The following is a 57,671-nucleotide window of genomic DNA, read 5'->3' as shown; positions in this document are numbered from 1 at the left end:
AGCCCTGGTAGTCATACCCGCCCTGCTGGCCGTAGCCGCCCTGGTCATAGGCCGGATCCGGGCCCCTGCGCTGGTCGTATCCGGGGTTCTGGGTCATTTCTGGGGCTCCTACTTCTCGGGCCGCACCGTCGGGATGCGGTTGTGACTGGGGACGTGGCGCGGGGCCTCCCGTCGCCGGCCGGGGCCGGGCGTCCGGGTTGACCGTGCCGCGCGCACGAAAGATACCTGTATGCAACGAGGGCGATTGATCGAACTCGACGACCACCTCACCGTATGTCTGCCACCCGTTGTCTTTGACGTAGTTCTCCAGATGCTTGGAGAAACGTTTGCGATTCAGTTCGTACTCGGCCGCGATGTGCTCGTGATCGGTCGGACTGAACAGCAAGGTGTAGCTGTTGGCGGCGAGAACGGTACCGCCGCCGAGATCTTCCAATGACTCCTCGGCTTCGCGCTGTAAGCCGCTCTCGATCTCCTGCGGAGCGACCTCGCCACCGAAGACGCGGGCGAAGCCGTCATCGACAGCTCCCTCGAGCTTGCGCTCGAAGCGTTGCAATATCCCCACCGTCGACCTCCCTTCGCGGCTGTTGTCTGGCGTGTCGCCGTGCGTATGGCCTTCATGGATGATACCGATACTGACGGCCAGGGCTGTCATCAAGCAACTGCAGTACCGTCCGCATCACGCGCACCACGGTGCCCGACGTCTCGCCCGTGTCCTGGAAATCATCCCTGACCAGCACTTTGACGTCCACCCCCGACATGCCCTCCGCTCGAATGACAATCCGCGGGATTCGGGTCGGACGGAACGATTTTTCTTTCCGGGTGGGGTGCGTGCTATCGTTCTCCAGGCCGTTGATCGAACCCAACGATCGATGGTCATGCCAGTCGAGAAATCGGCGGTCACGGGCGAGTGGCGGAATGGCAGACGCGCTGGCTTCAGGTGCCAGTGTCCTTCGGGACGTGGGGGTTCAAGTCCCCCTTCGCCCACCACGAGCGGTTCAGCTCACACACAACGCGGTCGGTTCTCACCGACGCGGTGGCTCTATCTTCACGCTTGCTTTGCAGTGACCGCGTGTATGCGGGAGCGCCGCGTCGACGAGAACCTCCCGCGTCAACGCTCGACGAGATCGACGCTTCTGCCGCTTCGCGCGGGTCCCGTTCGCTCACGCGGCGCCTGCCCACCCGCGCGGTCATTGCAAAGCAAGCGCGAGCACGGCAGCACCGCGTCGACGAGAACCACCCGCGCCGCCACGAAGTCCCGGGCCAACGACGCGAATCGCCGGATCAACCCACGACGATTGAGGCTGTGCGTCCACAGCTCGCGCGCAGAGGGCAAAGTGCGGAGTGCAGAGGGCAGAGTGCAGGCCACCCCGAAGGCGAACCGGTACGCCACTATCGCAGACCTCCCGTGCGCCGTCACGGAGGCCCGTTCGCGAACCGAGGTCAGCCGCCGTCGGGCGGTCAGGAGTGATCGTAGAACCCGCGGCCGGTCTTCTTGCCCAGCCGCCCGGCGCTGACCATGCGCTTCAGCAGCGGCGGCGGCGCGAGGTGCGGTTCGCGGAACTCCTGGTACAGCGATTCGGCGGTATCGAGGACGATGTCGAGTCCGACGGTGTCGCAGAGGGTGAACGGCCCCATCGGGTACGCGCAGCCGTTGTTCATGCCGGAGTCGATGTCTTCCATTGTCGCGTAACCGCTATCGAGCATGCGGATGGCATTGACAAGGTAGGGCACCAGAAGGGCGTTGACGACGAAGCCACCGCGGTCGCCGGCCTTTGCGTGGGTCTGCGGCGTGCACGCCACCCAGTTCCGCTCGCGGCGGTGCGCAGAACCTCGGCGTGGCAGTCGACGTCGGTGAACTCGGAGAAGGCCCGGCGATGGACGTGCCGGTGTATGCCGCTTCGTGCGGCCGCGGATCAGCGCCATGCGCCGACGGTAGACAGCGAGAGCGCAGCTGCGTTGGACCCGCGCGTGAAGCCGGTACGCCATACTGTGTGTCCGACGTGTATTTCGTTCTGTGGAGGTTCCCATGGCCGGCGGCCTCGTTGCTCTGCTCGACGACATCGCAACCCTGACGAAAGCGGCCGCGGCGTCGATCGACGACGTCAGCGCTGCTGCAGGTAGGGCCAGTGTCAAGGCGGCCGGCGTGGTCGTCGACGACACCGCCGTAACGCCACGGTATGTGGATGGTTTCACCCCGGACCGTGAGCTGCCGATCGTCCGGAAGATCGCCATCGGGTCGATCCGCAACAAGCTGCTGATCATTCTGCCGGTGGCGATGATCCTCAGTCAGTTCCTGCCCGCGGCGCTGCCGTATCTGCTGATCGCCGGTGGCCTGTTCCTGTGTTATGAAGGTGCCGAGAAGGTGTACGAGGCACTCGGCGGTGGGCACGGCCACGACGATCCCGACGCCGCCGAGCCGGCCGCGGAGAAGGGTCCGGAGTTCGAGAAGTCGATGGTCAACGGTGCGATTCGCACGGACCTCATCTTGTCGGCGGAGATCATGGTGATCTCGCTGTCGTCGGTCGAATCAGAACCGTTCCTGACGCGGCTGGTGGTGCTCATCATCGTGGCCATCCTCATCACGATCCTCGTGTACGGAGTGGTCGCAGTGATCGTCAAGATGGACGACGTCGGGCTGTCGCTGGCGCAGCGTGAATCCTCGGTGAGTCAGCGCATCGGACGAGGTCTGGTCAAGGCGATGCCGAAGATCATGTCCACGCTCACCGTCGTCGGCATCGCCGCCATGCTGTGGGTCGGCGGTCACATTCTGATCGTCAACGTCGGTGAGGCCGGATTCCACTGGCCGGCCGACCGTCTACACGACATCGAGCATTGGTTCGAAGAACTCGCCCACGGATTCGGCGGCGTGCTGAGTTGGACGGCGGGGACGGTCGTCTCGGCGCTCGTCGGATTGGTGGTCGGTGCCGTCATCGTGGCGATCATGCACCTCGTTCCACGGCGCCGGCGCCGCCAGGCCAAAGACGTGGTCACCGATCCATCGGCGTGATCGACGTTCGGCCCCGCCGACCGTGGGGTCGTCCATCCCGCGGCTCCGTGTCGCAGCCATGCGGCTGACGTCCGCGACGAGACAACTCACAGCAGGAGTCAGCTTTCGGCGCCGCCCAGATGCTCACCGAAGAACGCGAACACGCGCTCGTACGCATCGGCGGTGGCCTGGGCGTCGTAACCGAATCCGACGATCCGGGCGATCGGCTGCCCGGGCATCTGATTGGCGAAGCTGTGCCCAACGCCCTTGTACACCTTGACGTCGTTGGGAATCCCCCTGCGGTCCAACGCTTTCGCGAGGCGCTTGCCGTTGCCGATGTTGAGCGGATCGCGGCTGCCGAAGCTCGCGACGATCGGGCACGCCCCCTCCACCAGCGTGTCGTAACGCGGAAGGATCGACGGATAGAACGGCGCCGACGCCCCAAAACCCCTCGGTGACACCAGAAGTGCGAATCCACCGCCCATGCAGAAGCCGGCGACGCCGATCTGTCCGGTGCAGTCGTCGGTCATGTCGGCGAGATGATCACGGGCGGCAAGGATGTCGTCGACGGACCGGCCGTTGCCGGCGATCAGATCCCGCATCACCGACCGTATGCACCGCGCGCGTCCGCCCCGCGAATACATATCCGGCGCGATGGCCAGATAGCCGGCATCGGCGAAACGCCGGGCGGTGTCGCGCAGGTCGTCGGTGACACCGAGGGCGTCGTGCACGATCACCACGCCGGGCCACGGACCGGGCGTCGACGGTGTCGCCAGCACCGCGTCGATGCTGCCGTTCGGCGTGGTCACCTGTGTGTCGGGCATGCCTTCTCCCACTCCGCTGAGGACTTGGTCAGTGCTCGCCGATCGTAATCGACATGGATGCACGGTCGGCGTGCTTTGCGGGACCGCCGGCGCCGCGATGCGACACACTCTTCATCGGAGCGCCTGGCGCGTGCCTCCCTGCGACATCAGTGCATCCCTGTCCACCAACCCATCCCGCGCATCGGGCAATCGCCGTGGTCGTTCGACCGCAGTAGCCGAACATCGTGCCGCCGGATTCGCTGATAGCTTCCCCGCATGGCCGCCCTTCACATCGACCAACCCACACCCGAGTCCCTGCGTCAACGGTGCCAAAGCCTGGCCATGCTGGACGCCGTGCTGGGCGCGAGCGCTGGGACCTCACGTTTCAGTGGACCAATCGACTACCTCGAACGATGGCGCCCGGGTGCCGCGCTCGTTCGCTGGGATGCGCAGATGGGTGCGGAATTCTCGATCGTCTTCGACGACACCGGTGTCTTCGTCCGGGGATTCGACCGCGACTCGTCCCACAATCCGTTCTGGGAGGGCAGGGAGAACGAGAGCATCGTTCCCGCAGTCCTCGAGGCCCTTCCCGCGCAGTTCGCCGGCTACCTCACCGATCCGGACGTTGATTCCTCACAGCGGTACGTGCCCGCAGAACAGCGAGTCCCGAACGTCACGGTCTGCAGCTGGTGGCTCGCCGGCACCCGTCGCTGGCAAGGCCTCGGAGATGAGTACCTCGACAGCTGGGACGACCCGTTCCGCGATGTCACCGACGACGACGAGGAAGTGGTCCAGGACTACCTCGACGTCCACTCGGCCGAGGTGGATCCGGACGTCGCGCTGCAGATCCTGAACCGAAAGCCGCTGACGTCGAGTCTCATTCGAGAGGTCAACCCCGATGCCGACATCGACGCGGTCTTCGCGGCGTGCATCGTCATCGGGTATCCGAGCTGAGATCGGATGGTCGTGGTGTCCCACGTGTTCCACGAGGCCACGGCGATATCGGTCACCACACGAGACAACACCACGCACCGCGGCCGCTTCGATCACCCCGAGATTTAGGAGTGCCTCACCTATAGTCTGACTTGACAGATATCGATAAGTCAGCGGAACCACCAGGTGGTGCACGTGAGCGTCGACACCGCGGAACCTGCGGCGCGGCCATCCGCGCCCTCATCCCCGGGCGCCCGGCTGGGATCGCTGTCGCATGCGGCGATCCTGCTCATCCTGATCGGCGTCGCGGTCGGCCTCACGTTCGTCGGCTTCTTCGTCGGATCCGCACGGTGCTCGACGCCCCGACCAACCCCGAAGGCTCCCAAAGCCATCCGACACCGAGCACCGCACCACGAATCACCCTCGAGGGGGTCGGTTTTCACTACGGCGATCCCGAGCAGCCGGTCATCGACAACCTCGACCTGGTCATCGAACCCGGATCCACGACGGCCATCGTCGGACCGTCCGGTTCCGGTAAGTCGACGATCCTCGGCCTGATCGCCGGCCTGTATCAGCCGACGTCGGGCCGGATCCTGTTCGACGACGTCGACGCCGCCGACCTCGATCACGATGCGCGGCAGGCACTGTCCAGTGTGGTCTTCCAACGTCCCTATCTGATCGAGGGAAGCATCTCGGCGAACATCAACGCCGGTGACCCAGCAGCTGATGGTGCCGCGGTCGACGCCGCGGCGCGACTCTCGCGGGTTGACGAGATCGTCGGCCGCCTACCCGACGGCGCGGAATCGGCAGTGGGGGAGGGCGGTTCGGTGCTCTCCGGCGGGGAGCGTCAACGCATCAGCATCGCCCGTGCGCTCCTCAAACCGGCGCCGGTCCTGCTCATCGACGAGGCCACGAGCGCACTCGACAACGAGAACGAACGAGCCGTCGTCGACGCGTTGTCGGCGGAGGACCGTCCCCGCACGCGGGTGATTGTCGCCCACCGACAAGCCGGAATCCGCCACGCCGACCGGGTGGTCGTCCTCGACCGGGGCCGCATCATCGAGGACGGTTCCCCCACCGAACTCCTCGCCGCCGGTGGCCTTTTCGCCCGCTTCGCCGAACACCAAGCCGCCGCGACACGCTGGAAACTCACCGACGCCACAACCTGAGCGCCGCCGACGTCGCTCCCGTTGGTCGACCAACCCGCGCTGGTCGAGCCGTCCCCACCCGCTGGCGAGCCGTCCCCACCCGCTGGTCGAGCCGCCTCGTGCGAGCTTGCGAGCCCGTGGCGTGTCCGCCGGGCCGAGCTTGTCGAGGTCGAGACCTCCGCAACGCGACAGCGAAACCAGCCAACCGCCAACCGAACACAGCTCAGCCGACAGTGACAGCATTCACCCCCAACCGATTCCGCGTCGGAGAAAGTTGTCGGTGGCCGTCGCTACACTTGACTCAGTTCAGTTGATCCGACCGAGCAGAGGAGGTGATCATTATGGCCACCAACACAATTGCCAGCTGCAAGGCGCCAGAACTGTCGATGACCCCCGACGACGCCGCCATGATCGATCACCTCCCCGCCGAAGCCGCCACCGCACTCGCCCGATCGTTGCAACGCCTTGAACGACAGGTCATCGCACGGAAAGTGTTGTCCGCGGCGCGGATCGGGCAGAGCGTCTTCCTCGACATGCTGACCTCGGGTCACGAAATCAAACTGCCACACCGACGACGGCGCCGACAAAGCCGCCACCAGCAAGATATCGACTGCCCTTGGGGTATCGGTCGCCAAGGCGAAAGCGTGGATGGCACTGAGCTCGGCGCTGTCGACGCTCCCGACGGTGACCGCAGCGTTCCTCGACGGTGACCACTCGTTGGAACGCATCCGCATCATCGCCGACGAGATCGTCGTCCTCTCCGACGACGACGTCCGCGCCTTCGCCGAAACCCGGGCGTTGGAGAGCGCCGAACGTAATCAGGCCGATACGACCCTGCGGGATCAGGTCGTCGAGATGGTGATCGCGCTCGATCCCGACGGTGCCGCGGACCGACGAGAAGAAGCCGCCGAACGTGACCAGAACGTACGGGTCAGTCGAGACACCAACGGGCACTGCAGCATCTCCGTCTACGCGCCCGGCGAAATGGGTGCACACCTGGCGGCACGGATCGCGAAGATGATCAACGCCCGCATCTGCGCTCGTGATCCGCGTCGTCGCGGTCAGCAGCGGGTCGCGGCGTTCGCCGAGATCCAAGGATTGCCCGGCGCGCATCTGTCGTGTGAGTGCGGACTCGACGATTGCCCGCGCGCGGTTCCGTTGCCGGAGGAACCTGCCGATCTCGACCCCGCCGGCGATCTGCCCGACGATGTCGATGCTGATCGCGCTGCGCAACTGGACTTCTCCGAACTCGACACCACTGGCAACGACGCCGACGAAGAGTCCGAGAGCGGCACCGACGGCGAGGCGGACTCGGACGACGATACCGATGCGCAGTTGCTTCTGGATCTGGCCATCGATCCGGTCGGGCAGCGCGAAGCCCGGTTGGCGGGCTTTGGGGTGATCGATGATTCCCATGCCGCTCACCTGATCCGCTCGGGATTGGTCAAGGTGTTCGAGTTCCCCGGGCTGGAGATCCCCCGGACCGCCGGCATCGTCACCTCGTTGGATCGGGTGCCCGCAGCGTTGCGCCGCCCCGACATCCCGTTCCCCGCGACACCGATCGACCCGACCGGACACGGCGGCTACCTCACCCCACCGAAGGGTGCACTCACCTACCGGATACCAGCCTGGTTGCGGGAGAAGATCATCGAACTCGATGGCACCTGCCGGTACCCACATTGCGGCCGGCCGGCCAGTGAATGCCAGATCGATCACGTGGTGAAGTTCGTGCACCGCGATCCGAGAACCGGTGGCTGGACCGTGGAATTCAACCTGATGCCGTTGTGCACCGCGTGCCATCAGCGAAAACATATGGGGTTGTTGATCCCCACCATGCTCACCGATCGGGCTGTCATCTGGCGTGACCCGATCACCGGGGACACCATCACGACCTATCCGCGGTAGGCGGCTTGCTGTCGGGTGGTGCTGTGCTCAATCGAGTTCCAGCGTCGTGGTGCGAAGTCTCGAGGCTCGTCGCCCAGGGGCTCCTCGCACCTCGACCGGCGGGAGTCATGTTGCGCTGCAGTCGGTTTCCAGCGTCACGTTGTGTGGTCTCGACCTCGACGAGCTCGGCCCGGCGGACACGCCACGGGCCCGCAAGCTCGCACGAGGCGGCTCGACCGGCGGGAGGGGTGCTGCTGCGCTATGGTCGGCTTCCACCGTCAAGTTGCGAGGTCTCGACGCTCGCCGTTTCGACGGAGTTCAACGCAAGGCCCCATGGGCGCCTCGCTTCTCCGGCCTTTTCGCTGGTCGAGCCGTCGCGAGCCCCCAAGGGCGAGCGGCGTGTCGAGGCCTCCGCAACGTGCGCTGCGATCGGTGTCCAGCTCCATGTTGCGAGGTCTCGAGGCTCGTCGCCCTATGGGCTCCTCGCACCTCGACCGGCGAGGAGTCACGTTGCGCTGCAATCGGTTTCCAGTGGGTTGCGTGCCTTGACCTCGCCCGGTGGATGGGGTCGCCTTGTCGGATGGGTCGCCTCGACTGGCGTGATGGGTCACCTGGACCGAGAGAGCTCACCCCCGCCGCGCGGCCCACACCCGCTCGGTCTCCCTCTTCCCGATCACCTTGACCAGTGGGATCCGGTCGATCTGGTCGACCGTCAGGACCGACTCGGGTCGCCCGATCCGGGACAGGTCCGCCGGCGACGGTTGTCGCACGTCGGCGGCGGCCTCGCAGAAGTCCCAGCCGGTGATGCTGTCGTGTACCCAGGTCCGGTCGTCCTCGGCGCGTTGATGATCCTCGGATACGAACCAATTCGCCACCAGCACCGCAGAATCCGGCAGCAGTGTCCACATCTTGATCCGGTCGATCCGCGGACGGGCATCCGGGCGGGAGATCGCCAGCCAGTGCACCGACTCGTCGTCGCGATCCAGGATCTGCCAGTACCGCCATTTGATGTCCACCACACGGCCAGCGTATTCACCTCACCATCTGGCACCCTGACTCCCATGCCCCCGCACGTGCCCATCCCCGACAACCCGGTCATCTTCGAGATCAACACCTGGCCGTGGCTGACCGGACTCGCCGCGACACTGGGCCGGCCGGTCACCCTCGCCACCGTGCCGGACAGCGTCTGGGATTCCATCGCCGCCGGGCCCGTCGACGTCGTGTGGTTCATGGGAGTGTGGCAGCGCAGTCCGGCGGGTGTTGCGATCGCCCTCGCCGACGAGCCGCTCATGCAGTCCTTTCGCGCCGCCCTTCCCGACCTCACTGACGCCGACGTGGTCGGATCTCCGTACTGCATCCGGGACTACACCGTCGACGACCACCTCGGTGGCCCTGATGGTCTCGCCGCCGCCCGCCGCGCCCTCGCCGACCGGGGCATCGCCCTGCTCCTCGACTTCGTCCCCAACCACCTCGCGACCGACCACCACTGGACCGTCGATCACCCGGAACGCTTCATCGCCGGAACCGACGCCGACATCGACGCACATCCCACCGAGTTCGTCCGCGTCGCCGCCGACGTGCTGGCCAACGGCCGCGATCCCTACTTCGCACCCTGGCGAGACGTGGTGCAGATCAACGCCTTTGACCCCGGTGCCCGGGCAGGTGCCATCGACATCCTGCACCGTGTCGCCGATCAGTGCGACGGCGTGCGCTGTGACATGGCCATGTTGATGTGCACCGACATCTTCGCGCGGACGTGGTCGGGCCGGGCGGGCGAGACCCCCGCCACCGAGTATTGGACCGAGATCATCCCCGCCATCCGTGCCGATCATCCGGAGTTCCGGTTCATTGCCGAAGCCTATTGGGGCACAGAGGGATTACTCCGCTCGCAAGGGTTCGACCAGTGCTACGACAAGGCATTCACCGACGCCCTCGAACACCACCCACGTGACATCGCCCGCATCATCGCCGACGCCTCTGACCGCGACGGCAAGGTGCACTTCATCGAGAATCACGACGAACCACGAGCGCAGGCGGTATTCGGCCAACGTCACCGGACTGCGGCGATCACCGCGCTCACCCAGCCCGGCGCGCGGCTGATCTACGACGGTCAGGCCGACGGCCGCACCATCCGCCTGCCCGTCCAGCTGCGCCGCGAACCCGACCACACCCCCGACACCGAACTCCGGGAGTTCTACCGGCGACTTCTCACGATCCTGTCCGAAACAGTGCTGTACACAGGCGATTTCACCGCGCTGCAGGTTCTGGGCTGGCCCGATGATCCCCCCGGACCGGGATTGGCCGCCTGGTCATGGAGCGGAGAAGACGCCCGCTGGCTGTTCGTGGTGAACCTCGACGACGCGCCCGGAGCGGGTCGCGTGCAGACGGCGTGGCCAGACCTCGCCGGGACCGCGGCCACACTCGTCGACCCGATCCACGAAGAGTCATTCGACCGTCCTGCCGATCCCGATCAGAACATCTTCGTCATGCTCGCCCCCTGGGCCGCCCACGTCCTGCGCGTCGACATCGAGAGCTGACCTCAGCTCCACCAGACGGGCACTGCGCGAGCACTCAGCAAGCCCCCGGAACGGAACTGTGATGCCCACCACCACGTGGGTGTACAGTCGTGCACACAAGCCACGCCGAGGGGAGCCCGATGAACCTTCTCCGCTGGAGCAAGCGGCCCGCGGCAGACGTCAGTGCCAAGAAACCGCAGGTCAACATCGTGCGGGGGCTGGTCGCGCGCGCCACCACGCCGCTACTGCCGGACGACTATCTGCACCTGATCAACCCGCTGTGGTCGGCGCGGGAACTGCGGGGACGCATCGTCGACGTCCGCAAGGAAACCGACGTCTCGGCCACCGTCACCATCAAGACGGGCTGGGGATTCCCCGCCGACTACAAGGCCGGGCAATATGTCGGCATCGGACTGGAGGTCGACGGCCGCTGGCACTGGCGCTCGTACTCGCTGACCTCGTTCGGGACCAACACCGACGACACCATCTCCATCACGGTCAAGGCCAACCCCGACGGCTTCCTCTCCACCCACCTCGTCGACGGCGTCGCACCCGGCACCGTCATCCGGCTGGCCGCACCGAAGGGCGATTTCCACCTGCCGGACCCGGTGCCCGACTCGATCCTGTTCCTCACCGCCGGCAGCGGCATCACCCCGGTGATGGGCATGCTGCGTTCGATGCGGGCCCACGCGCAAAGCCCCGACGTCGTGCACATCCACTCCGCACCCACCCGCGACGAGGTCATCTTCCTCGACGAACTCACCGATCTGCACGAGCAGGTGCCCACCTACGAACTCCAACTCCAACTCACCCGCGAGGACGGCAAGTTCTCCCTCGCCGACATCGACGCCCAGGTCCCCGACTGGCGGGAACGGACCTGCTGGGCGTGCGGACCGGTGGCCTTCCTCGACGACGTCGAATCCACCTACGAGGACGCCGGACTGCGCGAGCAACTCCACATCGAACGATTCGCCATCGCGCGCACCGACGTCGGCGGCGAAGGTGGCACCGTCACCTTCGCGAAGTCCGGAAAGACTGCCGAGATCGACGGCGCCACAACCCTTCTGGAAGCCGGCGAGAACCTGGGGATCCAGATGCCGTTCGGCTGCCGGATGGGCATCTGCCAGACCTGCGTCGTCCCGCTGGCGCAAGGGTATGCCCGCGACCTGCGCAACGGCGAGGAACGCCGCGAAGGGGAGCGCGTGCAGACCTGCGTCAGCTCCGTGTCGGGGGAGTGCACCCTCGACCTGTAGACCTCACCCGAGGGTGACGGTCCAGCCCACGGCCGTCGCGCCTCATCGTCCACCGAACCACACCCGAGGAGTCACATGGCGATCACCGACATCGACGAATACGCCCACCTCACCGAGGCCGACGTGGAAGCACTCGGCGCCGAACTCGACGCCATCCGCCGCGACATCGAGGAGTCCCGCGGCGACGCCGATGCGCGATACATCAAACGCATCATCACCATTCAACGATCTCTCGCCGCCGGCGGGCGGGTCGCCCTGCTGTTCAGCAACCGGAAACCGGCCTGGCTGCTGGGCACCGCGATGCTCGGCGTCGCCAAGATCGTCGAGAACATGGAACTCGGCCACAACGTCATGCACGGCCAATGGGATTGGATGAACGACCCCGAGATCCACTCGTCGTCGTGGGAATGGGACACCACCTGCCCGAGCGTGCAGTGGAAACACTCGCACAACTTCGTCCACCACAAGTACACCAACGTGGTCGGCATGGACGACGACGTGGGCTACGGCATCCTGCGCGTCACCCGCGATCAGCCGTGGGAATGGTGGAACATCGGCAACCCGATCTACAACCTGACCCTCGGCACGTTCTTCGAATACGGTGTGGCACTGCATCATCTGGAGACGCAGAAGCTGCGCAACAAGGAGAAGAGCTGGCGGCAGGCGGCCAAGGACCTGCGCATCATCGGACGCAAGGTCGGCAAGCAGGCCGCCAAGGACTACCTGATCTTCCCGGCACTGTCCGGGCCGAACTGGCGCACCACCATCACCGCGAACTTCACCGCCAACATCATCCGCAACTACTGGTCGTACATGGTGATCTTCTGTGGTCACTTCCCCGACGGCGCCGAGAAATTCACCGTCGCCGAGTACGAGGAAGAGGATCAGCCGCGCTGGTATCTGCGACAGATGTTGGGATCGGCCAACTTCCGGGCCGGCACCCTGATGCGGTTCATGAGCGGCAACCTCAGTCATCAGATCGAGCATCACCTGTTCCCGGACCTGCCGAGCAATCGGTACGAGGAGATCGGTGTGCGGGTGCGGGAACTGTGCGACAAGTACGACCTGCCCTACACCACCGGAAGTCTGCTGCATCAGTACGGCCAGTCGTTCCGCACGATCCTCAAACTCGCCCTGCCCAACGCGTTGCTCAAGGCGACGTCCGACGACGCCCCGGAAACCGCGTCGGAGTTGCGTTTCGCCGTACTCGACGGGATGAAACTGCACTTCGGTGTCGATCCGGACACCGGAAAGCGGCGCGGACTGCGAACGGCGTTGCGCGAATTGAAGAATGCTCCGTTGCACAGCACGCCGACATAACCTGGGGTGATGATCACCGGCGCCCACGTCGTCATCTCCAGCACCGACGCCGAGGCCGATCGCGCGTTCCTGCGTGACGTCCTCGGCTGGTCTCACGTCGACGCCGGCGGCGGATGGCTGATCTTCGCGCTGCCACCGGCCGAGGTCGCGGTGCATCCCGCCGAGTCGGCCGCCCACGAGCTCTATCTGATGTGCGACGACGTCGAGGCCACGATCACCGATCTCGCCGGCAAGGGCGTCACCTGCGGTCCGGTCAGCGATCAGGGCTGGGGATTGCTCACCGGTATCCCGCTGCCCGGCGGTGGGACGGTCGGACTCTACGAGCCGCGGCATCCGACCGCCGCCCATCCCTGATCGGGCCCGGGACCGGCAGCGTTCGTTGACGGGCGAGCTCACAACATGTGCACCTTGCGGTAGATCTTCGCCGCCGCCGGGGTGAGCAGCCCCACCTCGTCGAGGAACTCCATCAGGTGCGCACACCCGGTGCGCACCATCGACTGGAAGTGATGATTGCGGCGCATCTCGGCGATCGCCCGGTGATGGTCTAGGCCGGCATCCCTGTAGGCCTGCGGCCGAACCAGACTGGTGAAGATGTACGACGCGGACAGCGCGATGTAGAAGGCGCTCCACCGTCGGCGGATCGGGCCGACCTCACGCATCGCCACGCGCACCTGTTCACGCGCGAACTTCATGTGCCGGGACTCCTCGAGCACATGGATCTCGTTGACCGTGCGGATGAACGGCAGCACCCGTTCGTCGCGCATGCAGCCCCGCTGGAACACATCCAGGATCTCCTCGGCCACCAGGATGCCGGTGTAGGCGACCTCGTCGGACACCGTCGCCATGAAGAGCTTCCCGAACCGGCCCAGGCGAGGATGCGGTTTGTAGGACGTTCCGACCATCTTCTCGCTCGCCCTGGCGAACATGATCGAATGTCGGCACTCGTCGGCGATCTCGGTGAGTGCGAACTGGAACTCGGGCGTGTGATAGTCGCCGAGGTACTGATCGCGGATCACCACGGCCTGCAGCATCATCTCGAACCAGATGCCGATGGACATGATGGACGCGAACTCGTGGCGGGTGAGCGTGACGCGTTGGTCCTCGCTCAATTCGTCCCAGTAGGGCGTGCCGTAGAGCGTGGACCATTCCGGGCTGCAGCCGTACTTGGTGGGGTCCATCGGAGCCGACCAGTCGATTTCGGTCATCGCGTTGCGTGACAACCGCGCGGCCGAGTCCAGGAGCCGGGCGGAGACCTCGTCGGGACCGATGTCCACTCGGGACGTGGGAGTGACAGTCATCCCGCAATGACACCACCAACCGTGCCATTGGTCAATGGCGAAGAATGATCCGGTCTTCCCGTCCGATTATCGGCGGCCGACGGTCAGCGGCCGGTAGGTGCCGAGAGCCAGCCCGATCACCGCGGCGATCCCCACCGCCGTCATGATCTGCCGAGGCTCCGGGTAGGAGGTCCCGACCAGGATCGCGCTGCTGATGACGGTGAACACCCACGCCAGCGCGCGCAACGCGATCGCACCGCGCGGCGCGGGAGTCGCCGCGTACGGATCGGGCAGCAGGGCACCGAGCCCGATCACGATGAGCACCGAGATGACGATGTCGCTGGGACGATGCCAGCCGTCGGCGATCAGGCCGAAGGTGATCACCGACGCCCACGTTCCGCCGAGCGCGATCACGAACGGCCGCAGCCACTTCGGTGCGGCCGCGACGAGGACGACCACACACGAGGTCACCGCGGCGGCGTGGCCGCTGGGTGCGGAGTTCGACGTCTCGAGGATCCAGTCATGCAATTGTGGGCGGATCAGCACGACGTCGCGCAACACGCGTGCGATCACGGCGATGAGCAGGGGAAAGAGCAGAAGCGTCGCGGTTGTCGCGATCGACCGGCCCCAGCGCACCCGCCCGGTGAGCGTCGGTAGCGACGAGCCGACGATCACCAGCACGGCAGCGGCGAACCACACCCGGACGTCGGTCACCACGGCCACCGTCACCGGATAGGGCACGTGCGCCACCGCCGACGACCGCCGCACCGCGTCGAGGACGTACTGGTCGACGATCTGTCCCCACGACGTCCACACGGCCACCCAGTAGACGGCCGCCGCGAGGGTGAGCGCGACCACCGCAATGCCGACGGCGCCCCACGGCCGTGACGGCGCGGCGGCGTCGTTGCGCGGTTCCGCCTCGGGGGGCGCGGCCAGGACACTCATATGTCCACGGTAGGTCAGGTTTCTGGGAAGAGGCTGGGCGACAGGCCGAGCGTCCGAGGGAGGCGTAGATCTCACCTCAAGAAACATGTTTCGTGTGAATCAACACCGCGGTAATGCTCGCGTAACGCCTCAGGGGTCTACTAACAGGCAACAAGTTTCCTCTAGTGATCCAAACCGGGTCGCAGACCGATGAAAAGGAGAACACCATGACCGTCGACGCCACGAGTGCACTGGCCTTCCGGGTCACCAGCGACGCCTGGACGAACCTGCCGAAGATGCCCGACGCAGACTACCCCGGTACCGAGGGCTTCATCGGCGACGTGTACGAGAATCCCGACGGCAGCGAGATGTGCTCGGGCTACTTCGAACTGCGCCACACCGACGCCCCCCTCTACTACGAATACGAGTACGACGAGATGAAGGTCGTGCTCGAGGGTGAGTTCCTGCTGGAGAACAAGGAAACCGGTCAGAAGACCGTCGCCAAGGCCAAGGACGCCATCTTCTTCCCCAAGGGCTCCAAGATCTACTTCTCCACCCCGAGCTACGCGCTGGCCTTCTACGCCGGACACCGCGACTCCACCCTGCTCTGAACCATGACCTCCGAGCTCTCCGCCGGCACCGCCGCGCAACTCCCGTTCACCAGCCTGCCGGTGTGGGCGCGGCCCGCCCCGGATGACCCGCAGCGGGCGACGACCACGGGGCCGACCGTCACCGGCACGTCCTACGTGCTCGTGGGAGTGGGCGATGCCGCCCACGACGCGCAGGATCGCCGGGTTCCGGCGTTGCCTGCCCGGGCATCGATCAGCCGGATCCGAGCCGAGGATGCCGCAGACGCCGCCGAGCGCCTGCAGCAGGCGCTGGCGACCGCAACCGTCGGGGTGCGGGTGCTCATCGCCGGACCGGTCGGCGCGTGCCTCAAGGTGCGTGCCGCGGCGGTGGCGGCGGGACTCGAGGACGACGAGATCAGTGTCGACGTGGTCGGATCCGGGCCGATCGACGTGTTCTGCTCCCATTGCCGCACCGTCACCACCGCCGACGCCGGAATGGATGACCTCGTCGACTGCGCCGGATGTGGCCGAGAACTCCTCGTCTACTACCACGTGTCCCGGCGTAAGGGTGCCTTCCTCGGTTTCATGGCCGACGCCGAATCGATTCCGAACCCCACCACACCGACCTCCCAGGAGCTACCGGTATGACCACCGCCGCAGAACCTGCCGTGGACAGCCCGTCCCGCATGGCAGACGACGGCACCATGACGCTGACCGTCACCTCGATCACGCAGTCCGCGAGTGACATTCGGACGTTCACCTTCGCCGCCTCGGAGGGCGCGACGCTGCCGGGCTTTGTCCCCGGCAGCCATCTGGTGGTGCAGGCCGGCGAGCACGCCAACGCCTACAGCCTCGTCTCCGACGGCACCGCACCCACCGAGTACGCCATCTCGGTGCTGCGGGTCGCCGACGGCAACGGCGGATCACGGTGGATGCACGACGTCCTCGCCGAGGGCGACACCATCGCGGTTCACCTGCCGCGCAACGCCTTCGCGCCGATCGCCCGCGCTGCCAAACATCTGCTGATCGCCGGCGGTATCGGCATCACCCCGATGGTGTCGCATCTGCGGGCCGCCCGGCGGTGGCATCGCGCCACCCAGGTGCTCTACACCCACCGCGCCGACAACGCCGCCCACCTCGACGACATCACCGCGCTGACCGACGGTGCCTGCGAACTCTTCACCGCCCGAGACGCTTTCACCACCCGACTCGACGAAGTCCTCCGCGATCAGCCGATCGGCACCCACCTCTACGTCTGCGGCCCCGGCCCGATGATCGACGCCGTCGTCGACGCGGCCACTGCGGCCGGCTGGCCCGACTCCCGAATCCACTTCGAGCGCTTCGGCATCGACGCTCTCGATGCCGGCGATCCCTTCCGCGTGCACCTGTCGGGCAGCGACACCATCGTCGATGTGCCGTCCGGCACCAGCATGCTCACCGCGATCGAGAACGCCGGTGTCGCCGTTCCCAATCGATGCCGTCAGGGTGTGTGCGGCGAATGCCGCATCCCGCTGTCCGGCGGCACCCCGATCCACCGCGACCTGTACCTCACCGACGAGGAGAAGACCGCGGGAGACTGCGTGATGCCATGCGTCTCCCGTGCCGATGCCGGCGCCATCCTGGAGATCCCCCTGTGACCATCGAACTCACCGCACCCTCGGCCGCCACCGCGGAACTCATCGCCGGGTTCCCCTTTCCGTTCCCCGAGGACCGCTACCGCTACAGCACCAACGTGGAACCCGCCGGTGCGCCGACCACCACCCCGGCCGGCCAGTGGGGCGCCACCCTCGTCGACATCGACTCCGAGTACCACCACGAACTCCGTTCGCGCGCGGAGGTTCTCGCGTCCGACCCGACCCGCCACGCGATCCTGCCGCATATGGTGCCGGCCGCCTGGGACGCGATGCTGACGCTGATGCGGGAGCTGTCGACGGCCTACCCGGCCGAGATGCATCTGGACGCCACCGGTCCCGACACGTGGCACTGGCGCAATGATCTGCTCGGCATCGACCTCGACTTCACCTACGGCGACCCCGACACGCTGCCGGACGAACCGTTGCGCTACATCGCCTCCCAGGTGCAGGAGGACATCGCGCTGCTCGACCAGCGCGACGGACAGCTGTTCGTCGACGCCGGCGTGATCACCTTCGCCGCCGACTGGAGCTTCGGCTTCGACGTCGGGATGAGCTTCCTGGAGATCCACGGACCGGTGCCGCGGGTGAAGAAGCTCGGCGTCGTCACCCGCGCCCACGAATTCCTCAAGCGACTCCAACCGCACGAACCGTACCGTCGTACCAACTGGACGTTGACCATCGGACGCAGACTCGACGTGTCCACCGAGATCTATCCCGAGTGGGGCCCGGACCGCGAACGCATCCAGCACGTCGACGACGCCGAGTTCGGCAAGCTCGTCCACCTGCGCGTGGAGGTCCAGCACCTCATCCGCCTACCCGACTCGGGCGCGCTGATGTTCCTGATACGCACCTACATGCTCGCACTGGAAGACCTCGCCACCATCGAACCGTGGCGGCGTCGTGCCGCCGAGGTGATCGCCGAGTTGCCGGACGACATGGCCGATTACAAGGGCATCATCAAGTACCGGGAACGTGCCGCGGCATGGCTGCGCGCAGCCGCGCCGACCGTTCCCGCCGCCCAGGGTCTGCCGGACTGGCCGACCACACCACCCGCCGTCGACACCGACGCCGCGGCGTTCCTGATCGTCGCCGCCGGACACGACGACCACGCGTCGCACGTGGCGCGCACCTGGATCAACCAGGCATCCGAGGTCGGCCCGACCCGCATGCTCGTGCTCGATTCGCTTACCGACACCGCCGACGCGGACACCCTTCGGCAGGCGTTGGCGCAGGCCGTCACCGGAACCCGGTTCATGGTGACCGGTGGGCAGTTCGACGTGATGACGACGCTGGCCATCGCCCGTGCGGCCGGTGCGATCGCCGACGAACTCACCGCCTTCGTCACCCACACCGACGACCTGCCGATGTACTGCGCGCACTGCACCACCACCGCGCGCGTCGAGGGGCATCCCGGCGAGGTCGTCACTTGCCCGGGATGCGGGACGAGAGTCGAGATCCACGAGCATCATTCCTCCTCCCGCGGCAGCTTCCTCGCCTCCGCCGCCGAAGCCCGGGAACTGTCATGACCATCATCGACGAGCCCGGCCTGTCCGCCGAACTGCTCAATGGGCATCGGCACCCGGGCTATCGCACCGATGTCCGTCCGATGCGTGTCGTCGAGAAGCGCTCGCTGACAGCGGATATCACGCACTTCCGGTTCGTGCCGGCCGACGATCCGTCGACCGGAGCGGTCTCGCCGATGCTGACGCCGTTTCAGCCGGGAAGCCACGTCATCGTCTCCACCGGAGACGGACACCGCAACGCCTACTCTCTCGTCGACGACGGACTCTATCCCACCGACTACGGCATCTCGGTGCTCCGACGAGGAGCCGGCGGCGGCTCGGACTGGTTGCACGACACCATCTCCGAGGGTGACATCGTCGAGATCGAAGGTCCCCGTGCGATGTTCGCACCGATCCTCGATCAGCGTCACGCCCTATTGGTGGCCGGCGGCATCGGGATCACCCCGATCCTGTCGCACGCACGGGCCATCGCCCGCGATGCGGCGATCACCGGCGTCGGCGCCGAGATCATCTACTCGTATCGGCCGGGCGCGGCCGCCCACCTCGAGGACCTGCGCACACTGGCCGCACACGAGGCGATCACCCTCCACGAGGCGACCGGCGTCGAGGAGACGATCGCCACCCTGCGTGCACGACTTGCCGTGCAGCCCCTGGGCACCCACGCCTACGCCTGCGGTCCGGCGGCCCTGCTGGAGACCTATCAACTCCTCGCCACCGAGGCCGGATGGCCCGCGGCCCGCGTGCATCTGGAGCGATTCACCGCACCTGAACAGGATCCCGGCGACCCGTTCTCCGTGCGTGTGGCCTCCACCGGCGAGCGGATCGACGTTCCGTCGGGTGTCTCACTGCTGGAGAGGCTGCTCGAACACGATGTGGCCGTGCCCAATCTGTGCCGGCAGGGCGTGTGCGGCGAGTGCCGCATCACGGTCCGCTCCGGACCGATCCTGCACCGCGACTTCGTCCTCACCGACGAGGAGAAGGCCTGCGGCGACGCGATGATGAGCTGTGTGTCGCGCGCCGTTCCCACCACCGACACCACGACCGACTGCGATCTCGAGGTGGACCTATGACACTGACGACACCCGCCCGCACCGCCGAAGAGCTGACCCCGGCAGCGCAGCACTTCCTGTCCCAACCCGTCGATCATCTCGCCAACATCCCGTGGCCCTTCCCCGACGAACTCGAGGAGTTCTCCTACACCGTCAACGTCGAACCCGCACGCGTTCCACGACGCACCCGCGGCGGCGAGTGGGGCCGCAACCTGGTGGATCTCGGTGGGGCGGAATACCTCACGTACATGACCGAGCGTCGGCGGATTCTCGACGACGACCCGTCCCGGGCGCGCATCCGCCCGGGCATGGATGTGGCGTGCTGGGATCTGCTGCTCTACTACCTGCGCGACCTCGCGGCCGTCCACCCGGGCGTGATGCACCTCGAGGAGCTGCCCGGCCGCCGATTCCATTGGCGTAACGACCTTCTGGGCACCGATCAGGAGTTCGTGCTCGGCGACCTCACGACGCTGCCATATCACCCGATGGAGTTTCTGGCCCGTGAGGTACCCGACGATCTGCTGCTGATCGTCGAACGCGACGGCCGACTGTACTTCGACGCGGGCATTGTCACCTTCGCCGCCGCCTGGTCGGTGGCCTTCGACGTCGGCATGGACATGGATGAGATCCACGCTCCGGTACCGGGTCTGATCCGCAAGGGCATCGTCGCGCGTGCCGAGCAATTCCTCCGCCGACTCCCCGCCGACCAGGTGTATCGGCGCGTCAACTGGACGTTGTCGGCATCGGATTCACACCTTCTCGACGTCAGTCTCGAAAAGCTGCCGGCGTGGGGTCGTGATATCCCGCAGATGGTCGCCGACGGCGACTACTCCCGCGCCCGCCTGCGCATCGAACTCGAACACTTCGTGCGGCTGCCCACCTCCGGCGCGGTGACCTTCAACATCCGCACGTTCATGGCGTCGCTCGCCGACGTCCGGCGCATCCCGGAGTGGGCCGGGCAGCTGGCCACGGTCATCGAGAACCTCGACGACGACATCGCCGCCTACAAGGGATTTCTGGACTACCGCGACGACGTCGTCGCCTACCTCCGCGGGTAAACCACCCATCAGCGCAACTGCGTAACCACCTCTACTGCAAGGAAAGTCATGGATGTCCTCGCCGCGCACGCGGATCTCGCCTGGATGCTCGCCGCATTCGCATTTCTAGTCCTGATGATCCCCGGACTCGGGCTCTACTACGGCGGCATGCTGGGCGGACGCAACGTCCTCAACATGATGTCGATGGTGTTCGCGACCCTCGGCATCACCTGCGTCATCTACGTCCTCTACGGTTACGGCCTGGTGTCCGGGCCGTCGGTGAAGGGATGGGGAATCATCGGCAACCCCGCCGACTACATCGGTCTGGGCAATCACCTCACCGACGACGGCTCTGGCGGCATCCAGGTGCTCTACATCGCGGCCTGGTTCATCATGTTCGCCGCGATCACCGTGGCCATCGTCGCCAGTGGTGCCGCCGGCCGAATGAAGTTCAGTGCCTGGCTGGTGTTCGTCCCGATCTGGCTGACCCTGGTGTACTTCCCGGTGGCGCACTGGGTGTTCGCCGCCGACTCCGACGCGGGCGCCGGTGGCTTCCTGCTGAACAAGATCCACATCCACGATTTCGCGGGCGGCACCGCGGTGCATATGAACTCCGGAGTGGCGGCGCTCGCTCTGGCCATGGTCCTGGGAGCGCGACGTCGTCGCGCCGAACGCCCCCACAATGTTCCGTTGGTCCTGCTCGGCGGTGGTCTGCTCTGGTTCGGCTGGTTCGGGTTCAACGGCAGCTGCGCGGGTGGTGCGAACTTTCTGACCCAGTACGTCGTCCTCAACACCCTGCTCGCGGGCGGCGCCGGAATGCTCGGCTTCTGGGCCATCGAGAAGTGGCGGGAAGGTCACGTGACCGGTCTGGGTTCCATCACCGGTGCCATTGCCGGGCTCGTCGGTATCACCCCGTCGGCCAACACGATGACACCGATCGGAGCCCTCCTCGTCGGTCTCATCGCCGCCGGTGTGGTCGCGTTCTTCCTCAGTTTCAAGCCGAAGTTCAAGGTCGATGACAGCCTGGACGCCTTCGTCGTGCACGGTATCGGCGGCATCGTCGGCACCCTGTGCATCGTGTTGTTCGCCGCGGGCAGTGCCCCGGCCGGCATCACCGGCATCCTCTTCGGCGGCGACGCCGACATCGTCTGGCGTGAACTCGCCGGCATCGTCATCACCTGCAGCTTCTCCTTCGTGATGACCTGGCTGATCGCGAAGGCCCTCGACAAGACGATCGGTCTGCGCGTCGACCCGGAGACCGAGACGCAGGGCCTGGACTCGAGCATCCACGCCGAATCCGCCTACGAGATCCCCGCAGCCGGCGTCGGACACGGTGGACTGTCGGGCATGTCAACCGCCCAGGCATCACGATCGGTCGAGAAGAAGCTCGCCGAGTCGGTCGACGACGACCTCGCCGACTCCCGCGCCTGATAACCACGGACAGCGCTCCTCGCATCCCGCCGGTCGGGGTGCGGGGAGCGCTGTCCTTCCGCCGGTCGAGAACCCCACCTTCCCGCTGGTCGGGCGACCTACCTTCCGCCGGTCGAGAACCCCACCTTCCCGCTGGTCGGGCGACCTACCTTCCGCCGGTCGAGAACCCACCTCCCCGCTGGTCGGGCGACCTACCTTCCGCTGGTCGAGAACCCCACCTCCTGCTGGTCGAGAACCCCACCTTCCCGCTGGTCGAGGTGCGAGGAGCGCTAGCGACGAGCCTCGAGACCTCTTGTGCCGAAAGCATTCCGGGCACCCACGGCTGCGTCGACAGCGCTCTCGCTCACACTGACAGCGCCCTCCCCATCACCGACAGCGCTCTGTGCAACGTCACCACCGACCCCCTACCACCCCGACCAACCATCGAGCGTCAACGGCGTCTCACTCGTGGGCCCCTGAACGTAGCGCTGCATGTACGCGGTCTGCCACCGGCCGTTCCACTGCGGCAAGGGCAGCGGGAACCAGTAGCCGCTGTCGAGCCACATCTGCCCGAGCAGAGGAACCGGCTGACGCGAGATGTCGTACCAGGTCCCGATGGGCGGATTGGTGAAGGTGCCGTACTTGGAACCCGGTCCACCGACCGTCTTTCCGTCGACGACGAACGGCGCCATGTCTGTGCCCGCCTCCTTGCCGTCGATGTAGAACGTGACGTCCTTGGTGCCCAGGACGACCGAGTAGTCGTGCGGCTGACGCAAGATGCTCGTCGGCAGCAACCGCACCTGGGGCACGATCTCACCGGCACGCTTGGTCATCAGGAAGAACCCGCGCGGAAAATCCATGCCCAGCAGATCGAACACCGGCTTGGTGATGGTGCTGGTGTCGGCCATGTACGGGTTGCCGTCGTTCCACATGAACCACGCGATCTCCAGTCCCAGCGGATCGATCGACCGGTTGGACACACCCCATCCGGTGGTACCGGCCCAGGGAACGGTGTTCGCATCGCCGGGGATCTTCTCGGTTCCACCGACGCGCATCGTCATGGTCCAGCCGGGTGTGAACGTCGGCTTGGCAAGCATTTCCGCGTTGTTGTACGGGAACAATGCGTGCACGGTATCCGGGATGCCGAACGTGACACCGTGGGCCTTGTCGAACCAGAGGCGGCTGTAACCGACCGAGGTGTTGCACCAGTCGGGCGGTGGCGTCGCGAACCTCTCGTCCATCTTGCGTGCGGGCTGCGGATCGTTGGTTCCGATGTAGCCGGCGAACGCGCGTGGTGCGAGCACCGCGCAGTTGGCGACGCCGTCGTCGACGCCGGGCAGCTGAATGTTGGGATCAGCTGTTGCACTGCCTATTCCGGCGCCCAGAAGTGCGGTGGCGGCGCCCGTGACCAGCGCGCTCCGCAGACAACGATTTCTCATGCTCGCTCCTTCGTGTCCATCCCCTACGCGTTGTGGTACCACAATCGGTCAGCCGTGACCGGTTACGCGAAAGAATTGGTAACGGGTGTTACCAGAGGGGCTGTTCGCGCAGTGCTCGCCGCCCCATATCCGCCCCGATACCCGCCTCTCACAACCGCGAAACACGATCGCAACAAACCGAGGGTCTACTACAAGTAGACAAAAGTTCATCCGAGTAGACATACTGGTAACACCCCACCCCGACCGGAGCATCGCAATGACTGATACCAACCACGATCTCGCCGCCCTCTGCCAGGCCAGCGGAACCAAGTTCATCCTCGCGATGTTCGTCGACCTGCGCGGCAAGCCCTGCGCCAAGCTGGTGCCGGTCGAGGCGATCGACGAACTGGCCACCGACGGAGTGGGATTCGCGGGCTACGCGGTCGGCGCCATCGGTCAGGAGCCGCGCGATCCCGACCTGATCGCCGTCCCGGACCCGAGCTCCTTCCTGCCGATCCCGTTCATCAAGGAAGGCCTCGCGCTCGTCCACTGCGACCCGCACGTCGAGGGCAAGCCGTGGCCGTTCGCGCCGCGCAACATCCTCAAGGCCCTGATCGCGCAGGCCGAGGACGCCGGCTTCGAGCCGTGGGTCGGCGCCGAGGTCGAGTACTTCCTGCTCAAGCGGGCCGCCGACGGCTCGCTGGTCACCGCCGACGACGCCGACGACTCCGATCAGCCCTGCTACGACGTGCGCGGCCTCACCCGGATGTACGAACATCTCACCGCAGTGTCCACCGCGATGAACCAACTCGGCTGGGGCAACTACGCCAACGACCACGAGGACGGCAACGGCCAGTTCGAGCAGAACTTCGCCTACTCCGATGCCCTGACGACCGCCGATCGCGTCATCACGCTGCGCTACCTGCTGTCGGTCATCGCCGCCGAAAGCGGGATGGTCGCCACCTTCATGCCCAAGCCGTTCGCCGAGCGCACCGGCTCCGGTCTGCACCTGCACCTGTCGCTGACCGCCAACGGCCGACCGGTGTTCCCGACGGAGTTCGACGACGAGCGCGGCCTCGGAATCTCCGACACCGCCTACGGCTTCGTCGCCGGAGTCCTCGAGCACGCCTCCGCGCTGCAATCGGTGATGGCGCCGACGGTCAACTCCTACAAGCGAACCGGCGCGACCGCCACCCGATCGGGAGCATCGTGGGCGCCGCGCGTTCCGACCTACGGCGGCAATGACCGTACCCACTACATCCGCATCCCCGACGACCAGCGGGTCGAGTTGCGTGGCGGCGACGGTTCGGCCAATCCGTACCTCGCGATCGCCTCGGCCCTCGGCGCCGGACTCGACGGGATCAAGCGGAGCCTCGACCCGGGCGCGCTGGGCTCCGGACCCGATCACATGAGTCCGCTTCCGCTGACCCTCCTGCACGCGGTCGAGGCGCTCGAAGCCGATCCCGTCGTGACCGCCTCGCTCGACGCCGCCATGCCCGAGGAGTGGCCGGCCGACAAGCCCAGCGTCTCAACCTACTTCAGCAAGCTCAAGCGCGAGGAGTTCTTCGCCTGGCATTCGGCGGTCTCCCCCTGGGAGATCGACCAGTACCTCACGGCGTTCTGACCTCGCGGCCCACCACCCTCATCACCCACCAGAAAGGACCACACCATGTGCGGAATCGTCGGGTTGCATCTGCGCAACCCGGATCTGTATCCCCGACTCGGCGAACTGCTCGCCACCATGCTCGGCGAAATGCAGGACCGCGGAGCCGATTCGGCCGGTATCGCCGTCTACGGCAACACCGACTGGGCACCGGCCGGCCACGGCTGCGTCAGCCTGCTCGATCTCGATGTCGACGCCGCCGATGCCGCGGCGGCACTGAGCGAGTCGCTCGGCACCCCGGTCTCGGCCCAGTACGTCGACAACACCCTGGTGATCAGCGCCGAACTGCCGTCCGAAGAGCTGCTGGCCGCCGCCCGCGCCGCCTACCCGGGTGCTCTCGTAGCCGGCTTCGGCTCCGACCTCACCGTGCTGAAAGGCGTTGGCGCACCCCGCGATCTGACCAAGCGTTGGGATCTCGCCTCGGCCCAGGGCTGGCAGGGTGTCGGACACACCCGGATGGCCACCGAGTCGGCCGTCACCCCCGCCGGCGCCCACCCCTACGCCGTCGGACCCGAACAGTGCCTGGTGCACAACGGATCGTTCTCCAATCATGCGACCATCCGTCGCGAACTCCGCGCCGCCGGAGTCGAATTCGACAGCGAGAACGACACCGAGGTCGGTGCCCGATTCGTCGCCCACCAGCTCGCGCAGGGCAAGGACGTCGAGACCGCCCTCAAAGAGGTGTGCGCCACCTTCGACGGCTTCTACACCCTGGTCGTCTCCAACCGCGACTCGTTCGCGGTGGTGCGCGACGCCATCGCCTGCAAGCCCGCCGTCATCGCCGAGACCGACGACTGGGTGGCCATGGCCAGTGAATACCGCGCCCTGGCAGACCTGCCGGGCGTCGAGAACGCTCGTATCTGGGAACCGGAACCGGAGGTCGTGTACGCATGGACACGCTGAACAACACCGACACGCAGGTCTTCGACCTGGCCTCCACCCCGCTGCGTGAGGTCAATTCGACTCTGCACAAAGAGATCTCGGGAGAATTCGAGATCAACAACCCGGCCGGCGCGCACAGCGTCGCAGCCGGAGTCAACGCCCCCGTCAAGATCACCGTCAACGGCCATGTCGGCTACTACGCGGCCGGCATGAACCAGCAGGCCGAGATCGTCATCAACGGCAACGCCGGCACCGGCGTCGCCGAGAACATGATGAGCGGCACGGTCGTCGTCAAGGGCAACGCCTCGCAGTCGGCCGGCGCCACCGCGCACGGCGGACTGCTCGTCATCGAGGGCGACGCGGCCGCACGCTGCGGCATCTCGATGAAGGGCGTCGACATCGTCGTCGGCGGAAACGTCGGCCACAACAGCGCGTTCATGGCGCAGGCCGGCCGGCTGGTCGTCCGCGGCAACGCCGGTGCCGGACTGGGAGATTCGATCTACGAGACCCGGATGTACGTGCGCGGCACCGTCGAAGGCCTGGGTGCGGACTGCATCGCCAAGCCGATGGAGGCCGAGCATCTCGAAGAGCTCGCCGGCCTGCTCAAGGCCGCCGGTTTCAAGGACGACGACCCGAAGACCTACACCCGCTACGGCTCCGCGCGGAAGTTGTACCACTTCCACAGCGACCACTCGTCGGCGTACTGAGTCGGCGTACCTCGCCGACCCACCGAGCCAGGGCCCACCACCCACACCCGCCTCATCCACCTCCACCAGGAGCCCGCCATGACCGAACTCACCAACGAGCAACGCGGACTGCGTGAGTCCGCGACGTTCGACCGCACCACCATCGCCGCCATCCAGCGTGCCGCCGACACCGGCATCTACGACATCCGCGGCTGGGGCGCCAAGCGCAAACTGCCCCACTTCGACGACCTGCTGTTCCTCGGCGCGTCGATGTCGCGCTACCCGCTCGAGGGCTACCGCGAGCGCTGCGACACCGATGTCGTCCTCGGATCGCGTAACGCCAAGTACCCCTTGCATCTCGACACCCCGGTCACCATCGCGGGTATGAGCTTCGGTGCACTGTCCGCCGGTGCCAAGGAGGCACTGGGCCGCGGTGCCTCCGAGGTGGGCACCTCCACCACCACCGGCGACGGCGGGATGACCCCCGAAGAGCGTGGACAGTCGAAGAACCTCGTCTACCAGTACCTTCCGTCGCGTTACGGGATGAACCCCGACGACCTGCGCAAGGCCGACGCGATCGAGGTCGTGCTGGGGCAGGGCGCCAAGCCGGGTGGAGGCGGAATGCTGCTGGGGCAGAAGATCTCCGAGCGTGTGGCGGCCATGCGGACGCTGCCCCAGGGCATCGATCAGCGCAGCGCCTCGCGCCACCCGGACTGGACCGGCCCCGATGACCTCGCCATCAAGATCAACGAGTTGCGCGAGATCACCGACTGGGAGAAGCCCATCTACATCAAGGTGGGCGCCACCCGCACCTATTACGACGTGAAGCTCGCGGTGCACGCCGGCGCCGACGTCGTGGTGGTCGACGGCATGCAGGGCGGCACCGCCGCCACCCAGGACGTGTTCATCGAGCACGTCGGCATCCCGACGCTGGCCGCCATTCCGCAAGCGGTGCAGGCACTTCAGGAGCTCGGAGTGCATCGCAAGGGGGCGAGCGGAGCGACGGGGGATGGTGGAGTACAGCTCATCGTCTCCGGCGGCATCCGTAACGGTGCCGACGTCGCCAAGGCGATGGCACTCGGCGCCGACGCCGTCGCGATCGGTACCGCCGCCCTGATCGCCCTCGGCGACAACGATCCTCGCTGGTCGGCGGAGTACGAGGCGCTCGGTTCGGCCGCCGGTTTCTACGACGACTTCCAGGACGGGAAGGACCCGGCGGGCATCTCCACGCAGGACCCGGAACTGTCGGCACGCTTCGATCCGATCGAGGGTGGTCGTCGCCTGGCCAACTTCCTGCGCGTCATGACCATGGAGGCCCAGACCATCGCCCGCGCCTGCGGCAAGGCACACCTGCAGCACCTCGAGCCCGAGGACCTCGTCGCCATCACCATGGAGGCCGCCGCGATGGCGCGCGTCCCGCTCGCCGGTACCTCCTGGATTCCCGGAACGGGAGCAGGACTGTGAGTCAGAGCGCATCCGTCGTCATCATCGGTGGCGGGCTGGAAGGCGCCGCCACCGCATGGGCCCTGGCGCAACGCGGCATCACCGATGTCGTTGTGTGCGAACGAGATACCGTCGGCGGCGGCATGACCGGCAAGTCGTCAGGCATTGTCCGCTGCCACTACGGGGTCAGCTCGCTGGCCGCGATGGCCGCCGTCGGCCTCGAGGTCTTCGAGAAGGCCGAGGAGATCTTCGGCACCGACATCGGGTTCCGGCAGACCGGCTACGTCGTCGGCGTTGGCGAACCCAACGTCGACAACCTCCGCAAGAGCATGGCCGCGCAACGTGAGGTCGGGGTGCAGACCGAGGAGATCGGTCGCGACGAGGTGGCCACGATGTGGCCGGCCGCCGACCTCGAACCGTTCGCGGCGTTCGGCTGGGAGGAGCGCGGCGGATACGGCGACGCCTATCAGACCGCGCAGGCCTTCGCGGCGTCCGCCCGCGCCGGTGCTGTCCGAATCCGGCAGGGCACCAGCGTCTCCGGGCTGCTCGTCGACGGTGATCGGGTCACCGGGGTGACCCTGGCCGACGGTGACACCATCTCCGCCGACACCGTCGTCGTCGCCACCGGTGTGTGGACCCGCCCGTTCCTGCAGGCATACGGCATCGATGTGCCGATCCAGGTGCACCGCGAGCAGATCGTGATGATCCATCCCGGCGTCGAGATCGGCGAGGTCCCGGTGTTCTCCGACCTCGTGTCCCTGCAGTACGTCCGCCCCGATGTGCGCGGCGAGATCCTGTTCGGCAACAGCGATCTGCAGGAACTGGAGATCGCCGACCCGGACGGCTACCTCAACCGCGCCGACGAGGCCTTCCTCGATCTGACCGTCGACAAGGTGGGCACCCGCTTCCCGGACTTCACCGAGGCGGCCATCACCGCCAGCTACGCCGGTTGCTACGACGTCACCCCGGACTGGAATCCGATCATCTCCCGCGGACCGCTCGACGGACTGGTGATCGCCGCCGGCTTCAGCGGCCACGGGTTCAAGATCTCGCCGGCCGTCGGTCGTCTCGTCGCCGACCTCGTCGTCGACGGCCGCAGCAGCGACCCACGGATTCCCGAATCCGACTTCCGGTTCACGCGTTTCGCGGAGAACGACCTGCTCAAGACCCGTTTCCCGTATGTCGGGGCGGGCGAGATGAGGTGAGTGCGTGTGCGCACGCAACCGCGGTGAGCGAGGCGACGGTGTGGTCGCCGAGTTCCCGCGGTTCCTTCTGGCCGACTCCTCCGGGTTACCGTCAGTGGACGACGTTTCCCGATATGCTGTCGGGATGGACCAGACCGACGACGCGATCACCGTCGATCCGGCGACGACCGACGCGGATTCGGGGTCGTCCGCGGATGCCCTGATCCGCAACCAGTCGGGAACCGCGCGCGATCGCACTCCCGATCAGTCCGTCGAGGAACTCGAACTCGAGACCGCGATCGCCACCAACGTCCGCCGGCTGCGTCAGCAATTGGGGCTCACGGTGGGCGAGATGGCCATCCGTGTCGGCATCTCCAAGGCGATGCTGTCGAAGATCGAGAACGCGCAGACCTCCTGCAGTCTGGCCACCCTGGCCCGGCTGGCGACGGCCTTCGACATCTCGGTGACCTCGCTGTTCCGTGGCGCCGACGTCGAACGCTCGGCCGTATTCGTGAAGTCGGGGGAGGGCTCGCGGATCGTGCGCGCCGGCTCGCGGGAGGGCCACGACTACGAACTGCTGGGGTCGCTCCGCGGCGAGCACAAGCGCCTGGAATGCCTGATGGTCACCCTCAACGAGGACTCCGTCACCCAGCCGCTGTTCCAGCATCCGGGCACCGAGTTCCTGTACATGATCGAAGGCGTCATGGAGTACGCGCACAGCCGGTCGGTGTATCGCCTGTCACCGGGTGATTCCATGCAACTCGACGGCGAGGCCCCGCACGGTCCGGTCGCACTGATCGAACTCCCGGTGCGCTTCCTGTCGGTCATCGCGTTCCCCGATTCGGCGGTCTGACACTTTCCACCCGCCGTTCGAGTCGGCCCGCAGAATAATCCGTTGTGTCCGCGCGTCCGGACATGTCACAGTGAGTCGCTGGCGAAAACCCCACTCCCGCAAGGAGGACTGACCCACTGGAGACTCCGATGATCCCGGACGGCCCGATGCCCGACGCCGACGTGCCCGCGACCGCCCCCACCGACCGGGGCTCCACGCTGGCGGATCTGCTTGCCGCAGAAGACTACTGGGTCCGCAAGACCGTGACGTTCCTCGGTCGGCTCCTGTCGGAGACGAGCGAGACTCGGGCGCAGGGATTCTCGGAGTTCCTCGCCGAGCATCTGGGTCATCGTCGGCACGAACTGGTGGCGCACATGCTTCCGCTGGCACCGGCCACCGTGGTGGCCGCCGGCCTGGTGCTCGCCGATCTGATCGAGGAGGGCCGGCCGCGGATCGGTCCGGACGAGGACGACGGTCCGCCGAGCTGGGCTCATCATCGGGTCGGTTCGTCGGAGTACTCGGCGCCGGCCGACGCCACCTTGATCTTCCTCGGCGACAACCCCTTCGGGGACACCGCACTCGCGATCGCCTGCTCGGTCAACACGGACCGTCCGAGCTCGAGCCTCACCGTGCTCGTCGCCCCGGGCCACGACGAGGTGGCACGGGCGGCGATGTCGGAGATCCGGCGTCGCATCGCGGAGCGTAACCCGCTGCGGGGCCGGGTGCTGTCGGTCGGACAACACTACGGTGCCCTGACATTCAGTGTTGTGGAATCCATCTCGGCCGGCCGTGCGCGGGTCTCGGTTCCCGAATCGGTGTGGCGGGAAATCGATCTGGCCGTCGACGCGGTGACCGAACGCAGCGACGCGCTGCGCGCCGCCGGCCTGTCCACCAGCTATGGCGTCCTGATCGCCGGGCGGCCGGGTGTCGGCAAGACCGCGGTCTCACGAGTGGTGGCAACCGAACTCGCCGGTGACTTCACGATCCTGATCCCGACGGCCACGGCCGCATCACAGGCGCTCGCCGAGATCTACGAACAGGCAGCGACTTTCGGTCCGTCGGTGATCATCCTCGACGACATCGACCTGTACGTGCGCCGCCGCGGTGACGGCGACGACGCCGGGCTGGGCGCGTTGCTCGCCGCCCTGGACGGTGCGGCCAAGTCCGATCGTGTCCTCACCTTGGCGACGACCAACGATCCCCGTGCCCTCGACGGCGCGGCCACCCGGGCGGCGCGCTTCGACAGCATCATCGAACTCGATGCGCCGTCGGATGCGGCGGCCGCCACCATTGTGCGTGGACTCCTCGACAAGGTGCCGGGTTCCGACGTCGACGTCGAGCGGGTGATCGCGGCATTTCCGGACGGCCGCAACGGAGCCGACATCGTCGAGACGGTCCGGCGCGCCATCCTGCTCGCCGGCGCGCCCGTCACGACGGGCTCGCTGCTGTCGGTGATCGATCGGCAGGAGTACGCGTCGTCGCTGCCGATCGGCACGTACCTGTGAGCGGGTCCGGCGCGGAAATCGGCCGCAGCGCAAGGGCAATGGTCCCGGTGGCCACCACGTTGGCCGGCAGCTCGGCGGGTACGGTGCGGCGGTGACCGTTGAGGTCGACGACGGTCACGTCCATCATCCGCGCACCGGCCAGGGTGTTGCCCGGAAACGCGAGGTCCGCGACGGCGGTGGGCAGCGGCACGGCCGCGTCGACATGAAGGATCGCCCGGCCGCCGGTGATCTGGGCGGAGCGCACCCGGGTCACCAGCACCGGGAACCACTGTGTTGGCGCACATAGTGATTGGCACACCGGCTGACCGTCGTCGTCAAGGTAGAACGCGAGCTTGCGGCGGCATGACTCCTCGCGCAGGTCGAGTTCGCCGACGCGAATGTCGGCTCCCGTCGAGGTCATCGGGAGCGGCCAGGTCAGGGGATCGAACGAGCGGGTCACCAGAACCCCTTTCAGCGAGGGCAGTAGATCGAACAGACTCACCGTTCCGGTCTACCCCCGGTAATCCACTCGCCGTAAGCCCTCGACGCGACAAGAGTTCGTCAAAACTCATCGGTCGGTGACCCCCCTCACATGCGCAATCCCGACAGCAGTCTGACAGCGCACGGCCATCGTGCGGGCAGACCGGCCGGTCATGGTGGAGCACGTCAGAGAGAAACGCACACAGCCGATCTCACCCCGAGTACCGAGAAGGAGCTCCCCATGGCCGCACCGCGCCGCACCACCAATCAAGCCCACGCCACGCGTCGTCGCCGCGTTCGTCGCTACGACCCGCGCAGCCGTCAATGGCTGTGGATGTGGGTGTGATCCGACGCCGGCCCCCCCCCGATGTGATGACCCCGAAGTGATGACCCCGATGTGATGGCCCCACCCGATCTCGGGTGGGGTCATCGTCGTCGAAACGCTCAGAGGCGCAACCTCACCCGGCCGAGGCCGCCACGATCATCAGAATGAACATGATCAGCAACAGGAACATGCTGACCGCGAAGATCGCGATGGTCGCGCCCATGCCGTTGTACTTCTGCGGTGCGGGGCCCAGCGATCCGCCGCTGAACACCCACACCGGCGCGCGGTATTCGAGTTCCACCGGCTGACCGGGATGGACCATGACCGGCAGGTCCGCCGGCCCGATGCGCGGCGGCAGCAAGTAGGGCACGTGCACGTGCAGATGATGCTGGCCGGGTGGCAACGGGATCTCGTTGCGGCCCCACGACGTCACCGGCAACTCGTGGCCGTCGACGCTGATCTTCGGCTTGAAGAATGCCAGCATCCACGACAGCGGGAAGTACTTGGTGGTCAGCGCGATTCCTTGCTGCTGACCCGCGACTCCCTGGGGTCCGGGATGGGCCGGCGGGGCGGCGTGACCGGCCGCCGGATAAGACTGCTGCGCGGGCTGTTGCGCGGGAGCGCCGTAACCGGCCGGCGCCGCGCCATATGCGGGGGATGCCGGTGGCTGTCCGTACTCCTGCCCGGGCTGCCTGTACTGGGGTTGCCCGTGCTGGGGCTGTCCGTGCTGTGGTTGACCGTACTGAGGCTGTCCGTACTGGGGCGGCGGCCCGTACTGCGGTTGTCCCTGCTGGGGTTGACCGTACTGGGGTTGACCGTACTGGGGCTGGCCATACGGGGACTGGCCCTGCGGTGGTTGCGGACTGTTCACGGTTGTTCCCCGCTCCTGTGTGATACCTCGAGCGCGGACCCGGCACCCGGCCCGCAGTGGACCCAATGTAGCGCGCAGCGCGTCGAACTCAACCCGGACGCTGGAACTGCCGGAATTGTCGTGTCACCAGGGTCATTCGGAAGACCCACCACGGAAGACCCACCACGGAAGACCCACCACGGAAGACCGCGAGTACGTCGGGTCAGGGCGACGCCTGCGCCGCGCGGAAGGCGGCAACCACCTCGGCGGAGATCCGGCCCCGATCGGACACGGCGATCCCCGCCGCCCGTGCCCACGACCGCACGACGGCCGGAGCGGGCGGGCGATCCGCGCCGGAGGCGTCAACCAGGGACGCAGCCGCCGTCTCACTCAACGCCGTCTCACTCAGCGCCGTCTCACTCAGCGCCGTCTCACTCAGCGCCGTCTGACTCAGCGCCGTCTCCGACGACTCCGCGGTCCGGTGCAGACGCCACTCGCTCAGGCACGCACCGAACCAGCGGTACAACCACTCCTGCGCCAACGCGCGCGTCTCACAGAAGACGATGGGTACGGATGGAAACCGGGCCTGCGCCTCGCCGACCGCATCGGCCACCGCGGACGCCGACACGTGTTCGAGTTTGAACAGGGCCGAGTACCCGGAGTCGACGATCACCGCCCCGCGGGGTTGTGCGGAGAGGTCGGCGAGCACGTAGGTGAGCTTGCCCGACAACAGGCTTGACGCGAGATCGTCGATGCTCTTGCGTTCGGCGGTGGCCACCAGCGCGTCGTCGTCGAACACGGCGTAGTCACCCACCGGCAGGCTGCGGCGAACCACCTGGGCCTGCTGCGCGGAGAATTTGTAGGCATAGCGTTCCCGGGTGTCGACGACGATGTCGAGCGCCAGGCCGTGCGCCCGAGCGGTCGGCGTGGTGACGTTCGGCCGCGCCTGCTTCGCAGTGCGGCGGGACTGCCAGAACACCATCTCGCGTCCCCGCGCGCGGGTGAGGACGAACTGGGAGCGGTTCTCGCGACCACGATCGAGGACGAGGTCGATCGCTGCACCACGCCGCGTGATGGACCGGATGGCGACCCGTTCGATGATCTCGGCGTCGTCGGGCCACCCGACCACGCGGTGGCAATACACCTTGGACGTGCGCGGCCAGGTCTCGCGCGTCTTCAGCACGATTCCGTCGTCACCGAGCGGCAGCCGCACGAGGTAGGGCAGCGTGGTGCCTTCCTCCGGGTTGTGCGCGATCAGCAGTTCGTCGGACATCGCCTCCAGCATGCCTCACACACCACCCGCCGACCTGCCTCGACGCGACGCCGGGCACACCGGATACCTCACCGGCAACTCCTTAGGCTAACCTAAGCACTCGTTGGACCCAGTGCCAGTGCGTCGAGTGATCTCCTCGACCTCGCGCCGACGATGACGAAGGGGGGACCTGCCACGTGCTTCGCAAATGGGTGGTGGTCTTGAGTGTGTTGCTGATCGGGTTGATCCCATTCGTGGGTACCCCCACCGCGTCGGCCGCCCCGCAGCCGACCACCACCGCCAAGCCCGGTGCCGGCACGGTGATCAGCTCCACCGACATCACCGACCAGCCCGATGCGCGCATGACCGGCGCCAAGAAGGTCATCGCCGTCACCTACCTCTCCGAGAACGCCCAGGGCGACCTCGTCCCGGTGAAGGCCACGGTGTCGATCCCCGAGACCAACCCGCACGGCCGGTACCGCATCTTCGCGTGGGCCCACGGCACCGCCGGACTCGGCGACGAGTGCACCGTGACCGACCGGATGGGTGTGCGCATCAACGGCAAGGAACGCTGGCACGACTGGATGGGACCGTGGTTGAGTGACGGCTACGTCATCGTCGCCTCCGAGTACGCAGGTGTCGGCGGACCCGGTGTGCACGCCTACTCCGACGGACAGATGCAGGGCAAGAACGTCATCGACTCCGTCCGCGCCGCGCGCACCGTGGTCGAGCGGTACGGCGACGGAAACACCGCCGGCACCGGATACCTCACGTCGGGTGGCTCGCAGGGCGGGCAGAGCGCCATCTTCGCTGGCCATCTCGCCCCGACCTACGCACCGGAACTGCGCAATGTGGGTGTCAGTGCCCAGTCGGTGCCCGTCGACATCGCCGAGATGCTGGCGGTTGTCGCGCCCGGCGTGCCCCCGATCGCCATCCCCGACTACGTCACCTACGTCTCCTATGTGCTGGCCGGCCTCAAGGTGTCGCGTCCCGACATCGACGTCGACTCCTACCTGACGCCGCTGGGCAAACGACTCGTCGACCAGGCCGCCACCGCCTGCTACCCCGAGTTCAGCCCGGCGACAAGCCAATACAACGTCGGCCAGATGGTGTCCCGGCCGCTGTCGGAAGGACCGCTGCTCGACGCGGTCCGTGCCAACTCCAACGTTCCCGACTCGGGGTATGAGGCCCCGATGCTGATCCAGCAGGGGTTGCTCGACCCGATTGCACCGGCCGCGTTCACCTCGGCGTGGGTGGATCGTGCGCGGGCCAACGGTGCCCGCATCGACTACCGGACATACCCGGGGGCCACGCACGGTCTCGGTGCCTACGCGGAAACCGAGGCACACAAGTGGGCCGACACGCTGGCATGGCCGACGAACTGACTTGCTGAACGAACTGACGCCGCGGGTGTGAGACCCGCGGCGTCAGCTCGGACGAGGCGACGTCAGTGCGCCGTCGGATGCTGGTCGGTGCCCCGTTCGGCGACGTGATCACCGGTCAGGGCGATCACCCGCAGCGCCGCACGGAGTTGGCGTGCGGTGTCCGCCCACGCCTCCCATTCGGCGCGACACTCGCCTTCCTGGGACCCGTCGCGGTCGATCGCGGCCCGATCGGCGGCGTGGGCCCAGATCGCGTACTGCTCCTCGGCGATGCCCAGGTACTCGAGGATGGCGGCGGCATCGTCATCGCAGATTGCGGCCACCTGTTCCGGTTCGAGCGGGCACTCGTCGCTGTCGAGTTCGATGAGCCGGATGAGTGTCTCGGGGAGGTCGGCGTCGAGCAGGGTCCCGTCGGTGTCGGCGAACCCGGACCCACCCGTCAACGACGCGGTGTCGGCCGGGATCGTGTCGTCGGCCAACGCCGCCTGGATCTGGGCGCGGCCGAAGTCCATGAAGTTCAGCCATTGGGCTATCCCGGCCGCCAGGTTCTGTCGGGAGAAGGCGGAGACCTCGACGGTGAGCACCGCGACCATGCACCGGTCATGCATGATCAGTTTGATCCCGGTGAACGGCAGGGTGCTGGTCGCGATGAACTCGTAGGCGCGCCCGAGGTCGGGGGCGGAGTCGACGACAGTCCCGAAGAACTCGACCGTGGGGCGATCGGTGAGGACCCGCAGCCACGACGAGGTCTCGCCCGTCGGCATCGGGATGTCACCGTCGGGGTCGACGACCACCGGATAGCCCGACATCGATTCCAGTGCCGCGTGCACCATGGCGCGCAGTTCGCTGTGGTTGTGGGCGATGGTGACCACCTCGCGGGCCCATTCGCGGGGAGCGGTGTGCGGGTCGTCGAGGAAGGCGGGGTGCACGACATCCCACACCTCGCGGAACGTCGCGATCACCCGGGCGGCGAGGTCGTCGACATCGTCGCGGCCGACGGCGGATCGGAAGTGGTTGTCGCCGGTCCGGGTCCAGCCGAGCACGCCGAGACCCCAGATCTGCTCGGTTTGTGTCTCCGGATGCGAGTGCAGGTCCCCGGAGTTGATGGTCGCGCAGATCCGGTCGTCGTCGGTGACGGTGAACTCGACGACGCCGTGGGCGCCCTCGGGGATGGAGTGGTTCTGTTCGGCGAGCAGCGATGCACCCGGGGCGAGCTGGGTCAGGCGGTCGGCGAGCTTGGCGCGGTACTCGGTCCAGGCCGTTCCGATGGTGCCGTCGAAATCACCCATGTCATTACCCCTTCGGACCTGTCGCTAGGGCGAGGCTACGGTCCGACCGTGAGCTGTGGAGTGTTGCGACGCAGGATCCCACTGTTTGTATGACCCGTATGTCGGGGACATCGCGCCGATCGTTACCCGAATGTCGCGGACGACCGTCACAGGGATGAATCAGCCGGTGGGGTCGATGTCGCTGCGCAGGTGCCCGGTGATCTCGTCGATCTTGGCGCCGGTGGTCGGGGCGAACGACGACTCGTCGAATCGTGGCCGGCCGTCGACCTCGAGGTGATAGCGGGTGAGCTGATCACGCACCGGGTCCTTCATCTCCGCCAGCACGAGGTTCATCTCCTGGGACCGGAGGAAGTCGTCGAGTTCCACCAACTCGTCGACGGCGGTCGAGTCGATCTCGGTGATGGGTTCGGCGGCGATGATGACGGTGTGCACGCTGCGTCCGTCGGCCAGCGCCGCGACCACCCGCGACCGCACGTAGTCGTCGAACATGCCGCCGTTGGCGAAGAACAGCGGTGCGTCGAAGCGGACGATGACGACGCCGTCGACGGGTCTGGCCTCGGGATGCCGGGTGAGGTCGTGGTATCCCCGCAGGCCGGGCACGCGGCCGAGTTCGGTGCGATACGGCCGCCACGCCAGGTTGACGAACGCCACCAGCGACAGCACCACGGCGACGATGATGCCCTGGAGCACGCCGACCAGCGCCACTCCGAGGAACGCGACGACGCTCAGCGCCCCGTCGACCCGGTTGATGCGGAACAACGCCGCGGTGCCGGGGATGTCGACGAGGGAGACGGCCGCGGCGATGACGACCGCCGCCAGCGCCGCCGACGGTAGGTAGGCGGTGACATTCGGGGCCACCAGAATGAAGACGACGATCAGCACCGCGCCGACGAGGGACGCCAATTGTGTTCGCGCCCCGGCCTGTTCGGCGACCGGGGTGCGAGACGACGACGCGGAGACGGCGAAACCACCGAGGAATCCACCGGCGATGTTCGCCGCGCCGACCGCACCCATCTCCTGATTGGGATTGACCGCGGTGCCGGCGCGGGCGGCGAAGGTCCGCGACAGCACGCTCGTGTCGGCGAAGGCGATGAGCGCGATGCCGGCGGCCGGTCCGAGCAGGGACAGGGCGTCGTGCCAACTCACCCCACCCAGGTGCGGCGACGGTAGTCCACGGGGCATCGCACCGGCCACCGGAAGACGGTCCTGCCATCCGAAGGCCGCGACGACGATGATCGCGCCGACGACGGCGACGAGTACTCCGGGAATGGACTTGCGCCAGCGTTTGAGGCCGAAGATCACCGCCAGACAGACGATGCCGATGACCGCGGGCAACCACTCGATCTCGGAATGCGTCACCGCGTACACGATGTCGCGGACCTGCTCGATCACCGAATCGCCCTCGATGCTGAAGCCGAGGAGTTTGGGGAGTTGGCCGAGCAGCACGATCAAGGCGATGCCGTTGAGGTAGCCGATGCGGATCGGTTTGCTCAGCAGGTCGGTGACGAATCCGAGCCGCAGCACGGCCGCGACCAGCAGCACCAGACCGACCTCGATCGCCAGCACCCCGGCCAGCGCGATCCGGTCCTCGTCGACGACGGCGAGGGGGATGATCGCCGCGGCGATGATCGGGGCGAGTGAGGAGTCCGGCCCCAACACCAGGATCCGGGAGGGGCCGACGAACGCGTAGACCAGCAACGGGACGATCGTCGCGTACAGGCCGGTGACCGGTGGAAGACCGGCGACCTCGGCGTACCCCATACCGGCCGGGATCAGCAGGGCGGTCACCACGATCCCGGCGACGAGGTCACCGCGGAGCCACGACCGGTCGTAGTGCAGCAGGGTGTGCAGACCCGGGAAGAGCCGCGCGAGCCCCGACAGCGATGCCATGCCGAGGATTATCGGTCCTCGCCGCGTCGAGTGGGCGCCGATTCCCGTCGAGTGGGCACCCTTTCGCGTCGAGTGGGCGCTGTTCCGCGTCGAGTGTGCGCTGTTCTCCGTCGAGTGGGCGTCCGCCGGTCGGTCAGACCGGGCTCAGACCCACCAGCCGGCACAGGCGGTGCTCATCGATCACGTGGATGGTCTGGCCGCGGCGCTTGCGTTCACGCACCGAGAACAGCTTCCGTCCCTCGAATCCGCCGACCGTGTTGTCGATCTGATGTGCCCGCACCAACACCGACGTGTCGTCGCTGACCGCCGACTGCACGACGCCGCCCGCGTCCTCGATGAGATCGCGGAGTTCATCCTGGGTGCCGGTCTCGAAGCGGCCGGTGACCACCACCCGCTGATCACGCAGCGACGCGGGGCCACGCGTGCCGCCCATGTCGACGGCGCGGAGGGACCCGATCGCCTCGAGCGCGGCGGTGCCGTCGACGTAACGCAGACCCCGCGCCGCCGTCGCATGCCAGATCCAGCACTTGAGATCATCCGGAGCAGTCAGATCACGGATCCGGGAGACGTCATCGTTGGTCCAATCCCGTCCGGTGAGCAGGGTGCAGGCCAGCAGCCCGACCTGATAGATGTCGAGCCAGGTCCCCCAGTGCCGGTACTGGTCGACGTCGGCCGGCATGTAGGCGGGGGTGTAGGCGTCCAACGACGACCCGCCGGGTGTCAACGAGTGCTTGGCGATCCCGAAGTCGCCGAGAGCCAGACGCCCATCGCGCAGGAATACGTTGGTGGGCTTGATGTCCCGATGGGTCACCCCGGCCGCGTGCATCAGTTTGAGTACCCCGAGAAGATCACGCAGTTCGCGGCGCACTCGCGCCGGTGGCCATCCGTGCCACTCGGGATCGTCGACGAGATCGCCGACCGTGCCCTCCCGCATCAGCTCGGACACGATCACATACCGGGTCACCCCGCGCGAGCCGGTGCCGAAGGCAAACGCGTCGACGATCTCGACGACCTCGCGGCGCCCGGCGAGAAGGTTCCCCATATGCGCCTCGCCGTGCCAGTCCGCGGCACTGGCACAGACTTTCACGCAGACGTGCCGGACCACCCGATCGCTGGTCTGGGCCAGCCGGGCCGCTCGGTACACGACGCCGAAACCGCCGCCGTCGAGTGCACCGTCGATGCGATAGCGGTGACCGGTATCGCCGGTGATGATCTGGCCCACGCGAAGCGGCTGCCGTGCTCCTGCCACCGCTCCACGGTACGACTCGATGATGGTGCCCGTGTCGCGCGGTCCACCGCATGGCCGCGTCTCGGGCCGACCCGGACCGACCCGACGGGAGTGACAATGATGACGCACGCTTTCCCCTTCGATTCCACTCCTATTTCTGGGCATTCAAGAAATCGCCGGACGCTTTGCCCGAAATGGGGTTACCGTCATCCACATGAAACGGCCGAGAAGGTCACATACAGCCCGCATTCTTCTCTGTGTTTCGACGGTGTTCTTTGTCAGTGCTGCGGCAATTCTGGCTGTCGGTACCGCGTCCGCCGCCGACACCACCTACACGGTCAAGGCGAACCTGAATGGGCAGTGACTCGACAATTCCGGTGCGATCGCGCGCGCCGGTAACGGGGTGCTGTTGTACTCGTGCAACGGCCAGGCGAACCAACGATGGACGATGGACTCGTCCGGTCGGGCGGTGGTGCAAGGGTTCTGTCTGCAGCCCGTCGGAGGTGTGATCGCCAACGGCCGAAACCTGCAAATCGCAAACTGCTCAACATCTTCCGCGCAGAAGTGGAAGCAAGGAGCGAACAGCTCACTGAGGCCCGGCGGGACCTCCTACTGTCTGACCGCGGCGTCCGGAGCGGTATCCCTGCGCACCTGTAGCGGAGCGACGAACCAGAAGTGGACGCTGAGCGCTGTCACCACGAGCACCACCACAACCACGACTACGGCAGCGCCGGCGACGACGACGCCGTCGACCACGACGACCGCACCACCGACGACGACGTCTGCGGCGGTGACCAATCCGTCCGGGCAGGCGGCACCGTCGGGAGATCTCACCGGGTGGCGACACATCTTCGTCGATGAATTCACCAAGGATGCCGCAATCGGTTCCTGGGCGAATTCCTGTGAACCGGACAAGATCGTTTACACCGGAGCACAGGGCCAGAAGTGGCGCACCTACCCGCAGTGCTATCTCGACACCTATCAGAAACGTCCCTACCGACCCGACGCCGTGCTCAGCGTGACGGGCGGCACCTTGGACTTCTACCTCCATCAGGTCGACGGCAAACCCGCCGGTGCCAACCCGTCACCGCTGATCACCGGATCCAGTCAGTACCAGTCCTATGGCCGGTACTCGGTCCGCATGCGCGTCGACCGTCCCGGCCTGAACGAGTACTACGTGGCCTTCCTGCTGTGGCCGCAGTCGGAGGTGTGGCCACGAGACGGCGAGTTCGACTTCCCCGAAGGTGGCCTGGCCGGCAACGCCGGAGGCTTCCACCACTATTCGGGCGTGGGCGCCTGCAACGGATGCCAAGCGGTGGCGACCGACATCGGTGCCTCCTTCACCCAGTGGCACACCTACACCATGGAGTGGAGTCCGGGCCGCATCCGCTACCTCCTGGACAACACCGTCGTCCTCGACAGCTCCTTGTTCGTCCCGAGCGGTCCGATGCGCTGGCAATTGCAGGCCGAGACCAACGGCAACGGCAACAGCGCCGGCCACCTTCAGGTCGACTGGGTGTCGGTGTGGGCCTACAACGGCTGACGGCCTCACACTCCCGTTGGGCGAGGTCTCGACCCTATCCCGCTGGCCGGCCACCTTTCCGCTGGTAGCCCCCTTCCGCTGGTAGCCCCCTTCCGCTGGTAGCCCCCTTTCGCTGGAAGCCTCCTTCCGCCGGTAGACCCCTTTCGCTGGAAGCCTCCTTCCGCCGGTCGAGGAGTGAGGAGCGCCAGCGACGAGCCTCGAGACCTGGTGGGGTGTGGCTGGTGCGTGCGTTGGGTTTTCGGCTTGCGAGGTCTCGATACGCGACGAGCTCGCTTCGCTCGCGCGGCGCACTCGACCGGCGGGGTGGGGGCGCTCACCGGCGGCGGTCGGCGGCGGTCTGGGTATGAGGAGCGAAAGCCTTGCGGTGAGCCTCGTCGAAACCCTTTTCGCCGGTCGAGGAGTGAGGAGCGCCAGCGACGAGCCTCGAGACCTGGTGGGGTGTGGCTGGTGCGTGCGTTGGGTTTTCGGCTTGCGAGGTCTCGATACGCGACGAGCTCGCTTCGCTCGCGCGGCGCACTCGACCGGCGGGGTGGGGGCGCTCACCGGCGGCGGTCGGCGGCGGTCTGGGTATGAGGAGCGAAAGCCTTGCGATGAGCCTCGTCGAAACCCTTTTCGCCGGTCGAGGAGTGAGGAGCGCCAGCGACGAGCCTCGAGACCTGGTGGGGTGTGGCTGGTGCGTGCGTTGGGTTTTCGGCTTGCGAGGTCACGATACGCGACGAGCTCGCTTCGCTCGCGCGGCGCACTCGACCGGCGGGGTGGGGGCGCTCACCGGCGGCGGTGGGCGGCGGTCTGGGTATGAGGAGCGAAAGCCTTGCGATGAGCCTCGTCGAAACCCTTTTCGCCGGTCGAGGAGTGAGGAGCGCCAGCGACGAGCCTCGAGACCTGTTGAGGTGCAGCTGGTTCCGTCCCCACGGTGTGCAGAGATGACAACGCAACCCAACGTAACGGGCTCGGACACCAAAGTGTCCGAGCCCGCCGCCGGAACAGCCGTCCAGCGATCACGAAGTTCGCGTCAGCCCTTCAACACCCGGTAGAACGCCGTCTCGAACTCCATGTACTTGGTGAACGAGGTCGGATCGCCGAACGGCAGGATCTGGGTGGCCCAGTATCCGCCGTAACCGTTCTCACGGTCGATCCAATAGAAGAGATTCGCCAACCCTGCCCAGCCGAGCGCGCCCGCCGGCCGCCCGGTCGGTGCCTCCTCGTTGTTGATCATGAACGGCAATGACCACGACTTCGACTGCCCGGGAAAGAATTCCGCATCGTTGGACAGTGACGGGATGACGCCTGGCAGCATGGTCACCGGCAGATCGCCGAGATGATTGCGCACGGCCATCTCGACGGTGTCCTCGCGCAGCACCCGGCCGTGCTCCCCGGCACCGTCGTTGAGCCACATGCGGATGAACTTCATGTAGTCGCCGACGGTGCCGTAGAGGCCGTGTCCACCGAAGTCGATCTCCGGCGGTGACGGCAACTCGAAGTCCATCGGCGTCAGCGACCCGTCGGCGTTGCGGGCGTGCATCTCGGCGAGTCGGGAACGGAAGTCGTCGCGCAGGACGAAGCTCATGTTCTCGATGCCGAGCGGGCCGAAGATCCGCTCGGCGAAGACGTCGCCGAGTCGTTGCCCGCGAAGACGTTCCACCACCTGACCGACCCAGTCGATGTTGGTGCCGTACTGCCACCGCTCACCCGGATCGAACAGCAGTGGCGTGGTCAGCGCCGCCTTCGACGCAGTGATGACGCTCGGCTGTCCCTTCTCCCCGGCGAGCCGCGCGTACTTCTCGTCGAAGAAGTCGTAGCCGAATCCTCCTGTGTGGGTGAGAAGTTGACGTGTCGTCGGATAGGACCGCGGGGCCCGCAGGATCGGTTCTGAGTCGGCGTCGAAACCCTCGATCACCTGCAGGTCGCCGATCTCGGGTGCGTACTCGGACGCGGGCCGGTCGAGGTCGAGCAGTCCTTCTTCGACGAGTTGGAGCGCGGCGGTCGCCGTGATGGCCTTGGTGGTGGAGAAGATCGCGAACACGTCATCGGTGGTGATCTCCGCGTCGCCGCCGAGCCGGCGCCGGCCGGCGGCGCCCTCGTACACGGTGCCGTCACGGTCGGTGACCATCGCCACGACGCCGGCGACCGGTTGCTCGGCGTCGACCGCGGACCGGAGTATGCCGTCGGCGGCGCGCTGAAACACTGCCCTGTCGAAAGCTGTTGCTGTGGTGGACATGTCAATGAGCCTTTCGTGGATTTCCTGGAGTGTGGCCGGTCATCAGGACAGTGCGAAGCCCTTGTAGCCGGCGGCCGCGGCCTCGAGCGTGGCGGCCCGGTAGGCGCCCACGCCGCCGACGTAGGACAACACCCGCCGCGGCTTGCCGGGCACGTTGGAGCCGGTGTACCAGGAGTTGGTCTTGGAGATCAGGTTGGCGTCGGCGAGTTCGTCGTGGTGTGCCACCCAGGCCTCCTCGCCCTCCTCCGTCGGCTCGATGACGGTCTTGTCGTGGGCGCGCATGTACGCGATGGCGTCGGCGATCCACTCGGTCTGCTGTTGCAGGCAGGTGGTCATGTTGCACAGGGCGGCCGACGGTGCGAGCGGCACCGCGGTGGTCAGCATGTTGGGGTAGCCGTGCACCATCAGGCCCATCGTGGTGCGGATGTCGCGGCCCCAGTCCTCGGCCAGTGACCGGCCGCCGCGGCCACGGATGTCGATGCGGGTCAGCGCGCCGGTTCCGGCGTCGAAGCCGGTCGCCATGACGATGACGTCGAGTTCGTAGACGGTGCCGTCGGCCAGGACGATGCCCTCGGGCGCGATCCGCGTGATGGGGTTGTTCTTGACCGGGACGGCGTCGACATTGTCGCGGTGGAAGACCTCGAGGAAGTTGGTCTCCAGCGGAACGCGGTGGGTGCCGAAACCGTAGTCGGTGGGGATCAGCAGTTCCTCGAGTTCCGGGTCCTGCAGCCGGGCCCGCATCTTCTGCCGGACGAACTCCGAGATCTCCTCACTGACCTCCTCGTCGGAGAACAATTCGGCGAACGACGCCAGCCACAGCTTGAGCGAGCCGTTCTCGTAGTCGTCCTCGAGCCGGGCCAGGCGCTGCTCGGGGGTGAGGTCGTCCCACGCGTCGGTGAAGTCGTATTCGAAACCGGTGAAGGTGTTGGGCAGATTCTGCTGGAACTCAGGCAACCGCGACTTGTACCAGGCGACCTCGTCGGGGCCGTAGCTCGGGTTCTTCATCGGCAATGCGTACTGCGGAGTGCGGATGAAGACGTCGAGGTGACCCACCTCGTCGGCGATGGTCTGGATGACCTGAATGCCGGTGGCACCGTTACCGATGACGCCGACGCGTTTGCCGGCGAGGTCGACGCCGTCGCGCGGCCAGCGCGCGGTGTGGAAGATCTGTCCCGCGAAGTCCTGCTGGCCCGGGAACATGTCGGACATCGGTGCCGAGAGCATCCCGCAGCAGGTGATCAGATACTGGGTGTCGATGGTCTCACCGGAGTCGGTGGTCACGGTCCATCGGTTGGTGTCCTCGTCGAACTCGGCGCGCTCGATGGTGGTGTTGAACGAGATGTCTCGGCGGAGGTCGAGTGCGTCGGCGACATAGTTGAGCCACTGCTCGATCTCGGCCTGACCGGGAAATCGTTGGCTCCAACTCCAGCCGTTGTAGAGGTCCTCGTCGAAGAGATACTGGTAGATGTAGGCTTCGGAGTCGAACTTCGCGCCGGGGTATCGGTTCCAGTACCAGGTGCCACCCACACCGGATGCGGTGTCGTAGGCGCGTACCCGCAGGCCCTGTTCGCGGAGTTGATGCAGTTCGTACAGTCCGGCGACGCCGGCTCCGATCACCATCGCGTCGAGTGTCGTATCGGCCATTGTTTCCTCCAGTGAGTGTGAGAGCGATCACGTGAATACCGATGGTTGACCTGTCTCACACCGTGGCGATGTCCCAAATTGGGACGCTCAACCTGTCCGATCGGCGGTGGTCGAGCCGTGGACGGCAAGGAATAATCGGGTGTGGCATGGGTCACATGAGGTGTGGCCGCGACGAGAGGAGCCGAGTGGCCGACCCGCGAGACCAGCAACTGCGAATCGCCGCCGCTCGCGCAGACTTCCTGGAGTACGGACCCGAGGGCGCGGCCGGAGTGGGCGACGTGGTCGCGGCCTCCTGGGCGCGCAGTCGCTCCGCGGGGCTGGACGCCGACCGCTATCGGGTGAAGTACCACGACGACATCGATTTCGATTCCCGGCTCTCGCGGTGTGCTCGCCCCGTCCTGGCACGGCTTGCCGACGACATGTCCGACGTCCCGGTGACGATCGCGTTGACGGATGCGCGGGCGCGGATCGTGGAGCGCCGCGACTGTTCCGCCGCGGTCGGCCGCGTCCTCGACCGCGTCGATTTCGATCGGGGTTTCTCCTTCGAGGAGAGTGGTGTCGGGACCAACGGGGTGGGGACGGTGTTCGAGGTGGGAGCGCCGGTCAGCGTCGTCGGGTCTGAGCACTTCAACCAGTCCCTGGTGCAGTTCGCGTGTACTGGCGCCCCGATCCTGGATCCGATGACCGGCCGGGTCGCCGGGGTGCTGGACGTGAGCATGCTGGTGCAGAGCTGGAACGGTCTGGTGGAGGCGCTCGTGCGCTCCGCTGCCGCCGATATCGGTCGCAACCTGTTGCTCGATCGCAGTGCGTCGACGCGCGCGTTGTTCGAGTTGTACCTGCGGGCGAGTGCCCGATCCGGGCAGGCCGTGATGGCGGTCGGCGAGACGGTGATGGTCAACGAATCGGCCCGGGCACTGCTCGGTCCCGAGGAACAGAACACCATCGGCCAGTACGCACAGTTCCTGATGACCAAGCAGGAGAACGCCATTCACACGGTCACCCTCGACAACGGTCGGCTTATCCGGATGCGGGCGTCCCACGTCGGCGCCGGTGACTCCGCGGGGGTGGTGCTGCTGCTCGACGAGGTGCGCACCACGGTGACGCCGTCCCGTGGTGACCGTGCGGTGACCGCAGGACCCGCGGCGCCGTCGGACGCCGGTGCCGGGCGGCCGCACCGGATGCGTAGTCCCGCGTGGGTGACGGCCTATCGGGATGTGGCCCGGGCGCTCGCCGACGGCGAGGCGACGATCGTCATCGGCGAACCCGGGTCGGGGCGCCGGTCCATTCTCATCGAGGCCTACCAGAACGCCGACACCACACATCCGGTGGTCGTCGTGGACACCGAGGCGCCGCATGACATCGAGACCCTCACGCGCGCGGTCACGGCATCGCCGGGTGGGCTGATGGTGATCCGTCACCTCGAGCGGCTGTCCACCGAGGCGCTGCCCGGCGTGCGCACACTACTCGAGGCGGCGGATCGGTCAGGGACCGTCGTCGGTGCGACCATCGACACGTTGCATGACGACGCGGTCGGCCCGTACACCGATCTGCTAGGCCGCTTCGTTCGCGCCGTGCACCTGCCGCCGCTCCGGCTGCGCGGACCGGACCTGGAAGTCCTGATCGACGACATACTCAAAGGCATTGCACCACAACGCAACACCAGGGTCAGTCCGCAGGCGCTGCGCGTGCTGGCCGCCTTCTCCTGGCCGCAGAACCTGACTCAGCTGCGCACCGCGCTCGAGTGGGCGGTGCGGGTGCGCCCGGTCGGAGAGATTCAGCCGGAAGACCTCCCCGGATTCTGCCGCACCACCGCGCGTCGCGTGCTCACGCCCATCGAGGTCACCGAGCGTGACGCGATCATCGCGGCCCTCGGTGAGGCGGGCGGGAACCGGGTACGCGCGGCTCAGGCGCTGGGAATGTCGCGCAGTTCGATCTACCGCAAGATCCACGGGTACGGCATAGTCGGCCTGTGAACCGTTGCCCGATCACACCCCACCGGCATGCACCGCGAGCATCCGGGTGACCGAGTCAGGCCACTGGAATCGGGTGGCGCGTTCGCGTGCGGCACGTTCCCGGTCATGTCGGGGGATGGTGAGCACCCGTTCGATGGCGTCGGCGAATCCGCTGCCGGAATTGTCGGCGAGGGCACCACACGACTCGTCGACCATGCCGGCCACCGCCGACGACCGTGACCCCACGACCGGTGTGCCCGATGCCAACGACTCCAGCGCTGAGAGACAAAAGGTTTCGTGCGGGCCGGGCGCCAGTGAGATGTCGGCACTGGCGAGCAGCGCGGCCACCCGGTGGCGGTCGGCGAGGTGACCGAGGAAGGTCACCGGCAGTCCGCGGGCCGTGTGCTGGAGGGCGCCACGCATCGGTCCGTCCCCGGCGACCACCAGGTGAACGGGCATCCCGGCGCGATGCAGGCGGCCCACCGCGGTGACCGATCGGTCGGCGCGCTTCTCCACCGAGAGGCGTCCGCAATGGGTGAGCAGCGTCGCGGTTCCGTCGGTCCAGCGCGCACTGAGCTGCGGGTCGAGGTGACGGGGCGCGAACTGGTCGAGGTCGACGCCGAGCGGTGCGCGCACCAGGTTGTTCGCGCCGATGCGTTCGAACTCCGCGGCCGCGAAATCGGTTGTGCAGACCACGGAATCGTAGGAGCGGACGGTGTCGGCATTGGCGCGATCGGCCAGCGCCCGGGCGATCGCGGCCGGAAGGAACAGCGACAGCAGGCGGTCCAGTCGCTCATGGGAGACCATCGTCGAGTGGATGTCGCGGCGGCGTGCCCAGGCGCCGAATCCGCGCAGCGTCAACCGATCCGACACCTCGAGGGCATCCGGACGCAGATGCTCCAGCACGTCGGCGACCCGACGCGCCGAGGCCAGCCGGTAGCCGCCGAAGAACGGGATTCGTGGTGCCGGTACCGAGATCTTGACGACACCCGAGGGCATGATCTGTTCGTCGGGTGCCGAGCCCGGGACGACGAGGACGACCTCGTGTCCGGCGGCGAGGTATCCCGCACCCCAGCGGTCCACGGCCGTGCGCAACCCACCCGAGCGCTCACCGTAGAAGTTCGCCAGTTGGACGATGCGCACCCGCCCAGTGAGCCGGGTGTCGGTGAACGCAGCGCAGCGCCTCGTCGAGGGTGGGGTGAACGGCGGCTGTACTCTTGCGCCGAACCGATCTCCGACGACGAATCCGGTGCTGCCGCAGCAGAATCCTCACGGATTCACGCAGTGCCTCACCCGGCGGCGTCGAGCCCGCGCAGCGCGTCGACCGGGTCGAGACTTTCCGGCGACAGGTGTTCGCGCACCACGCGAGCGGTTTCGGATTGCACCAGCGCGTTGACCGGTGTCGGCACCCCGTGCAGGCGGCCGAGTAACACGATCTCACCGGACAGGTAGTCGATCTCACTGGTGCCGCCGCCGCGCACGACGCTCTGCCACGTCGAGTTGCCACCGCCCTCGGCACCGCTGCGACGACGCTGAATGTGGTTGCCGCGCCGCTCTTTGTCGGTGGCGTCGCTGACCGCCGCGATTCCGGCGGCGGCCAGGACGGACTCCCCTTCGGCACGGGCCAGACGTGTCAGTTCGGCACGGGCGTTCCCGTCGTCGCGGTAGCACGCGTCGACGCCGTTGCCCAGGTTGGTGATCAGTTTGCGGTACTTCCAGGCGGTGATGTCGGGTCGGGTCCGCGACGGGAACGACGCCGCCCGAAACCGTTCGGACAGTTCGTCGGCGACGGCGTCGACGCCACCGGGGAAGCGGCCCACGTCGAGGATGCCCGGTGCCGCCGACGACCCCTGCACCACCACACCGGGATCCACGTGCCAGGCCGGCAGCATGACGCACACCGAGTACACGCGCGGGAACACCCGGAGGAGGGCCGGTTCGTTGGCCACCCCGTTCTGCGCCGACACGATCGGGATGTCCGACGGCGCGTGCGCCCGCAGGTCGTCCAGAGCCGCGGCGGTCTGCTGACTCTTGACGCACACCAGGACCACGGAGTCGTCGGTCCAGTCGACTTCGGCGGCGCTGCGGGCGCTCGGGATCGGCTGCACCAGAAGACCACCGTCGGTGTCGAGGATCAGCCCCTTCCCCCGGATCGCCTGCAGATGCGTGCCGCGCGCCACCAGCGTGGTCGGCGTGCCGGAGGCGAACAGGTGAGCGCCGATGACCCCGCCGATCGCGCCGGCGCCATAGATGACCACATGCATGCACCCCAGCCTAGGGCGGGCGGCCGGCCGGTCAGCCGGTCGGTCGCTCGAGCAGCAGGATGGCCTCGGTGAGCACGGTTGCGAAGATGGTGAGGTCGGCGGCCATCGTGGCGCACAACTGCACGTCCTCCACTGGGGCGTGACGATTCCGGGATTCGTTCTCCCTTGTCCGCCATTCTTCGATCATCTCCGCACACACCGCCGCGTACTCGCGGAGCCGATCGACCTTGCCGCTGACCAGATGCGCGGTGCGTTCGGCGGACAACCCGTCCTCGATGAAGATCCTGAGCAGGGTCTGCATGCCGATGGGCACCGAGCTGTGGGCGCACTCGTGGGTGCCGGGACCACCTCCGTTCAGCAACGACACGATGTCGCGCCCAACGGAATTGACGAAATCCATCCACAGCTGCCAGGCGGCCTGGAGATTGTCGGGGTGGAACACCGCGCACTCGAGGGAGTACCGGGCGAACAGATGTCCGTTGTCGATCACCAGCGTGACGTGCGAGAGCCGCGCGCTGTAGTCGGTGACCAGTTGCGCGAGTACCGCAGCAGGTGGAATCCGGTGACCGAGAGTGGCGACGAACTCCAGACGCGGCCCCGCCTCGCAGACCACGACACGCGACGCGATCTCGTCCGTCAAGGGCAGTTCGATCATCTCGTGATCATCGATCTCGAGTTCCCGATGCACCAACGCCGACAGCACATCCCGGGCAAGGGTGATCAGCTGATCCGGGGCGGTGATCCGGATGGCCGTCGTTGTGGGACAGCTACATTCATCGTCGAGGGGACCGGCGTTGTCGTGGGCGTCGGCGTGCCCGTGTTCCGGTTGCGCGCTCGGCAGATCGGGGACGCTGCTCAGGTGGCGTTTCGGAGCATCGGGCACCGCCGGCGGGGGCGCCGGTGCGTCACGCGGCCCGAACGGATCGTGGACCGTGACGAACGACGGATGCGGAAGGTCCCACAGGCCGCGGAGTGCGGCGATGATCTGCGCGATCAGGTCATCGATTGTTCGCCGACCCACCTCATACACGACCTGGTGCCGGATCTTCTTCCATTCGCCCGCACCGGTCTCGCGGAGGCGATTGGCGATGGCGTTGAGGGGGAGCATGGGCTGAAAGGCGGGACTGCCGATGCCGGCGCGCACCCGTTTCGACCCGGTGACCGTGACCTCGATGAGGGTGCGCCACTTGGTCGCGTCGGAGAGTGCGAACTCGATGGACTGCCCGCGTTCCAACTCGGCGAAACGCACACGCAGCGTGGCGGCGAACTCCTCCCATGCCTGCTCGACCAGTGCGTCGTAACCGGATGTGGTCATCGTGCCCCCAAGGTGTCGTCGTAGAACGTGTGTTCGATGAAGACGGTACGGGATGCCACCGACAGAGTGGCGTGGCCGAGCTGCACCCGTGCACAACCGCACCGACACCCTCGGCAACCCATCACGCTTCGGCAACCCATCACGCCGCAGCCTCGCCGTGACGCCGCACCCGACGGCGCTCGGGTGGCCGCCGCGCCGCATCATCCAGGGCGACGAGCAGGCGCTGCGCATCGTGGCGCAGGAACTCATTCCAATTGCCCAGCGCCGATTCGAGATTCTCGCGATGGAAGACCGTCGACTCGAGCAGGAGGTGGGCGTAGATCCGCGTGCCGCGGGCGACGAGACAGACGTACGGATTCGACGTCCGCTGCCGCGCCACCAGCATGGCGGCGTCGTCGGGATGGGTGGCGGCGTCGTTCAGCGAGGCCCACAGCTCGATGCGCGGAGCGTCGGCGTGGATGCTCATCGACGTGGGTACGGGCAGCGTCGGGAGGTGCAGATCGCCCAGGTCGTCGACGTCGGGGGCAACCCCGGCGATCGCCTCCAGCGCGTCCACCACCAGACCGCGCAGATGAGCCGAACTCCGGGTGCGCTGCCCGACCTCGATGAGGGGTTCGGCGAGGCACGGCGGCTTCTCACCCGGCTGCGACAGCATCGACGGGTGCAACACGTCGCCGACCTCACGCAGCGTGACGACGATCAGGGCCGCCAACTCGTCCGCGCGCTGCGTGTCACCCTCGGCGATGAAGTCGCCGTCGAACTGATGCCGCCAGCCCAGCGAGTTCATCGCCTCGAGCTGGCGCGGGAATCGTCCGCTGTCCCGATACAGGTCAAAGGGGTGCACCGTGAGCCGGACGCGCCGCGTCACCGTTGCCGAGATCTCGATGCGAATCTGCGCCGCGGTCCCCTCGGGGTCGGCGCTCACCGCGAAGCCGGACGTGGGTGTCACGTCGTGCAATCGGTCGGCGAGGTCGATGCGGTAGCGGCGCCAGGCGTCGTCGATGGCCGTGTCGAACTCGCTGCTGTCGAACTCGGTGTTGTCGAAATCGTTGTCGCTCATGGTGTTCCCCCAGGATCGCGATCGGTGTGCGCCGAGCGTACGGACTCGTACCCCTCACCTGCGCCGATGCCGGTCGATGCGGCGGCGACCCTGTGGATGAAACCAGGTCTGTGGATGGTGAATCGCCACGAGCGTCCTCCGGACCCGCGTAGTGTGGGCGAACGGGGTCAACACAATTCGACATCAACCACTGGAGGTCCGAGATGTCCGATGCCCGTGACACCGTTCTCGCCTACGCGCCGAACGCCGATACCGCCGTCATCGACAAGATGGCATCCACCTATGCACTCGCACTTCGCAATCGAGATGCGGCGCTGGTGTCGGCGAGTGATCCCGCAGAACTGAAGACCGTGCGGGAGAACTTCCTCAAGAAGAAGCTCGGTCTCACCGACAGCGACGCCGATCTCGACAAGGCCATCGCCGACGTGTTGGCCGGCATGAAGGACGGCAAGTCCAATCCGCGCCTGGCGGTGTACTACCTGCTGGCCGAGAAGTTCGGCAAGCTCGACGTCTTCAAGTAGCACGTCGCAATGGCGGACGGCCCGCGGATCTCACCGCGGGTCGTCCACCGCCGCGAGGAGGGCTTGCGCACGCTGATCGTCGATGAAGGACGCGCGAAAGGAATTGCGCGCCAATCCGATCAGGGTCGCGTCGTCGATTCCCAGGGCATCCCGGACCTCGCGGTACGTGTCGGCGACGTAGCCACCGAAGTAGGCCGGGTCGTCGGAGTTGAGGGTCACCATCAGGCCCGCCTCGAGCATCGCGGGCAGCGGATGTTCGCGCAGGTCATCGACCGCACGTAGCCGGACATTCGACAGCGGACACGCCGTCAGTGGGGTCCGATCGGCAGCCAATCGTCGCACCAGGGCGGTGTCCTCCATGCACCGAATCCCGTGATCGACGCGTTCGACGCCGAGAACGTCGAGGGCCTCCCAGATGTAACTCGGCGGTCCTTCTTCGCCGGCATGAGCCACCACATGCAGGCCGGCCTCCCGCGCCCGGGTGAACACCTCCGCGAATTGTCCTGGCGGATAACCGACCTCGGCCGAATCCAGTCCGACGCCGATGACGGTGCCGACGTAGGGTTCCAGCGCGTCGAGGGTGGCATGGGCCTCGGCGACCGGTCGATCGCGCAGGAGGCACGCGATCAGTTCTGCGTGTGTGCCGGTCCCGGCCGATGCCGCGTCCAGGCCCCGGCGCAGCCCGGTGATCACCGCCGACAACGGGACACCCCGCGATGTGTGGGCCTGCGGGTCGAAGAAGATCTCGGCATGCCGGACACCCTGCGTCGCGGCGGTCCGCAGATACGCCGACGCCAGATCGGCGAAGTCCTCCTCGGTTCTCAGGACCGCCATGCAGGCGTAGTAGAGGTCGAGAAAGTCGGGCAGATCGGTGAAGGCATGCGCCCGCCGGAGCTCGTCGACGTCGGCGTAGGGCAACGTGACCCCGTTGCGATGGGCGAGAGTGAACGCCATCTCCGGTTCGAGCGTGCCCTCGATGTGCAGATGCAACTCCGCCTTGGGCAACCGCATGAGCGTGGCGTCGTCCATGGTGGTCCATCCTGTCACCGTGTGTGACGACGTACCGGTGGTTCAGGCGGCGCCGCCCACACCTTGACTTCAAGTGAAGTTGAACTCCTACCGTCGTCGGGTATGACCCGACAGATGCAACCGGCCCGTCGTCAACCCATCGGATTCTGGACCGCGCGGGTGGGATCGGCGATCCGCACCCGTACGCGCTCCCGGCTCGCCGAGGTCGGTGTGTCGCAACCCGAATGGTGGCTCCTGCACCAACTCTCGCTGCACGACGGCGGGATCGGCGTGGACGAGGTGATCACGATCATCGGACCCAACGACACAGATCAGGCCATTCGCCACGCCATCGTCGACGCCCGGTCCAAGGGCTGGATACACGACGACGACGGGCGGTTGGCACTCACCGAATCCGGCGCAGAACGCTTCCGGCACGCGGCCGAGGTGCAACGCGAGTTGGAGATCGAGCGACGGCAAGGAATCTCCGACTCCGACTACGAGACCACCATCCGGGTGCTGCAACGCACCGCCCGCAATGTCGGGTCGGATGCGTGGCATTGGTGACGCGAGGGCGATCGCCGAGCGTGGCCGTCGGCGTCAGCTCCCCTTCTGCAGGCTGACGCTGCGATTGGCTCGTGCGAGATGTGCGAGCGCAATCTGTTTGGCGGCGCGGAACTCGTCCGCGTCGAGCAGGCCCCGCTCATAAAGACCGGCAAGCCGTTCGATCTCGTCGGCGATGCCCGAGCCGGTGCCGGTCTCTGCCGGCGGCTGCGCACCAGCCGGAACCGAACCGACGTGTGATGAGTCCGCGGCGGGAGTTGGGTCCGGAGCTGTGGGCACGGCAAACGAAGAAGGCATGGCCGGGGCCTGCATGGTTCGTACGACGGGCGCGCTGCCGGCCGGGTGGCTTCCCTGTCTCTGGAGATAGGTGAGGTAGTGGCGGATGAAGGCCTCTTCCTCGCTGTCGAAGCCGCCGAAGTTCACCTCGCCCTCCGGCGTGGTGACGACGAGTTGGGGCATCCCGCCCTTCTTGCCGGTCAGCTCGAATGAGGCGATGTCCGCGGCCGAGACCTCGTAGATGACCTGCTTGTCGGGCTTTCCGTAGGTCACGAAACCGACGACTCGGGTGTTGGTGATGGCCGTGCCTTCGGACATCGGCTTGAAGCGGCTGGCGGTCACGAACGCCCAGACCAACTCGCCGGGACCGAGGACGGGTGCGAGCTTCTCCGACCACTTCTCGGCCCGCTTGGGCTTCACCTTCGGGCTCAACTCGGTCACGACGCTCCCCTCGCCTCACGCTGCTCCATCAAACGCCGATCCTCGCACGCGGACGGATCGGCGCTCATCCACCCTTCTTCAGGCTCGTCGACCGTCCGCGGCTCGCCATCGCGGTGATCGCGGCCTGCTTGGCGGCGCGGAACTCATCGTCGTCGAGAATGCCCTGCTGATGCAGTTCGGCGAGCTGGGCGATCTCCTGCGCGAGACTCGGTGCCGAGGCCGCGGGAGAGGACTGAGGCGCCGACGCCGCCGCTGGAAGGTCCGGCGATTCGTCGACATCACTCCCCGCAGAGGGACTGAGCTCGGCGGCTGAGGAGTCGACGCGGTGTCGCGGTGGCAGCGGCACCACCGGATCGGTTCCCCGACGATGCAGTTCGGTGAGGACGTGATGGAGGTACGCGGCTTCGCCGGGCTGGAACTTCCCGAAGTCGGTCTCACCGAAGCCGGCGGTCACCACCAGAGATGGCAGCAGGCCCTGCCGGACCGACAGGTCGAAGCCCACGATGTCATCCGCCCGTACCTCGCTGGTGACTCGTTGAAGCGGGTCGCCCGAGGTGGTGAAGCCGATGACGCGTGCATTGGTGATCGCCGTGGCGACGGAGAACGGGTTGTACCGACTCGCGGTCGCGAAGGCCCAGACGATCTCTCCGGGGAACAGCACCGGGGCCAGGGCTCGTGCCCACGCCTCGCCCTGTGCGGGTGTCACCTTCGGACTTCTCTCGGTCATGCGCCGCTCCTCGGGCCGAGTCCTGGTGGACGTGACGGATCATCCCACGTGGTTGTGGCGTTGGCGCCGGTCGTGGCCGGGTTTCATCCGACTGGGGGGCGCAGGTCAACGTGTTGTGCCGCTGACGTCGGCGTGCGCGGCCGAGCAGTGAGCGCACCCACCGAGAACGATCTGTGAGGTTCGGTAACGAAATCGCAGGCAACCGGCGATGCACTTGTCGTGACGCGGGTTACGCAAAGCGGAACTATGCGACAACCTCACATGTCGTGGTCCGCGGCCCGCCTCACAAGGAACTGCCGCGAACTCGCTCGAGCTGGACAGAGGGCATCGAGTCGAACATCGGGCGCCAGGCTCAGATGTCGAAGCCGTTGCATCGCCGCCGCACGTAGCGCGGTATGAGCCGCAAGAACCTCGGAGTCGCAACGATGCGACCCGGCGTGAAAGGAACACTCCCGTGACCGATCCCAACAATCCGCAACAGCCCGGCGCCGGCGAGCCATATGGGCAGGGGCAGCCATATCAGGGCGGGCAGCCGTTTGGCGCGAACCAACCGTATGGCGGCGGACAGCCGTATCCCCAGCAGCCCTATGCCGGCCAAGGATATCCACCGCCGCAGCCGCCGAAGAAGCGGAAGATCTGGCCGTGGATTCTGCTGGCGGTCGTCATCGTGATCATCGCGTTCGTCGGCGGATGCGTCGCGCTCATCGGAGGAGCGGCTGAGTCGATCGACAACGAATCGAATCGCACCGTGACGGTCACCTACGAGGTCACCGGCGAAGGTCAGGCGTCCAGCGTCACCTACACGACCAACGATGTGAACGTGTCGCAAGACACCAACGCCGCGCTGCCGTGGACGAAGGACGTCCAGATCAGTGGTCTGGGCAAGTTCGTCTCCCTGACAGCGACCAATGACTTCGACGCTTCGGGTTCGATCACCTGCACGATCAAGCAGGGCGAGAAGGTGATCAGCACCAATACGAGCTCTGGTCCCGCCGCAACCGCATCATGCTCCGGAACTGCTGACTAGTCCCGCCGCCCTCTGGCACGTACGGTTCCCCGGTTCTTCCCAACGAAGGGCCGGGGAACGTCGTCCTGGTGGCTCAGAAGTGCTGAAAATACGCGTCTGACCAGGCGATTTGTAAAACGGCACGGTGGTGCGTAACTTATATCGAGTCAGCGCGCCGCGGCGCCGCCCCGGAGGGCCCGAGAGGGACTCACCAGGGGAGAGGAAACCGGGCCTGCGCAGACCGCCCCCGAGAAATTTCTCGAGCACAGTCACGTGCCAGGGAAATGGACGGGAACCGCCCGACAGGGCACGAACCAAGCCTTCACCGAGGCTGCTTCCTCTGGGAGTAGTTCGGGTGGGTGTGTGTTCTTTGAGAACTCGATAGTGTGTTGGTGGATTGTTTGATGCCATTTTTTTGAATGGTATGAAACGAATCTTATTTGTGATGCCGCCCCGCGTGTTGTGGGGTGGTGTTTGTGAGTTTGTTTTTTTGCCAGTTTTTTGGATTGTTTTTTGGTCAGGTTCTTTTTGTCTCTCTGGCTGAGATTGTGTTGAAACTTTGGTTTCAGTGTTTTTTC

The 57,671-nt window shown here is 66.7% G+C and carries 52 protein-coding genes, 1 tRNA gene and 3 pseudogenes (1 of these 56 running past the window's edge); 30 read left to right on the top strand and 26 right to left on the bottom strand.

Features of this window, described 5'->3' with window-relative positions; all coding sequences use genetic code 11:
• Both ABLE94_RS13130 and ABLE94_RS13125 read right to left on the bottom strand, forming a co-directional pair.
• Positions 1–562, bottom strand: the start of a protein-coding gene (locus ABLE94_RS13130; protein ID WP_348808952.1) for an FHA domain-containing protein. It extends 707 nt beyond the left edge of the window; 562 of the gene's 1,269 nt are visible here — the first part of the coding sequence; it begins with the start codon at positions 560–562; its stop codon lies beyond the left edge, outside the window.
• Positions 563–614: 52 nt separating this feature from the next.
• Positions 615–863, bottom strand: coding sequence for a hypothetical protein (locus tag ABLE94_RS13125; protein ID WP_348805398.1), 249 nt, complete (start codon positions 861–863; stop codon positions 615–617).
• 38 nt (positions 864–901) lie between these two features.
• On the opposite strand from ABLE94_RS13125, the gene ABLE94_RS13120 reads away from it, so the two are divergent.
• Positions 902–987, top strand: a tRNA-Leu gene (locus ABLE94_RS13120).
• A gap of 471 nt (positions 988–1,458) precedes the next feature.
• Here ABLE94_RS13120 and ABLE94_RS13115 read toward each other — a convergent pair.
• Positions 1,459–1,773 (bottom strand): annotated as a pseudogene (locus tag ABLE94_RS13115) (3-hydroxyacyl-CoA dehydrogenase family protein); the annotation flags it as partial.
• A 253-nt stretch (positions 1,774–2,026) separates the two neighbouring features.
• Between ABLE94_RS13115 and ABLE94_RS13110 the strand changes: the two are divergent.
• On the top strand, positions 2,027–3,007 hold the full coding sequence (locus ABLE94_RS13110; RefSeq protein ID WP_348805389.1) for a DUF808 domain-containing protein: 981 nt from the start codon (positions 2,027–2,029) through the stop codon (positions 3,005–3,007).
• Positions 3,008–3,105: 98 nt separating this feature from the next.
• Here ABLE94_RS13110 and ABLE94_RS13105 read toward each other — a convergent pair whose 3' ends face one another.
• Entirely contained in the window at positions 3,106–3,810 is a 705-nt protein-coding gene (locus tag ABLE94_RS13105; protein ID WP_348808951.1) for a dienelactone hydrolase family protein, read from the bottom strand.
• A gap of 255 nt (positions 3,811–4,065) precedes the next feature.
• Here ABLE94_RS13105 and ABLE94_RS13100 point away from each other — a divergent pair, with 255 nt between their 5' ends.
• Complete coding sequence (locus tag ABLE94_RS13100; RefSeq protein WP_348805387.1) at positions 4,066–4,743, top strand: hypothetical protein; 678 nt, start codon at positions 4,066–4,068, stop codon at positions 4,741–4,743.
• 302 nt (positions 4,744–5,045) lie between these two features.
• A pseudogene (locus ABLE94_RS13095) lies at positions 5,046–5,891 on the top strand (ABC transporter ATP-binding protein); the annotation flags it as partial.
• 269 nt (positions 5,892–6,160) lie between these two features.
• Here ABLE94_RS13095 and ABLE94_RS13090 read toward each other — a convergent pair.
• On the bottom strand, positions 6,161–6,505 hold the full coding sequence (locus ABLE94_RS13090) for a hypothetical protein (RefSeq protein ID WP_348805378.1): 345 nt from the start codon (positions 6,503–6,505) through the stop codon (positions 6,161–6,163).
• A 13-nt stretch (positions 6,506–6,518) separates the two neighbouring features.
• Between ABLE94_RS13090 and ABLE94_RS13085 the strand changes: the two genes are divergently transcribed.
• Complete coding sequence (locus ABLE94_RS13085) at positions 6,519–7,775, top strand: HNH endonuclease signature motif containing protein (protein ID WP_425476197.1); 1,257 nt, start codon at positions 6,519–6,521, stop codon at positions 7,773–7,775.
• Between the two features lie 605 nt (positions 7,776–8,380).
• On the opposite strand, the gene ABLE94_RS13080 is transcribed toward ABLE94_RS13085, so the two are convergent.
• Positions 8,381–8,773, bottom strand: a complete 393-nt coding sequence (locus tag ABLE94_RS13080; protein WP_348805377.1) for a hypothetical protein — start codon at positions 8,771–8,773, stop codon at positions 8,381–8,383.
• A 42-nt stretch (positions 8,774–8,815) separates the two neighbouring features.
• On the opposite strand from ABLE94_RS13080, the gene ABLE94_RS13075 reads away from it, so the two are divergent.
• The 4 genes from ABLE94_RS13075 to ABLE94_RS13060 all read left to right on the top strand — a co-directional run bounded on the left by ABLE94_RS13075 (position 8,816) and on the right by ABLE94_RS13060 (position 13,197).
• The gene (locus ABLE94_RS13075) at positions 8,816–10,291 is read left to right on the top strand and encodes an alpha-amylase family protein (RefSeq protein WP_348805376.1); all 1,476 of its coding nucleotides are present in this window, start codon (positions 8,816–8,818) and stop codon (positions 10,289–10,291) included.
• A gap of 119 nt (positions 10,292–10,410) precedes the next feature.
• Entirely contained in the window at positions 10,411–11,523 is a 1,113-nt protein-coding gene (locus ABLE94_RS13070; RefSeq protein ID WP_348805375.1) for a ferredoxin reductase, read from the top strand.
• Between the two features lie 75 nt (positions 11,524–11,598).
• The gene (locus ABLE94_RS13065; protein WP_348808950.1) at positions 11,599–12,843 is read left to right on the top strand and encodes a fatty acid desaturase family protein; all 1,245 of its coding nucleotides are present in this window, start codon (positions 11,599–11,601) and stop codon (positions 12,841–12,843) included.
• 9 nt (positions 12,844–12,852) lie between these two features.
• Positions 12,853–13,197: a VOC family protein gene (locus ABLE94_RS13060; RefSeq protein WP_348805373.1), complete on the top strand. Its 345-nt coding sequence runs from the start codon at positions 12,853–12,855 to the stop codon at positions 13,195–13,197.
• 38 nt (positions 13,198–13,235) lie between these two features.
• Here the strand turns inward: ABLE94_RS13060 and ABLE94_RS13055 are convergent, their stop codons facing one another.
• Together ABLE94_RS13055 and ABLE94_RS13050 are read right to left on the bottom strand one after the other, a co-directional pair.
• Positions 13,236–14,141: an AurF N-oxygenase family protein gene (locus tag ABLE94_RS13055; RefSeq protein WP_348808949.1), complete on the bottom strand. Its 906-nt coding sequence runs from the start codon at positions 14,139–14,141 to the stop codon at positions 13,236–13,238.
• 66 nt (positions 14,142–14,207) lie between these two features.
• Entirely contained in the window at positions 14,208–15,065 is an 858-nt protein-coding gene (locus ABLE94_RS13050) for a phosphatase PAP2 family protein (RefSeq protein ID WP_348805371.1), read from the bottom strand.
• Between the two features lie 167 nt (positions 15,066–15,232).
• Here ABLE94_RS13050 and ABLE94_RS13045 point away from each other — a divergent pair, with 167 nt between their 5' ends.
• The 7 genes from ABLE94_RS13045 to ABLE94_RS13015 are packed head-to-tail and all read left to right on the top strand — an operon-like array spanning position 15,233 to position 22,287.
• A complete protein-coding gene (locus tag ABLE94_RS13045) occupies positions 15,233–15,655 on the top strand; it encodes a EutQ-related cupin domain-containing protein (protein WP_348805509.1) in 423 nt (140 codons plus the stop codon).
• Positions 15,656–15,658: 3 nt separating this feature from the next.
• Positions 15,659–16,261, top strand: a complete 603-nt coding sequence (locus ABLE94_RS13040) for a dimethylamine monooxygenase subunit DmmA family protein (protein WP_348808948.1) — start codon at positions 15,659–15,661, stop codon at positions 16,259–16,261.
• The gene (locus tag ABLE94_RS13035) at positions 16,258–17,250 is read left to right on the top strand and encodes a PDR/VanB family oxidoreductase (RefSeq protein ID WP_348805369.1); all 993 of its coding nucleotides are present in this window, start codon (positions 16,258–16,260) and stop codon (positions 17,248–17,250) included. The genes ABLE94_RS13040 and ABLE94_RS13035 overlap by 4 nt, the downstream gene beginning before the upstream one ends.
• On the top strand, positions 17,247–18,773 hold the full coding sequence (locus ABLE94_RS13030) for a heme-dependent oxidative N-demethylase subunit alpha family protein (protein WP_348805368.1): 1,527 nt from the start codon (positions 17,247–17,249) through the stop codon (positions 18,771–18,773). Before ABLE94_RS13035 ends, ABLE94_RS13030 begins: the two co-directional genes overlap by 4 nt.
• The gene (locus ABLE94_RS13025; protein ID WP_348805367.1) at positions 18,770–19,840 is read left to right on the top strand and encodes a PDR/VanB family oxidoreductase; all 1,071 of its coding nucleotides are present in this window, start codon (positions 18,770–18,772) and stop codon (positions 19,838–19,840) included. Before ABLE94_RS13030 ends, ABLE94_RS13025 begins: the two co-directional genes overlap by 4 nt.
• Positions 19,837–20,877 carry a heme-dependent oxidative N-demethylase family protein gene (locus tag ABLE94_RS13020; RefSeq protein WP_348805366.1) on the top strand — a complete coding sequence of 347 codons (1,041 nt, stop codon included), beginning with the start codon at positions 19,837–19,839 and terminating at the stop codon, positions 20,875–20,877. The genes ABLE94_RS13025 and ABLE94_RS13020 overlap by 4 nt, the downstream gene beginning before the upstream one ends.
• A gap of 48 nt (positions 20,878–20,925) precedes the next feature.
• A complete protein-coding gene (locus tag ABLE94_RS13015; protein WP_348805365.1) occupies positions 20,926–22,287 on the top strand; it encodes an ammonium transporter in 1,362 nt (453 codons plus the stop codon).
• Between the two features lie 404 nt (positions 22,288–22,691).
• On the opposite strand, the gene ABLE94_RS13010 is transcribed toward ABLE94_RS13015, so the two are convergent.
• Complete coding sequence (locus ABLE94_RS13010; RefSeq protein ID WP_348808947.1) at positions 22,692–23,705, bottom strand: hypothetical protein; 1,014 nt, start codon at positions 23,703–23,705, stop codon at positions 22,692–22,694.
• 256 nt (positions 23,706–23,961) lie between these two features.
• On the opposite strand from ABLE94_RS13010, the gene glnT reads away from it, so the two are divergent.
• From glnT to ABLE94_RS12975, 7 genes are all read left to right on the top strand, one after another.
• Positions 23,962–25,308 (top strand): type III glutamate--ammonia ligase, encoded by a 1,347-nt coding sequence (gene glnT, locus ABLE94_RS13005; protein ID WP_348808946.1) that lies wholly within the window; start codon positions 23,962–23,964, stop codon positions 25,306–25,308.
• A gap of 45 nt (positions 25,309–25,353) precedes the next feature.
• On the top strand, positions 25,354–26,250 hold the full coding sequence (locus ABLE94_RS13000) for a class II glutamine amidotransferase domain-containing protein (protein WP_348808945.1): 897 nt from the start codon (positions 25,354–25,356) through the stop codon (positions 26,248–26,250).
• Positions 26,238–26,936: a GltB/FmdC/FwdC-like GXGXG domain-containing protein gene (locus tag ABLE94_RS12995; RefSeq protein ID WP_348805362.1), complete on the top strand. Its 699-nt coding sequence runs from the start codon at positions 26,238–26,240 to the stop codon at positions 26,934–26,936. The genes ABLE94_RS13000 and ABLE94_RS12995 overlap by 13 nt, the downstream gene beginning before the upstream one ends.
• Before the next feature lie 78 nt (positions 26,937–27,014).
• On the top strand, positions 27,015–28,379 hold the full coding sequence (locus ABLE94_RS12990; protein ID WP_348805361.1) for an FMN-binding glutamate synthase family protein: 1,365 nt from the start codon (positions 27,015–27,017) through the stop codon (positions 28,377–28,379).
• Positions 28,376–29,563 (top strand): NAD(P)/FAD-dependent oxidoreductase, encoded by a 1,188-nt coding sequence (locus ABLE94_RS12985; protein ID WP_348805360.1) that lies wholly within the window; start codon positions 28,376–28,378, stop codon positions 29,561–29,563. The genes ABLE94_RS12990 and ABLE94_RS12985 overlap by 4 nt, the downstream gene beginning before the upstream one ends.
• 124 nt (positions 29,564–29,687) lie before the next feature.
• Positions 29,688–30,395: a helix-turn-helix domain-containing protein gene (locus ABLE94_RS12980; protein WP_348805359.1), complete on the top strand. Its 708-nt coding sequence runs from the start codon at positions 29,688–29,690 to the stop codon at positions 30,393–30,395.
• A gap of 128 nt (positions 30,396–30,523) precedes the next feature.
• Entirely contained in the window at positions 30,524–31,879 is a 1,356-nt protein-coding gene (locus tag ABLE94_RS12975) for an AAA family ATPase (protein ID WP_348808944.1), read from the top strand.
• Here the strand turns inward: ABLE94_RS12975 and ABLE94_RS12970 are convergent.
• The 3 genes from ABLE94_RS12970 to ABLE94_RS12960 all read right to left on the bottom strand — a co-directional run bounded on the left by ABLE94_RS12970 (position 31,803) and on the right by ABLE94_RS12960 (position 34,786).
• Positions 31,803–32,360 (bottom strand): hypothetical protein, encoded by a 558-nt coding sequence (locus ABLE94_RS12970; RefSeq protein WP_348808943.1) that lies wholly within the window; start codon positions 32,358–32,360, stop codon positions 31,803–31,805. The genes ABLE94_RS12975 and ABLE94_RS12970 overlap by 77 nt on opposite strands.
• 436 nt (positions 32,361–32,796) lie before the next feature.
• Positions 32,797–33,534: a hypothetical protein gene (locus ABLE94_RS12965; RefSeq protein WP_348805357.1), complete on the bottom strand. Its 738-nt coding sequence runs from the start codon at positions 33,532–33,534 to the stop codon at positions 32,797–32,799.
• Between the two features lie 202 nt (positions 33,535–33,736).
• On the bottom strand, positions 33,737–34,786 hold the full coding sequence (locus tag ABLE94_RS12960) for an ERCC4 domain-containing protein (RefSeq protein WP_348805356.1): 1,050 nt from the start codon (positions 34,784–34,786) through the stop codon (positions 33,737–33,739).
• A 176-nt stretch (positions 34,787–34,962) separates the two neighbouring features.
• Here ABLE94_RS12960 and ABLE94_RS12955 point away from each other — a divergent pair, with 176 nt between their 5' ends.
• Positions 34,963–36,150, top strand: a complete 1,188-nt coding sequence (locus tag ABLE94_RS12955; RefSeq protein ID WP_348808942.1) for a lipase family protein — start codon at positions 34,963–34,965, stop codon at positions 36,148–36,150.
• A gap of 62 nt (positions 36,151–36,212) precedes the next feature.
• Here ABLE94_RS12955 and ABLE94_RS12950 read toward each other — a convergent pair whose 3' ends face one another.
• The 3 genes from ABLE94_RS12950 to ABLE94_RS12940 all read right to left on the bottom strand — a co-directional run bounded on the left by ABLE94_RS12950 (position 36,213) and on the right by ABLE94_RS12940 (position 40,575).
• Complete coding sequence (locus ABLE94_RS12950) at positions 36,213–37,436, bottom strand: TY-Chap domain-containing protein (RefSeq protein ID WP_348808941.1); 1,224 nt, start codon at positions 37,434–37,436, stop codon at positions 36,213–36,215.
• A 159-nt stretch (positions 37,437–37,595) separates the two neighbouring features.
• On the bottom strand, positions 37,596–39,326 hold the full coding sequence (locus ABLE94_RS12945; RefSeq protein ID WP_348808940.1) for a SulP family inorganic anion transporter: 1,731 nt from the start codon (positions 39,324–39,326) through the stop codon (positions 37,596–37,598).
• Between the two features lie 133 nt (positions 39,327–39,459).
• Positions 39,460–40,575, bottom strand: coding sequence for a protein kinase domain-containing protein (locus ABLE94_RS12940; protein ID WP_348808939.1), 1,116 nt, complete (start codon positions 40,573–40,575; stop codon positions 39,460–39,462).
• 382 nt (positions 40,576–40,957) lie between these two features.
• Between ABLE94_RS12940 and ABLE94_RS12935 the strand changes: the two are divergent.
• A pseudogene (locus ABLE94_RS12935) lies at positions 40,958–41,173 on the top strand (ricin-type beta-trefoil lectin domain protein); the annotation flags it as partial.
• On the opposite strand, the gene ABLE94_RS12930 reads toward ABLE94_RS12935, so the two are convergent.
• A complete protein-coding gene (locus ABLE94_RS12930) occupies positions 41,164–41,352 on the bottom strand; it encodes a hypothetical protein (protein ID WP_348809045.1) in 189 nt (62 codons plus the stop codon). The pseudogene ABLE94_RS12935 and the gene ABLE94_RS12930 sit on opposite strands and share 10 nt — an antisense overlap.
• Here ABLE94_RS12930 and ABLE94_RS12925 point away from each other — a divergent pair.
• The gene (locus ABLE94_RS12925) at positions 41,345–42,097 is read left to right on the top strand and encodes a glycoside hydrolase family 16 protein (protein WP_348809033.1); all 753 of its coding nucleotides are present in this window, start codon (positions 41,345–41,347) and stop codon (positions 42,095–42,097) included. The genes ABLE94_RS12930 and ABLE94_RS12925 overlap by 8 nt on opposite strands.
• 1,012 nt (positions 42,098–43,109) lie before the next feature.
• Here the strand turns inward: ABLE94_RS12925 and acmB are convergent.
• Positions 43,110–44,315 (bottom strand): methyl acetate hydrolase AcmB, encoded by a 1,206-nt coding sequence (gene acmB, locus ABLE94_RS12920; protein ID WP_348808938.1) that lies wholly within the window; start codon positions 44,313–44,315, stop codon positions 43,110–43,112.
• Between the two features lie 42 nt (positions 44,316–44,357).
• On the bottom strand, positions 44,358–45,959 hold the full coding sequence (locus tag ABLE94_RS12915) for a flavin-containing monooxygenase (protein ID WP_348808937.1): 1,602 nt from the start codon (positions 45,957–45,959) through the stop codon (positions 44,358–44,360).
• 185 nt (positions 45,960–46,144) lie between these two features.
• Between ABLE94_RS12915 and ABLE94_RS12910 the strand changes: the two genes are divergently transcribed.
• The gene (locus tag ABLE94_RS12910; RefSeq protein ID WP_348808936.1) at positions 46,145–47,932 is read left to right on the top strand and encodes a sigma-54-dependent Fis family transcriptional regulator; all 1,788 of its coding nucleotides are present in this window, start codon (positions 46,145–46,147) and stop codon (positions 47,930–47,932) included.
• A gap of 12 nt (positions 47,933–47,944) precedes the next feature.
• On the opposite strand, the gene ABLE94_RS12905 is transcribed toward ABLE94_RS12910, so the two are convergent.
• The 4 genes from ABLE94_RS12905 to ABLE94_RS12890 all read right to left on the bottom strand — a co-directional run bounded on the left by ABLE94_RS12905 (position 47,945) and on the right by ABLE94_RS12890 (position 52,550).
• Entirely contained in the window at positions 47,945–49,054 is a 1,110-nt protein-coding gene (locus ABLE94_RS12905) for a glycosyltransferase (RefSeq protein WP_348808935.1), read from the bottom strand.
• Between the two features lie 146 nt (positions 49,055–49,200).
• Positions 49,201–50,175, bottom strand: coding sequence for a ketopantoate reductase family protein (locus ABLE94_RS12900; protein WP_348808934.1), 975 nt, complete (start codon positions 50,173–50,175; stop codon positions 49,201–49,203).
• Positions 50,176–50,206: 31 nt separating this feature from the next.
• Entirely contained in the window at positions 50,207–51,490 is a 1,284-nt protein-coding gene (locus ABLE94_RS12895; protein WP_348808933.1) for a TY-Chap domain-containing protein, read from the bottom strand.
• Between the two features lie 139 nt (positions 51,491–51,629).
• A complete protein-coding gene (locus ABLE94_RS12890) occupies positions 51,630–52,550 on the bottom strand; it encodes a TY-Chap domain-containing protein (protein ID WP_348808932.1) in 921 nt (306 codons plus the stop codon).
• Positions 52,551–52,753: 203 nt separating this feature from the next.
• On the opposite strand from ABLE94_RS12890, the gene ABLE94_RS12885 reads away from it, so the two are divergent.
• Positions 52,754–53,071: a DUF2853 family protein gene (locus tag ABLE94_RS12885; RefSeq protein WP_348807631.1), complete on the top strand. Its 318-nt coding sequence runs from the start codon at positions 52,754–52,756 to the stop codon at positions 53,069–53,071.
• Positions 53,072–53,101: 30 nt separating this feature from the next.
• On the opposite strand, the gene ABLE94_RS12880 is transcribed toward ABLE94_RS12885, so the two are convergent.
• Positions 53,102–54,100, bottom strand: coding sequence for an adenosine deaminase (locus tag ABLE94_RS12880; RefSeq protein ID WP_348808931.1), 999 nt, complete (start codon positions 54,098–54,100; stop codon positions 53,102–53,104).
• A 102-nt stretch (positions 54,101–54,202) separates the two neighbouring features.
• Here ABLE94_RS12880 and ABLE94_RS12875 point away from each other — a divergent pair, with 102 nt between their 5' ends.
• Complete coding sequence (locus ABLE94_RS12875) at positions 54,203–54,646, top strand: MarR family winged helix-turn-helix transcriptional regulator (RefSeq protein WP_348807633.1); 444 nt, start codon at positions 54,203–54,205, stop codon at positions 54,644–54,646.
• 33 nt (positions 54,647–54,679) lie between these two features.
• Here ABLE94_RS12875 and ABLE94_RS12870 read toward each other — a convergent pair whose 3' ends face one another.
• Positions 54,680–55,360, bottom strand: a complete 681-nt coding sequence (locus tag ABLE94_RS12870) for a hypothetical protein (protein ID WP_348808930.1) — start codon at positions 55,358–55,360, stop codon at positions 54,680–54,682.
• 64 nt (positions 55,361–55,424) lie between these two features.
• On the bottom strand, positions 55,425–56,087 hold the full coding sequence (locus ABLE94_RS12865; RefSeq protein WP_348807635.1) for an SHOCT domain-containing protein: 663 nt from the start codon (positions 56,085–56,087) through the stop codon (positions 55,425–55,427).
• A gap of 454 nt (positions 56,088–56,541) precedes the next feature.
• Between ABLE94_RS12865 and ABLE94_RS12860 the strand changes: the two genes are divergently transcribed.
• The gene (locus ABLE94_RS12860; RefSeq protein WP_348808929.1) at positions 56,542–57,114 is read left to right on the top strand and encodes a hypothetical protein; all 573 of its coding nucleotides are present in this window, start codon (positions 56,542–56,544) and stop codon (positions 57,112–57,114) included.
• Positions 57,115–57,362: 248 nt separating this feature from the next.
• Here ABLE94_RS12860 and ABLE94_RS12855 read toward each other — a convergent pair.
• Positions 57,363–57,671: hypothetical protein (locus tag ABLE94_RS12855; protein ID WP_348808928.1), on the bottom strand; the 309-nt coding region annotated here is incomplete at its 5' end.

Origin of the sequence: Gordonia sp. VNK1, assembly GCF_040049135.1 — a bacterium.
Taxonomy (GTDB): Bacteria; Actinomycetota; Actinomycetes; order Mycobacteriales; family Mycobacteriaceae; genus Gordonia; species Gordonia oleivorans.
This window is presented reverse-complemented; position numbering and strand designations above follow the sequence as displayed.

Coding starts and splice junctions, on each gene's coding strand:
- ABLE94_RS12915 (WP_348808937.1), bottom strand. CDS start 45,959: ATGGCCGATACGACACTCGACGCGATGGTGATCGGAGCCGGCGTCGCC.
- ABLE94_RS12950 (WP_348808941.1), bottom strand. CDS start 37,436: ATGGGTGATTTCGACGGCACCATCGGAACGGCCTGGACCGAGTACCGC.
- acmB (WP_348808938.1), bottom strand. CDS start 44,315: ATGTCCACCACAGCAACAGCTTTCGACAGGGCAGTGTTTCAGCGCGCC.
- ABLE94_RS12995 (WP_348805362.1), top strand. CDS start 26,238: ATGGACACGCTGAACAACACCGACACGCAGGTCTTCGACCTGGCCTCC.
- ABLE94_RS12960 (WP_348805356.1), bottom strand. CDS start 34,786: ATGTCCGACGAACTGCTGATCGCGCACAACCCGGAGGAAGGCACCACG.
- ABLE94_RS13100 (WP_348805387.1), top strand. CDS start 4,066: ATGGCCGCCCTTCACATCGACCAACCCACACCCGAGTCCCTGCGTCAA.
- ABLE94_RS13000 (WP_348808945.1), top strand. CDS start 25,354: ATGTGCGGAATCGTCGGGTTGCATCTGCGCAACCCGGATCTGTATCCC.
- ABLE94_RS12990 (WP_348805361.1), top strand. CDS start 27,015: ATGACCGAACTCACCAACGAGCAACGCGGACTGCGTGAGTCCGCGACG.
- ABLE94_RS13065 (WP_348808950.1), top strand. CDS start 11,599: ATGGCGATCACCGACATCGACGAATACGCCCACCTCACCGAGGCCGAC.
- ABLE94_RS12945 (WP_348808940.1), bottom strand. CDS start 39,326: ATGGCATCGCTGTCGGGGCTCGCGCGGCTCTTCCCGGGTCTGCACACC.
- ABLE94_RS12885 (WP_348807631.1), top strand. CDS start 52,754: ATGTCCGATGCCCGTGACACCGTTCTCGCCTACGCGCCGAACGCCGAT.
- ABLE94_RS12895 (WP_348808933.1), bottom strand. CDS start 51,490: ATGACCACATCCGGTTACGACGCACTGGTCGAGCAGGCATGGGAGGAG.
- ABLE94_RS13035 (WP_348805369.1), top strand. CDS start 16,258: ATGACCACCGCCGCAGAACCTGCCGTGGACAGCCCGTCCCGCATGGCA.
- ABLE94_RS12880 (WP_348808931.1), bottom strand. CDS start 54,100: ATGGACGACGCCACGCTCATGCGGTTGCCCAAGGCGGAGTTGCATCTG.
- ABLE94_RS12890 (WP_348808932.1), bottom strand. CDS start 52,550: ATGAGCGACAACGATTTCGACAACACCGAGTTCGACAGCAGCGAGTTC.
- ABLE94_RS12865 (WP_348807635.1), bottom strand. CDS start 56,087: ATGACCGAGAGAAGTCCGAAGGTGACACCCGCACAGGGCGAGGCGTGG.
- ABLE94_RS13055 (WP_348808949.1), bottom strand. CDS start 14,141: ATGACTGTCACTCCCACGTCCCGAGTGGACATCGGTCCCGACGAGGTC.
- ABLE94_RS13075 (WP_348805376.1), top strand. CDS start 8,816: ATGCCCCCGCACGTGCCCATCCCCGACAACCCGGTCATCTTCGAGATC.
- ABLE94_RS13050 (WP_348805371.1), bottom strand. CDS start 15,065: ATGAGTGTCCTGGCCGCGCCCCCCGAGGCGGAACCGCGCAACGACGCC.
- ABLE94_RS12900 (WP_348808934.1), bottom strand. CDS start 50,175: ATGCATGTGGTCATCTATGGCGCCGGCGCGATCGGCGGGGTCATCGGC.
- ABLE94_RS13110 (WP_348805389.1), top strand. CDS start 2,027: ATGGCCGGCGGCCTCGTTGCTCTGCTCGACGACATCGCAACCCTGACG.
- ABLE94_RS13010 (WP_348808947.1), bottom strand. CDS start 23,705: ATGAGAAATCGTTGTCTGCGGAGCGCGCTGGTCACGGGCGCCGCCACC.
- glnT (WP_348808946.1), top strand. CDS start 23,962: ATGACTGATACCAACCACGATCTCGCCGCCCTCTGCCAGGCCAGCGGA.
- ABLE94_RS12980 (WP_348805359.1), top strand. CDS start 29,688: ATGGACCAGACCGACGACGCGATCACCGTCGATCCGGCGACGACCGAC.
- ABLE94_RS13105 (WP_348808951.1), bottom strand. CDS start 3,810: ATGCCCGACACACAGGTGACCACGCCGAACGGCAGCATCGACGCGGTG.
- ABLE94_RS13015 (WP_348805365.1), top strand. CDS start 20,926: ATGGATGTCCTCGCCGCGCACGCGGATCTCGCCTGGATGCTCGCCGCA.
- ABLE94_RS13025 (WP_348805367.1), top strand. CDS start 18,770: ATGACCATCATCGACGAGCCCGGCCTGTCCGCCGAACTGCTCAATGGG.
- ABLE94_RS13060 (WP_348805373.1), top strand. CDS start 12,853: ATGATCACCGGCGCCCACGTCGTCATCTCCAGCACCGACGCCGAGGCC.
- ABLE94_RS12875 (WP_348807633.1), top strand. CDS start 54,203: ATGACCCGACAGATGCAACCGGCCCGTCGTCAACCCATCGGATTCTGG.
- ABLE94_RS13020 (WP_348805366.1), top strand. CDS start 19,837: ATGACACTGACGACACCCGCCCGCACCGCCGAAGAGCTGACCCCGGCA.
- ABLE94_RS13070 (WP_348805375.1), top strand. CDS start 10,411: ATGAACCTTCTCCGCTGGAGCAAGCGGCCCGCGGCAGACGTCAGTGCC.
- ABLE94_RS13085 (WP_425476197.1), top strand. CDS start 6,519: ATGGCACTGAGCTCGGCGCTGTCGACGCTCCCGACGGTGACCGCAGCG.
- ABLE94_RS13040 (WP_348808948.1), top strand. CDS start 15,659: ATGACCTCCGAGCTCTCCGCCGGCACCGCCGCGCAACTCCCGTTCACC.
- ABLE94_RS12975 (WP_348808944.1), top strand. CDS start 30,524: ATGATCCCGGACGGCCCGATGCCCGACGCCGACGTGCCCGCGACCGCC.